We start from the raw sequence: 56,501 nt of genomic DNA on the forward strand, positions 1-56,501 counted from the left end.
GCGCTGGACAGGGTCGCCGCGTTCGGTATCGACCCGGCCAACGCCTTCGGGTTCTGGGACTGGGTGGGCGGGCGCTACTCCGTCGACTCGGCCATTGGGCTGTCGCTGGCGATCGAGCTCGGCCCCGACATCTTCCGCGAGCTGCTCGCCGGGTTCCACGCCGTCGACGAGCACGTGCGCACGACGCCGCTGGAGCGCAACGTGCCGGTGCTGATGGGCCTGCTCAACGTCTGGTACTCCAACTTCCTCGGGTCTCAGTCGCACGCGGTGCTGCCGTACGCGCAGCAGCTGCACCGCTTCGCGGCGTATCTGCAGCAGCTGACGATGGAATCCAACGGCAAGTCGGTGCGGTGGGACGGAACTCCGGTCACCACCGAGACCGGTGAGGTGTTCTGGGGCGAGCCCGGCACCAACGGGCAGCACGCCTTCTACCAGCTGATCCACCAGGGAACGCGGCTGATCCCGGCTGATTTCATCGCGTTCGCCAACCCCGCCTACCCGCTCACCGACGACGGCCGTGACGTGCACGGGCTGTTCCTGGCGAACTTCCTCGCCCAGACCAAGGCGCTCGCGTTCGGCAAGACCGCCGCCGAGGTCGAGGCCGAGGGGACCACCGGTCCGCTCGTGGCCGCGCGCACCTTCCCCGGAAACCGGCCGACCACGTCGATCTTCGCCGCATCCCTCACGCCCCGCGTGCTGGGCGAGCTGATCGCGCTTTACGAGCACATCACCTTCACCCAGGGCGTGATCTGGGGCATCAACTCGTTCGACCAGTGGGGCGTGGAGCTGGGCAAGCAGCTCGCGATGCAGATCGCCCCGGCCATCGAGGGCGACGAGGCGGCACTCCAGGCGCAGGATGCCTCGACCCGCGCGCTCCTGGAGTACTACCGCACCCACCGCGAGTACTGAGGCCTCGCGGGGCCGCGTCAGCCGAGGCCGGCGGGCCGGTCCGCGGCCTCGCCGCGCACGTGCTCGGCGAGGAACCCGAACACCGTCTCGTACCAGAGCACGGCGTGCTGGGGCTTGAGCACCCAGTGGTTCTCGTCGGGGAAGTACAGGAACCGGTGCACGGTGGTGCCGTCGTCGTTGCCGTGATGCTCCATCAGCTCCGCCCACAGGCGCAGGCTCTCGCCGATCGGCACCCGGTAGTCGCGGTCGCCGTGGATGACCAGCAGCGGCGTGCGGATCTCCGCCACCGACCGGTGCGGTGAGTTCTCGACCATGGCCTCGGTCGTGAAGATGCTCTTCCAGTACCCGGCGTGGTCGGTGGTGCCGGCGAACTGGTCCAGTGCCCACAGGCTCGCGTGCGTGACGATCGCCCGGAAACGGTCGGTGTGTCCGGCCACCCAGTTGGCCATGTAGCCACCGAACGAGCCGCCCATCGCCGCGGTGCGGGTCTGGTCGATGTCGGCCCGCGCTTCCACGGCATCCGTGATCGCCATGAGATCGGTGAAGGGCGCCGCGCCCCAGCTGTTCCAGCCGCGCGCGATGAAGTCGAGGCCGTACCCGGTGGACAGGGCAGGGTCCGGCAGCAGCACGGCGTATCCCCGCGCGACAGCGAGGTTGGGGTTCCAGCGCCAGCTCCACGCGTTCCAGCTGTTGAGCGGGCCGCCATGAATCCACAGCAGCAGCGGCGCCGGCGACTGTGCCGAGGCGCCCTCCGGAAGCAGCAGCCAGCCACGCACGCGCGCGCCGTCGGCGGCCATGGTGTCGACCTCGGTCATCGTCGCAGGCACCGACGGCACCGGCGCCGGGGAGGCAAGCGGCGTGACCGCACCGTCGCGCGCGATGCGCACCGGGTGCGACGGCGTCACCCACGACGACCGCAGGGCAACGAGGTCACCGGTGTGCCGATCGACTCGGACGTGCGTATAGGTGAAGTCGTCGTGGGTCACCTGCTGCACCTGGCCGCCCTCCAGCGGCACCCGGAACACCGGACCCCGCCCGTCGGAATCGGCGGTCACCACGAGCGCCCGGTCGTCGTGATCGAACTGGATGCCGCTGGGCCACCGGTCCCAGTCCGCAGCGATGCGGCGGGGCGACGAGCCGTCGACCCCACTCACCCACAACTCCTGTTCCGTGGGTCCGGCCGGGGTGGTCTTCACCGTCCGCACGTACGCCAGCGTCACGCCGTCGTGGCTGATCGCGGGTGCTTCGAAGTCGACGCCCTCTTCGTCGCGCAACACCGTGTGCGCGCCGGTGACGACGTCGATCGACACCAGCCGGTAGCGACCGGTCAGACCCGAGGGGACGTACATGGCCGCGATAGCGGTCGCGCCGTCGGGAGTGACGGCGGTACCTGCGGTGCCGGCGGTGCGCCCGGGGCGCGGCGTGAGGTCGACCGGGCGAGGCAGGGTGACCGGGTAGGGCCTCGCCTTCTCGGCATCCGTTGCGCCGGCCGGGTCGGATTCTTCACCTGCGGGTTCGTCGGCCAGGACGGCCAGGGTGTCGGAGAGGTCGGCCAGGGTGTCGGAGAGGTCGGCGAGATCGAGCGCGAGCAGGTGCGGCTCGGCGGGACCGAGGTCGTGGTCCCAGTGCCGCACGGGGTAGGTGTCGTGCAGGATCGCCGACACCTTGCGCTTGGTGCGCTCGGCGCGCAGGCGGGCGTCGTCTTCGAGGGTCTGCGCCGACGGCAGCAGATCGGCCGCGATCACAAGGCGGTCGGCCGCCTCGGCGACGGCGGCGATGTCGGACACTCCGCCCGCGAGCCGGGTGACGGCGCGCGCTTCCCCGCCGGCTGCGGGGAGGAGCCACAGCTGCCCGGCGTCCTCGCTGTCTTCGGACTCGGTGTCGGGTCGCGCCGAGACGAAGAGCAGATCGCCGCTGGAGAGGAACGCGGCACCGGACTCGCCCTTGGCCGACCGGGTGAGGCGTCGCGGGGTGCCGTCGCCGCTCGCGGGGACCTGCCAGAGCGAGCGCTCGTAGCCCGTGGCATCCTTCGTCAGCGTGGCGACGGTCAGCACCGCCCGGGTGCCGTCCGGGGAAAGCGCGAGCCCTTCGATGCGAGGGAGGGCGATGTAGTCGGCAAGGGATTCGAAGGGCGTCGTCGGCACGCGCTCCACGCTAGCAACACCCGCACCGGCGCCCGGACCGTCAGCCGACCCGCCCCCGGAGGCCGGATTTCTACTCAGGGGCTACTTGTGCTCGTTCATCCACTCATCAAGCTGATTCCGGTGCTCGGTGCAGAGGGTGTCAACCGCGGCGTCGAGGATGCGAGTCCATTCCGTGGCGCCACTCGAGCCGTCTGCGACCCGTCCATCGAAGAGTGTCGGGAGCGCATCGGTCGCCAGTGCGTTGCACGCCTCGCGGCCCCTCGCTGCCAAGTCCCGGCTGGAATGCGCTGCGTACATGGCAGGTGCGCTCTGATCGAGAGCCCTGAGGTAATCCTCTTCGGGATTCGTGCCGCACCCCGTGATCTGAAGCAGGACCGCCGCCGCGATTGCGGCCGCGATCACGATGCGGCGGGTCATTATCGCGTCCCTTCGGGTACCGGCACGGTCTCGGGCACCCAACGCAGGATGTCGCCGGGCTGGCAGTCGAGCACTCGGCAGATCGCGTCGAGGGTCGAGAACCGTACCGCTTTCGCGCGGCCGTTCTTGAGCACGGAGACATTGACCGGGGTGATCTCGATCGCGGCGGCGAGTTCGGACACGCTCATCTTCTTCTTGGCGAGCTCGACATCGAGGTCGACGATGATCGGCATCAGACCACCTCGGCCATCTCCTGCCGCAGCGCCGTCGCCTGCCGCAGCAGCCTGCGCATCACCAGGACGACGAGGGCGAGCCCGACGATGGTGACCAGCGCGATAGTGCCGGTCAACGCGAGGAACGGACTCCCCGCCTGCGCGTCGCCGATGACCGTCATCCCGACGACGACGATCACTCCGGCTGCGGCTACCGCGGCGATGATCGCGTCGACCCATCGGAACGAGTGCGCGTCGAACACACTGTCGCGGGAGACGAAGGTGAGCAGCCGCCACACCGACACGAGCACCACTTCGCCGCATGCCAGCAGCGCGCCGACAAGCACGATGCCTGGCGTCTCGAGATGGGCGAACTCGGGCGCCGTCGTCGCGAACCCGGCCGCGATCATCGGCACCATCCAGACCTGGCAGGCGACCACGGTCGCGCACAGCACGACGATCAACGCCTTCGTCACTGCGACAAGAGGAGATCTCATGAGTTGACCTATCGTCTATCGGTCGTCGGCTATCGAAAAACGATAGTAGCGCGATGGTGCCGCTTCGCGAAAGCCTCTCCACCGCTCATTTCGCGGCGACGGCGGTGGCAGCATCCGCGCTCGCCTGTCACGTGATGCGGGTGCCTCACCCGCAAAGGGACAGTGCGCGACGGGTGAACCCCGGCCCCCGAGGGGCATCCGTAGAGGTTCTCCATGTGGTCAGACCACAAGGGGGATGCCGTTCGTAGATCCCCCACGACAGACGTGGCGGATCGCCCGCGGCGCGGTAAGAACGAAAGGTGAGACCACACCGCCCCCTCGCCCTCGTCGCGCTGGTCGCGGCCACCGTCTTCGCCTTCACCGCCTGCACCGCCAAGGCCCCCGAGTCGGCCGCGCCGCCCCCTGCGGAGAGCTCGCTGGTCGCCGCCGACGGGATCGTGCTCGGCGACGGGCCGATCGCGATGGAGCTGTGGACGGACCTGTCGTGCCCGCACTGCGCGGTGTTGGATGAGGCCACCGGTGAGAACATCGCCGGATGGGTCGATGAGGGCACCGTCACGCTCACCATCCACCCGATGAACTACGTCAGCGAGAAGCGCGGCGACACCACCGACTACTCCACCCGCGCCGCGAACCTGCTGGCGCTGACGGCGGATGCCGGTGAACTCGACGCCGTACTCCCCCTGTACTCGCTGCTACAGGCCAACCAGGTCGACGCCGACGGCGCTCCCACCGATGACGCCCTGCTCGACTTCGCCGCCGAGGCCGGCGTCGAAGCCGACCTCGCCGACGGCGTCAAGGGCCAGACGATGGGCATGTGGGTGCAGGCGAGCAACGATCACTGGCTGGGCGAGGTGGTCGCCAGCGACACCGCCGTCGACCATGTCCCGCTCCTGGTCGTCGACGGCACCACGTTCGAGATCCGCGAGGACGGCACCGACGGCGAGCGCCTGCGCGAGGTCGTGGCGGCAGCGGGCAACTGAGCCCCCGCAACCCGGGGCAACCCACCCGACCGCTACGATCCGGCCTTCGTCTCCACCGACAGCAGCGGCGCACCGGCCGTGGTGGGACCCAGCGCGATCGGGTCGACGGCGTCGAACTGGTCGGCGTTGAGCACGATCACCGGGGTGATGAGCGGATAGCCGGCCTTCTCGATCACCGCACGGTCGAAGGTCACCAGCGGGGTTCCCACCTCGATGCGATCCCCGTTTTTCACCTTGACGTCGAACCCCTCCCCCTTGAGGTTCACGGTGTCGATGCCGACGTGGATGAGCAGCTCGATACCGCCGTCGAGCACGAGCCCGAAGGCGTGACCGGTGGGCTGGGCCGCGGCGACCGTACCGGCACCAGGGGCGTAGACGGTGTCGCCGGTGGGCTCGATCGCCACCCCCGGCCCCATCGTGCCGCCCGCGAACACCGGATCGGGTACCTCCGACAGGGCGACGGCCGTGCCGTCCAGCGGCGACATGACCTGCAGCGCCGCTGCCACCTCTGACGTCGTCCCGGGCCCCGCGAGCGTTGCGGTGGCGGTGGCCGCTCCGGCCGTGCCGGCCCCGCCCGCCGTCGTCGACGCCGTGGTCGTGGGCGCGCTCGCACCGGCGGGAGCGCTCGCGGTGGTGGCCTCGGCCGGAGCTTCGACCGGCTCCTTCGGCTTGTAGCCGAAGATCATGACGAGCACCATCGAGGTGATGAAGGCCGCGGCCACCGCGATTCCGTACAGGATGATCGGCTGGAAGGCCGGGATCGTCAGCAGCGACGTGAAGACGAACGCCTCGGTTCGCACCCCACCGCCGATGCCGATGATGAGTCCGCCGACGAAGCAGCCGACGAGCATGCGTGGATAGATCCGCTTGAAGCGCAGATGGATGCCGTACAGCGACGGTTCCGAGATCCCGCCGAGCAGGCCCGCCGCGAGCGCGCCGGTGGCGGTCTGTTTCATCTGGGCGTCCTTCTCCCGCCAGGCCTGCACCAGCACGGCGGCCGTCGCTCCGAAGCACGCGAAGTTCCATGCGCCCATCGGGCCCTGGATGAAGTCGTACCCGAGGGTCTGGATATTCAGCAGCATGATCGCGTTGATCGGCCAGTGCAGCCCCAACGGCACCATGAACGGGTAGGCCAGCGGAATGATGATGGCGAAGATGAACGGCGAGAAGTCGTTGATCGAGCGCAGGAAGTTGGCAAGCCCGGCACCGGCGTACACGCCGATCGGGCCGATGAGGAATGCCGTCAGCGGGATCATCACCAGCATGGCCAGGAACGGCACGAAGATCAGGTGCAGGTTGTCGGGGATGATCTTCTTCAGCCCCTTCCACAGCGGCCCGAGCACGGCTGCCATGAGCAGCGGCGGGAACACCTGCGAGCTGTAATCGAAGACCGTGAGCGGGATGCCGAACACCGGCACCGTCGTGATGTCCGAGCCGAGGAAGGTGATCTGCTGCGCCGTGGCATCCTGCCCGAGTGCGGCGAAGCCGGGGAGCATCACGACCGCCATGATCGCGAAACCCACCCACGGGTCGGCGCCGATCTTCTGCGACGCGTTGTAGGCGACCATGAGCGGCAGGAAGATGAACACGCACTGCCACATCAGGTTGATGAACGCCCACGACGGCTCCAGCACGACACCCGGCGCGTTCCACGACGGGATGACCCCGAGCGTGGCCATGAGCGCCATGAAGGTGATGAACAGCGACGCACCCAGCAGGGCTCCCAGGATCGGGCGGAACGAGTCGGAGAGGAACTCGAACAGCGTGTCGAGCCACGCGAACTTGCCGCGAGGGCCCTTGGCGCGCTCCCGCGCCTTGATGGCTGCGGCGTCGTCGACGTCGCCTTCGGCATCACCGGTCATCGTCGGCAGCGCCATGATGTCGTTGTAGACGGTCTGCACCCCGCCGCCGATCACGACCTGGAAGCGGTCACCGGCTTGAGGGACGGCGCCCATGACGCCGGGGATCGCCTCGACGGCGGATTGGTCCGCCAGGTCGCCGTCGCGCAATTGGAATCGCAGGCGGGTCGCACAGTGGGTGAGACTCTCGATGTTTCCGGGTCCGCCGACCTTCTCGACGATCTCGGCTGCGGGGCTGTCGGACATGGGAACCACTCCCTTCGCGACGGGTGCGCGGGTCGATCGGGACCGGTCGGCGCGGCATCCAGGGCCATCGCCCGCGACTCTAACCCGGGATCGCAGACGGGTCGAGGGGGGTCGTGAATCATCCGCGCGGTGGATGCCGCATACCTCCCGGGGCCGACGACGCGGCGCGCGCGAGTGCGAAGACTGGCAGGGTGAACAACACTTCTGACACCTTCGCCCTGGTCGCCACCGGGCTCATCAAGCGGTACGGCCCCCTGACAGCGCTCGCCGGCGTGGACGTGACCATCGCCCGCGGCGAGTCCGTCGCGGTGATGGGCGCCTCGGGATCCGGCAAGACCACCCTGCTGCACTGCCTCGCCGCCGTGATCGCTCCGGATGCCGGGTCGGTGCGACTCGGCGTGCCCGGTGCGGCGCCGCTGGAGCTGGCCGGCATGAGCGAGGACGAGCGATCGGCGGTGCGCCGCTCGCGGGTAGGGTTCGTGTTCCAGGAGCATCTGCTGCTGCCCGAACTGACCGCGGTCGAAAACGCCGCGCTGCCACTGCTGGTCACCGGCGTCGCGCGCCGGCAGGCCGAGCAGCACGCGGCCGGATGGCTGGCGGCGCTGGGACTGGCCGGCATGGAAGATCGCCGCATCGGGCAACTCTCGGGCGGGCAGTCTCAGCGGGTCGCCATCGCGCGCGCCCAGGTGACCGGTGCCGCCATCGTGTTCGCCGACGAGCCCACCGGCGCGCTGGACTCCGCGACCTCCACCGACGTGATGACGGCACTGCTGCACGCCACGACCGGTCAGGGCCGGAGCCTCGTGGTCGTCACCCACGATGCCGAGGTCGCGGCGCGCTGCGACCGCGTGCTGCACATGCGTGACGGCAGCATCGTCGGCCAGGCGACGCCGGCCGCCGGGGCGGATGCCACGACGGTCGCCGGAGCCGGTCGATGAGCGTCATCGCGGCATCCGTCCTGACCCCGCCGACGGCGCGGTCCTCCGGGTCACTTCGCCGCGTGGCGACCCTCACCGCGCTGCTCGCGCGGCCCTCCCGCCAGGGCCGGGCCGCCCTGGTGCTTCCGGTCGTCGCGTTCGCCGTGACCACCGCGCTGCTGCTGGTGGTCGTCGGCGGCACGATCATGTTCCACACCGACCCGCGCACGAACGGGGACGTGCTGTACGGCATGCTCGCGACGCTGGCCCTCGTGCTGCTGGCGGTGCCGGTCTTCACGCTCGGGGCCGCCGCGGCGCGACTGTCCAGCCGCCGCCGCAATGACCGGCTCGCGACGTTGCGCCTCCTGGGCGCGACGACGTCCGAGGTGTCGATGATGACCGTGCTGGAAGCGGCGACCACCGCGTTCGTCGGAGCCATCGGGGGTGTCGTGCTCTACCTGCTGTTGCTCCCCCTGGTGGGGCTGCTGCCGTTCTTCGGCGGACCGATCGGCATCGGCGCGGTGTGGGCGGGCGTGCCCGCGGTGGCCGCTGCAGTGTTCGGGGTCACCGCACTTGCCACCACGAGCGCGGCACTGAGCCTGCGCAAAGTGCGGCTGACGCCGCTCGGTGTGCGCCGCCGGACGAACGCCGCGCCCAAGCGGCTCGCGTTGATCGTCATCTGCCTGCTGCTGCTGGTCGTCGTGATCGCCGTGGTGGCGAACATCGGTCTCGTCTTCGACGTCATTGGCGTTGCGGTGCTGATGGGGCTGTTCGCCGGCGCCATGGGACTGGTGAACGTCATCGGCACGCCGATCGTCGCCGCCCGCGGCCGTTCCCTGGCGCGACGAGCGTCGTCGGCGGCGCAGCTGATCGCCGGCCGCGAGCTGGCAGCCCACGCCGGGCAGGCGTGGCGCCGGGTGTCGGGGATCGCGATGATCGCGTTCATCGCCGTCGTCGCGGGGGCGGGCATGGGCCTGCTGGAGACGATCGGCGAGAACGAGCAGGGCACCGTGCTCGCCGACATCCGCACCGGGGTGATCGTGACGCTGGCCGCGGCGTTCGTGCTGCTGGCGTGTTCGGTGGGCGTCACCCAGGCGGCATCCGTGCTGGAAGACCGCGAGCTGATCGTGGGGCTTGACCGCCTCGGCGTTCCCGAGGACGAGCTGCGGCGTGCTCGCCGCACCGGGGTGATGCTGCCGCTGCGCTGGGCGGCCGTGGGCGGTGCCGCGGTCGGAGGCGCGCTGAGCCTACCGATGGTCGGATCGGCACTCGTGACATCCCCGGTTCCCACCCTGGTGGTCGCGGCGACCTTCGCCGGCGGATTCGCGGTCGTGGGGCTCGCCCTGTCGGCGACCGACCCGCTCACCCGAGCCGTACGCCGCAGCGGCGTGTGAGCGACGCCGCCACGGCATGGTTCGATGGGAGCATGGACGATTCCACCGTGTCGATGTCGCTCACGCTCGACGGCGTCACCGTGCTGTCGCCGGCCGCGCTGCAGGCGCTGTACCGCATCAACGGCCGCTCGACGGTCGAGATGCGGTTGGCTGCGGCATCCGGTGAACCGCTCTACACCTGCGAGCTGTTCGGCGCCGACCACATCCACGTCGCGCCGCGACTGGAGAAGACCGCGGCGTTCCTGCTCGACCAGGGCGTGCCGTTCCGCATCCACGAGAGCGCCGACGGCGAGCGCACTGAGATCTCGCTGGAAGTGATGCAGAGCATCCTCGGCGAGATCTGACCCCCACACGCGCGCCGGCGCCGTCGGGTCAGATGTCCTCGGGGGCGAGATCGCCTTCGCCGTCTTCACCGAGTTCGGCGATGACGGGATCCTGCCCCTGCGTCTCCGGCTGCAGCACGCCGGGCGCACCGACCTCCGCGCCGGCGGATGCCGCGTCCTGCGGGCCCGGGTCGCCGAAGCGGGCATCGGCCTCAGCGGCGGTGCCTTCGCCGTCGCCCACGCCGCCGTCGAAACGGTCGTCGGGTTCGGAGGGTCCTGAGTCGCTCATGTCGGTTCCTCTCGTCGTGGCGTGATTCGGGGTGCTGGGCGCCTCCCCGCACCACGATCCTGACGCATTCACGGTGCGGATTTCATCCGGTTTTCCTGCGCCCCGGCACGCTACCCTCGCGCGGGAGAACGATGGCCACCGCGCGCAACCCCCTCTTATCCCGGCGTGGGCTCCCTTAGCGTGTGCGTCCATGGACGGCTTCGCGGCGGTCGACTTCGAGTTCGCGCGGCAGGTGCTCCAACGAGGCATCGCGGCGCTGTACTTCGTCGCGTTCCTGTCCACGCTCAACCAGTTCCGCGCGCTGCTGGGCGAGCGGGGGCTGCTGCCGGCCCCGGAGCTGCTCTCGTGGGTGGCGGCATCCGCGCGCCGTGCGCGCATGGTGGGGCCCACCCTGTTCCGCCGGGTGAGGTACACCGACCGGCGGCTGGTCGCGCTGTGCGTGGCCGGACTCGTGGTGAGCGCGGCGCTGGTGGCGGGCCTGCCGCAGCTCGCGCCGCCGTGGTTGCCGATGGCGTGCTTCCTGCTGCTGTGGCTGGGGTACATGTCGGTGGTCAGCATCGGGCAGACGTTCTACGGGTTCGGGTGGGAGATGCTGCTGCTGGAAGCCGGGTTCCTCGCGGCGTTCCTGGGGTCGAACGATCAGCCGCCGCCGACGGTGGTGATCGTGCTGCTGTGGTGGCTGCTGTTCCGGCTGGAGTTCGGTGCCGGCATGATCAAGATCCGCGGCGGCCGCGAGTGGCGGGACCTGTCCGCCCTCACCTACCACCACGAGACGCAGCCGATGCCCGGGCCGCTCAGTCGCCAGGCGCACCTGCTGCCGCGGGCGTTCCACGAGCTGGAGGTGATCGGCAACCACTTCTCGCAGCTGGTGGTGCCGTGGTTCCTCTTCGCACCGCTGCTGGGGCTGTGGATCCCCGGGCCCGTCCCGGCGATCGTCGGCAACATCGCCGCCGGCATCGTGGTGGCCACGCAGCTGTGGCTCGTCCTCACCGGCAACTTCGCGTGGCTCAACTGGGCGAGCATCGTGCTGGCGTTCGCGGCGGTGTCGATCCCCGGGTCCGGCGCCCCCGCGGCATCCGACCCGCCCTGGATCATCGACGGACTGCCGCTGCCGTGGCTCATCGTCACGTGCGGGGTCGGCGTGCTGTACCTCGTGATCAGCTGGCCGGCGCTGCGCAACCTCGTGGCGCACCGACAGCTGATGAACGCGAGCTTCAACCGCTGGCAGCTGGCCAACGCGTACGGCGCATTCGGCACCGTCACCAAGGAACGCATCGAGTATGTGATCGAGGCGACGATGGATGCCGATCCGACCGGAGCGAGCTGGCAGGAGTACGCCTTCAAGGGCAAACCCGGCGACGTGCGGCGGGTGCCGCGGCAGTACGCGCCATATCACCTGCGGCTGGACTGGCTGATGTGGTTCCTGCCGCTGGGGCGGTCGCTGGATGACTGGTTCACGGTGCTGCTGGTGCGGCTGCTGGAGGCAGATGCCGCGACGCTCGCGCTGCTGCGGTCCGCGCCGTTCGAAAAGCAGCGGCCGCGGTGGGTGCGGGTGGTGTCGTACCGCTACCGGTTCGCCACGCACGCGGAGTACCGCCGCGACCGGGTGCGTTGGGTGCGCGACCGCCGCCGGGTGCTGGTGCGGCCGATGGGACTGTCGGCCCTGCCGCGGTGACGGTCGGGCGGCCGCGCGGTCCCGGCATCCGTCTCCCGGAGACAGGCGAACTCACCGGTACAGGAGGATTCCGGCCGAAACGTCCTGTACCCGGGAGTCTTCCTGTTCTGGGGAGACGGATGCCGCGGCGTCAGGCCGTCGGCACGTCGCCGACCCGCTGCGCGAGGGCCAGCGCGTCGTGCGGGGCGTGACCGTGGGCGTCGTTGTCGAAGTAGACGTAGACATCCCGCGGCGTCCCGTCGCCGCTGCCGTCCCGCCACGCCACGATGCGGGCGGCCCAGTCGTCCAGCTGCGCGTCGGTGTAGCCGCTGGTGTAGAGGTCCTCCGCGCCGTGCAGGCGGATGTAGACGAAGGATGCCGTCGCCTCACCGAACGCCGGGAACCGGCCCGCCGTGTCGGCCACGACCAGCGCGACGTCGTGGCCCTGCAGGATCGGCGCCAACGCAGCATCCTCGTACGTCGTCGACCGCGGCTCGAAGGCGTACCGGATCGGGACGTCGCGCTCGATCTCGAGCCAGTCGCGGCCGTCGAGCCGCTCGTCGTGGCGCCGCGCGAGCTCGAGCGCCGCCCCCGTCGTGCGCGGCAGGGCGGCGAGGAATTCCTCCAGGCCCGCGGGGTCGAACTCCTCCCGCTCGGGCAGCTGCCAGAGGACAGGCCCCAGCTGCTCCCCCAGCGCGAGCACCCCGGAGGCGAAGAAGTTCGCCAGCGCCACCTCGATGCCGCGCAGCCGCAGCATATGCGTGATGTAGCGGGAGCCCTTCACCGCGAAGACGAAGTCGTCCGGCACGGCCTGACGCCACCGCTGGTAGCTGGTCGGACGCTGCAGCGAGTAGAACGATCCGTTGAGCTCGAGCGTCGACATCTTCTCACCGACGTAGGCCAGTTCGCGGGCCTGCGCGAGCCCCTTCGGGTAGAAGTCGCCTCGCCAGCTGGGATAGCGCCACCCGGAGATCCCAACGCGGACCCGTGCGCTCATCTCGATCACTCCCTCACCGACTCGTGCTCTCCATCCTAGAAAAGCGCGGTGCGGCATCCGCCGTCTCCCCGACACAGGAAAACTCACCGCCACAGGAGAATTCCGGCGGAAACGTCCTGTACCCGGGAGTCTTCCTGTTCTGGGGAGACGGATGCCGCGGCGTCCGTGGGCGGTCCGTCGCATCGACGGCCGGCGAGATCAACGCGCTGGCCAACCTCGCCGCACGGGATGAGCAGACCGTGTCCGAACTCAGTCGATGCATCGGGACGCCTCCGTCGACGATGACCAGCCTGCTCGACCGCCTCGCCAAACGCGGGCTGATCACGCGGCGTACACCCGAGACGAATCGGCGAACGGTCGTCGTCGGCCTCACCGAGGCGGGCCGGGAGTTGGCCGGCGAATCTCGCAAGGCCATCAGCGAGATCGATGCCGACCTGGGCGCTCGCCTTACGGCGGAGGACGTCGCGCAGTTGCGTCGGATGCTGCGGGTCCTATCGGCGGAGTCGCCGTGAGCGCCGGGTCCGTCGATCTGGATGTCCAGTTCGACGAGCTGTACGAACAGGTCGACACGTCTTCAGGGTTCGGGCATCGTGAACACCTGCACCTCACGTGGCTCGCGGTTCGCCAGCACGGCGAATCGCACGCGGTGACGATCATCTGTCACGGCATCCGCCGCGCGGCCGTCTATGCGAAAGCGCCGCAGAAGTACAACGCCACAATCTCCCAGGCATGGGTGCGACTTGTCGCCCATCACATCAGGGCGGGCCACGAGAGCGACTTCTCGGATTTCATCCAACGCAATCCCGCCCTGCTCGACAAACGGCTCTTGTCGAGGTACTACCGATCGTCGGCGCTCGCGAGCGTGGCTGCGAGGACGGGCTGGGTTGCGCCAGACCTCGCTCCGCTACCCGCCTCGTGGTAAACCAGCACCCCACAGCGCCCATATCCTGAGCGAAGAGCGGACACCGCAGCGGTTCATGACCGACGCGACGCCCCTCCAATCGGCATCAGTGCCAGGAATGTGTGGAGAGCTTGTCGAAGACGCAAACCGATCCCCGGTCGAAGCAGCCCGAACCGGCCACCGTGCCCGTCTGGATGAGGGCTCTGGTCCCCATCGGCATCGGCCTCGCCGTAATCGGAGCGCTCGTGGTCGGCGCGCTTCTCCTCATCTTCTCCCTGGTGCACCGGATCTCGTCCCTCCACCCCGATGAGCCCGTTCCCGCCGGTTTCATCGGACTCACGGGAATTCAACTCGAGGCGCTGGAAAGCTTCGCGGTCGCCCCCGCCATCCTCTTTCTCGTTTCGATGTGCTTCATCTTCACCGGGCGAGCACTGTGCGGCCCCCTGTATGTGCGCGATATGAAGTGGTTCCAGGGCGGCACATTCGTCTCGATCAACCCGATTCTCGCCCCGCGACTGCATCTCATGTGGGTCGCAGTCGCCACCGCATTCTTCGTTGCCCTGGCCGTCGTTCCATCCATCAGCTCCATCCTCGGTGGGTGGCCGAACGGGCTACAGCACGACGCGTGGGAGTCCGTCACGCTCCTGCTCGCCATGTACGGCGGGTTGGCAGCCGCAATCACTGCCGTGCTGCTTGCCTCGTTCCTCAAGAAGAGCAGCTACCTGGCGATGGTCCAGGCGGAAGACCCGCGCATGCTCCAGGCGAGCAGCGGGTTCTGGCGCTGGATGACGTTCCGTTGGCGGTTCGACCTGTGGCTGGCCGGAATCGGTGGCATGGCGGTGGGAATCTCGTTCTTCATCCTGACCAGCGGTGATGTCACGGCGTTCGCCATCGGAATGGCCATCGGCGCCGTGCTGCTCGGCCTGGGTCTGTGGTGCTCGACGCAGTACTGGCGGGGCGGGGTGCCCCTCGGCGCCGGCGAGTCGTACGTGTAGTCAGCGGTAAACCGGCACGCGTTGCCAGGAAGGTGGAGAGCTTGTCGAATACTCAGACGGATACCCGACCGAAACCCCACAACCGATCGAAACGACGCACGCCCAGGGCGCCGCTGTGGACACGCGTGGTGCTGGTCATCGGCCTGGTGATCGCTGTGCTCGCCGCTCTCGCGGTGGGCGTGAACCTGTTCTTCTTCTCCCGCGTCAAAGAGATCTCGGAGTGGCAGACGGACGTGATCGTTCCGGGCGGCTTCTTCGGCCTCTCCCCCTCCGCGATCGAAGAGGCGACCTTCTTCGTCGCCGTCCCAGGCGGACTGGCGCTGCTGGCCTTCTGCTTCATCGGCACCGGATGGATCATGCGCGGCAAGGTGGGCACCCGCGAACGGGAGGGATTACAGGGCGGCACGGTCGTGTCCATCACGCCGATTCTCGCGCCGCGACTGCACCTGCTCTGGCTCGGTGTCACCGTGGCGTTCTGGGTCGCGCTGGTGATCGTTCCGATCGTCAGTGCGATGGGCGGCGGATGGCCGATCACCGTGGACGACATGCCGCAGGGGTACGTGTGGGCCACCCTCGGCATGTACGGCGGACTGTCGGCCGCGATCGCCGGTGTGCTGCTCGCGTCCTTCCTCAAGAAGCGTCGGTACCTCGCGATGGTGGCGGCAGAGGACCCGCGCCTGCTTGAGCAGCCCAGCGGGTTCTGGCGCTGGTTCACGTTCCGCTGGCGCTTCGACCTGTGGCTGGCCGGAGTCGGTGGTCTGCTGGTGGGGATATCGCCCCTCCCGCTGACCATGGGCGAAGCACTGCCCTTCGTGCTGATGCTGGTCGGCGGCATCCTGCTGATCGGTGTCGGCGCGTGGTGCGCGTCGCACTACTGGCGGGCCGGGGTGCCGCTGGGCGTCGCGGAATCGTACGCGTAACCGAGCAGGCCGGCGATCCGGGCTATCGTGACGACTCATGTGGGAGTCAGCCGAGCGTTTTCAGGCGATCAAGGATGCGGAGCTCGCGCTGCTGGCAGGTGACACGCGGCGCGACGACGCGAAGGTCGAGCGGTTGCTGCACCCGGATTTCGCAGAGATCGGGCGGTCGGGGCGCCGCTGGACGCGCGAGCAGATCGTCGCCGCGCTCGCGGCGGAGCGCGATCACGTCACGCCCCACCCGGACGAGTGGCTCTTCAACGAGATCGCTCCGAACGTCGTGGTGATCACCTACCTGCTTCGCACGGAGTCCGGGCAGAGCAGCCGTCACTCGTCCATCTGGGACACCGCCACCGGCACGCCGACGTTGCGCTTTCACCAGGGAACGGTGGTGCCCGCGGGGCTCGACTGAGCGCGCGCTGGGCGAAGCGACCGCGGTGCTAGCCTGCGAATGAGCCCGCCCAAGGCGCATCTACCCGGTAAGGGTGCGCCCTACCCGCAGTTCGGTGAGGGTGGCCGCCCGTTCGAGCCGGGCCGGGTCCGGGGAACTCACGGCGCTGCGGGCGCTGTCGGGGTTCCCACACGCCCGCCACCCCGATCGTCAGGAGCCGTCTTGTCCGCACCCTATTCGCACGCCTTCGAGTGGGCACGGCGCCAGGTCGACTCGGGGGCGCTGCCGACCGCGGTGCTCGGGGTGGCCACGGCGTCCGGTATCCAGGCGCTCGACGCGTTCGGTGCGACCGGCGCCCGCCCGGCACAGGTGGACGATCACTACCGACTGTTCTCGATCACCAAGCCGCTGGTCGGCCTGGCCGCTGCGCGCATGATCGAGGCCGGGCTCGCGACGCCCGAGACGCCGCTGCAGGAGGACGTCCCGGCGTTCGCGAGGAACCGGGACGATGTCGTGCGGCTGCGCCACCTCGCCAGCCACACGTCCGGCATCGCCGAGCCGCCGATGGACGATGCCGCGGGGCTTGAGGCGGGCCTGCTCGGCCCGCGGGATTTCGCCGCGGGCAGCGCGTCACGGTACTCCACGATCGCGTTCGAGGGCATCGCGCGGATGATCCAGGCACGCACGTCGCGCACGTGGGATGCCGCGGTCGCCGATGCCCTCGATCCGGTGGGCGCCACCGGGCTCACGCTCGACGAGGCCTCCAATCCGCACGAGGTCGTCGACGGGGTCGAGAACGGACTGGATCTGCCGCGGTTCGCCGCGCTGCGGCATCCGGGGGCCGGTCTTCTCGGGCGCGCAGAGGACCTGCTGCAGATCGGTTCCGCGCTGCTTCGCGACGCCGGCGAGATCGTGCGGCCCGCAACGCTCGCGATGATGCGCCGCCCCCTCACCGGCGACATTCCGCGGCTCGACCCGTACCCTGCCTCACGCGGGCAGGACTGGGGCTTCACCTGGAACCTGCGCACCCGCGCCCCGGGACTCATCGACCAGGACGTGTACGGCCACGGCGGCTGGGCTGGCACGGAGTTCTGGGTGCATCCGACGGCGGGCGTGGCCTACGTGCTGCTGACGAACCGCGTGGACCGGCCGGGAGTGGATGCCGACCAGCTCGACAACGCGGTCGTGTCGGGAGTCTGAGGGCGCCGCCGGATGGGACTGAGTGCCGCGTAGGATGAACCGCGGTACCACTGGTCGAAACCCGAGGAGTCCGTCATGGCCGACGCATCCCCCTACACCCCGCCCGTCGAGGACTACGCGTTCCTGTTCACCGACGCGTTCGGGCTCGATCTGGTCGCGCGGGCCACCGCCGGCGAGCTCACGGCGGAGGACGCGACGGACATCATCGCGGGAGCAGGCGACTTCGCGGCATCCGTCATCGCCCCTCTCGAAGTGATCGGCGACACCGTCGGAGCACGACTCGTGGACGGCCAGGTGCACCTGCCCGACGGCTTCGCCGCGGCGTATCGCGCGTTCGTGGACGCCGGCTGGGTCACCGCCGAGGCGCCGGTCTCCGCGGGCGGCGACGGTCTGCCGGGTGCGGTGCGTGCGGGGCTCGGGGAGATCTGGAACGCCTCGAACGCGGCGTTCGCGCTGTGCTGGCTGCTGACGTCGGGGCAGATTCACGCGCTGGATGCCGCGGCATCGGACCGGATCCGCGAGACGTACCTCGCCAAGCTCGTCTCGGGCGAGTGGACCGGCACGATGAACCTCACCGAGCCCGACGCCGGCACCGATCTCGGTGCGATCCGCTCGATGGCCACGCCCCGCGACGACGGCAGCTGGGCGCTGCGCGGTCAGAAGATCTTCATCACGTGGGGCGACCACGACATCGCCGAGAACATCGTGCACCTGGTGCTCGCCCGCACACCCGGGGCGCCCGACGGCGCGAAGGGGCTCTCGCTGTTCGTCGTGCCGAAGATCCTCGTGAACGACGACGGGTCGCTCGGTGAGCGCAATGCCGTCACCACCGTGGCCATCGAGCACAAACTGGGAATCCACGGCAGCCCCACCTGCGTGCTCGCCTACGAGGATGCCACCGGGTACCTCGTGGGCGAGGTCGGCGGGGGCCTGGCCGGGATGTTCGTGATGATGAACTCCGCCCGGGCGGGCATGGGTTTCCAGGCCACCGGCATCGCCGATCGGGCGTACCAGCAGGCATCCACCTATGCCGCCGGCCGCCTGCAGGGCGGTGTGCTCGAACGCCCCACCGGCACCCCGATCGCCGAGCACCCGGATGTGCGCCGCCTGCTGCTGTCGATGTCGAGCAAGATCTTCGCGATGCGGGCGCTCGGTGTCTACGTCGGCGACCTGCTCGACCGGGCCGAGTCCGACAGTTCCGTGACGAAGCTCGCCGAGTTCTTCGTGCCCATCCTGAAGGGCTGGACGACGGAGGATGCCATCGCGGTCACGAGCGACGCCATCCAGGTGTACGGCGGCATGGGCTTCATCGAGGAGACCGGCGCCGCGCAGCACTATCGCGATGTGCGCATCACCACGATCTACGAGGGCACGACGGCCATCCAGTCGAACGACCTCGTCGGGCGCAAGGTGCTGCGCAACAGCGGCGCCACCGTGGCGGAACTGTTCGGCCAGGTGGACGCGACCGTTGCGCAGTTGCGCGGGTTCGATCACCCCGTCGCCGTGCGCACGGCCGAGAGGCTGGGGCGCGCCGTCGAGGCATCGAGGCGCGCGACCGCCGACCTGCTCGGCTTCGCGGCCTCGCCGCGCGATGCGTATGCCGTCAGCGTGCCCTACCTGATGCTCTTGGGGACCCTGGCAGGCGGGTGGATGCACGCCCTCGCCGTGCTCGCCGTGCTCGGCCGTGGGACTGCACCGGACGTGGATGCCGCACGACTGACGTCGGCGGACTTCTACGGTGCCCACCACCTCCCCCGCGTGCACGCGCTGGCCGAGACCGTCGCCGGCGGTGAGATCGGCTGAGGCGTCATCGCGCCTTTGCTAGCGGAAAAACGGGCGTTGCCGGGAGCCCTCATCGCGAACTCAGCCTGTGAAAAACGACGACGGGGGCTGCGCTCTCGCGCAGCCCCCGTCGGGTGGTCTCGGCGGAGTGAGTTCGACTCTCCGCGGCACCTCAGTTGATCAGCGGGTGCGAGCTCCGCGGCGGGTGGCGAACACGTAGATCGCGAGCACGACGATCGCACCGATGATGGAGCCGATGATGCCGGCAGCCTGCAGGAAGCCGCCTGCGGGGTCGGCTCCGAAGATCAGGAAGCCGAGGAACCCACCCACGAAGGAGCCGACGACTCCCAGGACGATGGTCATCAGGATGCTCATGCTCTGCTTGCCGGGGATGACGGCGCGAGCGATGAAGCCGGCAATGAGGCCGACGAGCAGGAGTCCAAGAATGGTCCAGAGCATGATTTTCTCTCTTTCGTCGGAGGACGCCGGCCGGTGTGCGCGGCGCCTGCAGTGACCACTACATCTAACCCGAACCTGGGCTTTCGTTCCCAATCCACGAGATCTCTTGTTGTTCGGGATGACGACACCTATAATACCGCGCGCCTGCCGCAGCCTCAGCAGCCGCCTTTCCCCCATCCGGTCCAGGCCGTGTGCTCGTGAGTGATCCAGACGCGTTCAGGGTGCAGCGAGCGGATCAGTAGCTGGCCTTCGGTCTCGGGGTTGTCCAGTTCGCCGAACCACACCGCGGTATCGCCGGCGATGATCGTCGGCCGCTCCCCAGTCTCGACGACGACGATCTGCGAGCCGCGGGTGTGGCCCGGCGCCGGGAGGAGGCGAATCCCAGGAAGCAGTTCGATCTCCCCCTCGACCGGCACGTAGTGCACGCCGGGCGGGTCCACCCATTCTCGGATGGTGTAGTTGTCTTCGGCGCGGGCATCGTCCAGTTCCTGGCGCTGAACGTAGATCGGCGTGCCCGGGAAGAGGTGGTTCCCGCCGCAGTGGTCGAAGTGCAGGTGGGTGTTGACGACGATGTCGACGCTGCCGAGGTCGAACGCCTGCTCGTGCAGAGGATAGGGCCGGGGGTCGAGATCAGCTGCTGCGGGGTGGAGGTCGGTGAAGCCGGTGTCCACGAGCACTCTCGCGTCGGGATGTTCGATGAGGTGCACGTAGACGGGCATCACATCGCCTTCGGCCGTCAGGTCACCGACGTGGATGGGCGTGATCTTGATGGACGCTTTCATGATGCTTCTCCTCTGCGAGATGCGGGTGTTCAGCCCAGCGCCATCGCGGCAACCGCGAGTGTGCAGATCGCGATACCCACGCGTTGTGCCACGCCGACCCGCTCCCTGATGAAGGTGGCGGCCAGAATCACCGTGACGGCGGGATAGAGGGAAGCGAGGACTCCGGCAATGCCGAGGCTGGTCGCACCGGTCGCGACCATGAATGCGAGCGTGGCCGAGGCACCGAGCACACCGGACGCTGTGGCCCATCCAAGCGCTCCGCGCGAGGGACGCCACGGCTGACCGAGGCTGGCGGCGGCGACCATTGCGAGGATGGCGCCGGTGGCTTGGTTGGCGGCGAGCGGCAGCAGGCCGGCACCACCGGAGATCTGGCTGAGTGCGATGAAGAGGATTCCGAAACCCACACCAGCGACGGCGCCGTCGATGAGCGATCCGCGCGCATGCACCGCTCCATCTGCGGCGGTCCCGCGAGAGACCAGCCAGATCCCGGGAAGAGCGGCGAGCATGCCTACCCAGGCCAGCCAGCCGGGGCGATCACCGAAGGCCACACCAGCCACGACGGGCAGGACCGCTGCCCCTACCGCCGAGATCGGTGCGACCAGGCCCATCCGGCCTCGGGCGAGCCCGCGGAACAGAAAGATGCTGCCGGTCGCCGAACCGACGCCCGCGAGAAGCGCCCAGACGAAGTCCGCCGGGGTGGGGCTGCCCGGCAGCATCAGGCCGGCAGCGAGCATGACGACCCCGCCGGCTACCTGCCCGCCGAAAACGATCTGCCACGGGGAGAACCGGCGCGCACCTATGCCACCGAGGAAGTCCGACGCTCCGTACGCGACGGCCGACGAGAGTGCCAGCAGGATTCCTCCGTTCACGGGATACAAGTTAGAAGCCACCCGGTCCAGTGTTAAGGGCCACTCGTCGACCGGTTGAGTGGACCATTCGATACAATCCGCGCGTGACCGTGGATTGGGCGCGCGGAGGCCCCGACCTTCTGGTGGTGCTGGAGAGCGGCGCCGCTCCGCTCGGCGTGCAGATTCAGGACCAGCTGCGTGCGGCGATCCGGGATCGACGGCTCGCCGCCGGTGAACGCCTACCATCGACGCGTCGTCTGGCGGAACTGCTCGGCATCTCCCGTGGCACGATCGTCGACGCCTACGAGCAGTTGGTGGCCGAGGGGTACCTCGAGGCGGCGGTCGGCTCGGGGACGCGGGTAGCCGCGATACCCGACGGCGGACCCACCCGCCACTCGCGGCACAGCCGCCCGGCGTCAGCCTCGCACGCACCCCGGTCCGCCGAGGTCGACTTCGAGTACGGCATCCCTGATCTCAGGTCGGTACCGTTGACCGACTGGAGCTGGGCGGTGTCGGAGGCGACGCGGACGCTTCCGACAGCGGGGCTGGGTGACGAGGTTCCGGCCGGTTCGAGGCACTTGAGAGAGGTCGTCACCGCCTACCATCGTCGCGTCCGGTCGGGCTGCGCGGTCACCGAGGACGCGGTTATCGTCTCCGGGTTCCGTCAGGGGCTGGTGTTCGCCCTTGCGACGCTGGCGCGGCACGGGATCCAGCGCATCGCGCTCGAAGATCCAGGCCCACGCGAGCATGACGTCATCGCGCGCCGCGCGGGCCTGGACGCTGTCCCGGTTCCGGTCGACGACCACGGCATCGACGTGGACCGCCTGCGGCGAACGGGAGCGCGGGCTGTCTTGGTTACCCCGGCCCACCAGTGCCCGACCGGTGTCGCACTCGGACCGTCACGGCGGCGTGAGCTGAGTGCCTGGGCAGACGAGGTCGACGGGGTGATCCTCGAGGACGACTATGACGCCGAGTTCCGCTACGACCGTCAACCGGTCGGCTCCCTCCAGGGCCTCAACCCGCACCGTGTGATCGCTCTCGGATCGGTCAGCAAGACCTTCGCGCCCGCCATCCGCCTGGGGTGGGTGCTCACACCGCGGCGGTTCGTGTCGGGGATCGTCGAGGAGAAGCGGCTCAGCAGCCGCGGAGCGCCCGGACTGGACCAGGAGGCGCTGGCGCTGCTCATGGAGACAGGCCGATTCGACCGGCACCTGCGTCGCATGCGGGAGACCTACCGCGCCCGCCGGGACGTGCTGGCAACCGAGGCAGAACTCGCGTTCGGGCCAGGTCAGTTGCATGGGCTGGCGGCGGGCTGCCACGCCCTGCTGCGCCTCCCCGACGGCACATCTGAACGCGCCGTCGTGTCGACCGCGGCGACCATGGGCGTTCGTGTCAGCGGCCTCGCAAGCTACCGATTCGTGCCTGTGAACTCGGAAGCTGAATCGGACCTGCTCCCTACCGACTTCCCGCCATCCCTCGTGCTCGGATTCGGCAACGTCGACGAGCACCAGATCAGCCGTGGCATCCGCACGCTCGCCGAGGCCGTCCACCATCACAGGACCGTTCTGTCAGGGCTCGCGCGACCTCCACGTACGCCTGCTCCTCGCGCTCGGTGAGCGGCGGACAGGGTCCTGACGCCCGTCATCGCCCATCGCTGCATCGATCACAAATTGGTAACGACGAACCCTTGTGGCCCGTTATCTCTCCGTTATAGAGTGCTCGCACGGTAGTTGTTTTGCTGTGGCAGCTACCGACATGTGATTGCAGGACACTCTTGGTGCAAGGGACAAGGGCCGGTCGGAAGCCTCTCCGACCGGCCCTTACTCTTGCCGTCTCTTCGCGCCGCTTCCTCCCCAGGATCATTTTGTGTGACTTTTCCACAATGCCCGTGGGACCTGGGTTTTAGGCCTGTCAATGTCGGAGGGGGTCGGCAGGATTGGGGGTATGAACACCTCCCCGACCACCACCCCGACCGACGTGATGTCGGCGTCGGACGTGGTCGCGGCGATGGTGGAGACCGACCGGCAGCTCGCGGCGATCCAGGCCAGGCAACTGGTGCTGCTGGGCCGCGCCGGCGACATCGCGGCGGCGCAGACCGCGGCGATCCCGCTGTCTTCGCAGCGGGAGCGGGAACTGCCGCTGCGGTCGATCGCGGCGGAGCTCGCGGCAGCCACGCGCCGGTCGGATCGGGGGATGCAGAACCGCATCCACCAGGCCGGGGTGATGCGCGACCGGTTCCCCGCCACCGTCACCGCACTGGCGGAGGGCCGCATCGACATCGGGCATCTGCGGGTGATTGAAGAAGCCGGCGCCCGGCTCACCGACCCCGACGCGCGGGCGATGTTCGAACAGGCCGCCCTCGCGGTCGCGGAGAAAGAAACCGCGGGCCGAGCGCGACCGGCGATCCTCGCGCTCGCGCAACGCATCGACCCTGTTCCGTTCACGGAACGGTATGCGACCGCGGCGGAAGCCCGCCGGGTGTGGGTGCACGACCTGCAAGACGGCATGGCCGAACTCGGCGCGATCCTCCCCGCGCACCTCGTCCACGGGATCATGGACCGGATCACCCAGTGCGCCCGCATGCTGCTCGAACAAGACGGCGGCACGGCGAGCAACGACAGCGCCCCGGATGCCGCGGGTGAGGCCCAGCCGGTCGACACCCGCACGATGGACCAACGCCGCGCCGACGTGCTCGCCGATCTGCTGCTCACCGGGCACGCCACCGCGGAAGCCTCCGACGCCACGGTGTGTGAGACGGGCGCGATCATCGCGCACATCCAAGTGACCGTGCCCGCTGCGACCCTCACCGGGGCGGATGTGCCCGCCACGTTCATGGGGCACGGGCCGATGGACCCGGACACCGCCCGCCACTTCGCCTCCCACGCCACCGCCTGGGAACGGATGTTCACCGACCCCCGCACCGGCGCGATCGACAACACCGACACCTACCGGCCCTCCAGGGCGCAACGCCGGTTCCTGCGGGGCCGGGACGAGCACTGCCGATTCCCCGGCTGCCGGGCCGCGGTGTGGCACTGCGACATCGACCACACCGTCGACTACGCCCACGGCGGCCCCACCCGGGTGTGCAACCTCGCCCACCTGTGCAAACGGCACCACATGCTCAAACACAACACCGCCTGGACCGTGGAACAACACCCCGGCGGGATCCTGGTGTGGACCAGCCCCACCGGGAGGGTCTACCCCGACATCCCGCAGCGCACGCTCGAGTTCATCGCCGCCGCCAGCAGTGGCGCACCCCCACCCTTCTAGGTGCGGGGCACCCGCCTGCCTATCCGGCGCTGCCGGACGGCGGGCCGCTGGTGCGGAGGCGCGGGGTCAGACGCCACCACCGCCGCCACCACCACCACCGCCCCCGGCGGAGCCGCCACCGGACGAACCGCCCGAGGTCGACGACGACGCCATCGCCGCGGACGACAGCGAGGCGATGCTCGACGAGAACGTCGCGGCGTTGAACGCCCCGGTGCCGTAGTACCAGGCGGGGGTCACTCCGGCGGCACCGTAGAACACCATGAGCTCATCGGCCCACTTCTTCTCCTGGCCGAACACGACGGCATAGGGCAGCAACGACTCGTAGAGGTAGATCATCTCGCGCGGATCATCGACATTCACCGGCCGCCGCTCGGCACCCATCGGCGACTGCAGCATGCGGATGCGATCCGCCTCCGCCCAGTCGATGAAGACCTTCAGCCCGGCAAGGTGATCCCGCACCTCAGCGCCAGCCGCAGTCAGCGGCCGGTGCGATACCAGAAACAGCACCAGCACGAAGGCCGCAGCGGCGAAGAGGATCAGCAGGAGCGGCCCGACGGCCATGACCCCGGCATCCAGTGCCAGCACGCCGAAGACGACCACGAGCGCCGCAGCGGTCACGACCGCCACCGCGGGCCACACGCGCGCTGCGACGGGCACCGGCCGCCGCAGGCCCTGGCGATCCAGTTGCTCGCTCGCCGCCTTCAGGATCTTGGATGCCACCTTCGACAGGCGGGTGTCCTGCGTGCCGAACTCGAAGGTGGCGCCCGCGGGCGTGGTCGCGCCGAACAGGCCGTCCAGCAGCATCTGCCCGTCCCCGTCCGCCAAGGACCGATCGACCAGCTCCACCTGCATCTTCGAGCCGCCGAACATCTTGTGCGACCCCTCAAGAATGCGGATCGACCCGACGATCGCCTGCTCGAGCACCTCGGCGGGGATCGCCTTCGTCGTCTTGCCCAGCAGCACCGCGCTCTCCAGCGCATCGATCCCCGGAGGTGGGGTGTACTCGGCGATGATCGTGGGCCGACCCTGCTCATCGCGCATCCAGCGCCGTCGCGTCCAGAAGGCCCCGCCCAGCGCGGCGAGCAGAGCGACCGTGGCACTGCCCTGCGCCCAGCCCCACTCCGACGCGAAGAACGACGAATCGAATTCCGCGAAGGTGTCGGGCTCGAACCCCACCGCGACGGTCATCGTCTCGTGGGGGCCGACGCCGGTGGCATCCGCCGTCACCGCCGTGTCGCCGCCCTCCCCCCGCACCACAGAGACAGTGCACTGCTGGGTCGACCCCTGCGCACCCACATAACAGGCCTGCTGGCCGGTCAGGGCATCGGCCAGCGCGGCATCCACCTTGACTGTCGCCGTCACACGTCCGAACGACTGCGGCCAGTCGACGCCGTTGACGTCCCAGTAGAACTCCTGCCCGCCGTCGTCGAAGGTCCACGTGACATTCTCGAGGTCGTACGTGAACACGTAGGTCTGCACGCCGTGCACGAAATCGTCGGCGCGCGAGGTCATCTCGTACACGCCGTCATCAGAATCGGTCTCGGACGGCCGCTCGGCCCCGTTCTCGTCGGTGATCGACACGAGCGACGGGTGCAGCGGCTGCCCGTTGTACGACGACGGGATCGCGCGGCGCATGCCCCGGTTCTGATCGATCTCGGGGAAGATGGCGGTGAACGTCTCGACCACTCGCAGCCGGCTGGTGCCGTCCTCGGCGCGGGTGAGCGTGTAGTCCACGTCGAGCGTGTCGAACGTGAAGTCGTCGACGTCAGCGGAAACCGCCCCCGGCATCGGCCCGGCGGCCACCGCGTCGGCTTGAGCGGGAAGAAGTGCCCCGGCGGATGCCACCGCCATCACCGCGATCGCTCCGAGCGCGACACTGATTCGTCTGACGATCCGCATCATGGTGCACAGCCTATTGGGGCTTACAGTGGTCCCCATGACCGACCGTCACCTCGCCGTGGACGCGTGGGAGGCGCTCTTTCGGGCGCAGCATGAGGTGTTCGAGGAGATCAACGTCGATTTCCAGGATGCCGAGCTGTCGCAGGCCGAGTACGACGTGCTGCTCACCGTCACCCGCTGCGCCGACCTCAGCGCCAGATTGCGTGAAGTCACCGCCAACATGCTGATCAGTCAGCCGAGCGTGTCGCGCCTGGTGGACCGGATGGTCGTGCGGGGCCTCATCACGAAGTGCGCCGACCCGAACGACGGCCGCGGCGCGGTGGTGCGCGCGACGCCGGAAGGAACGGCGATCTTCCGCCGACTCGCGTCCGCCCACGGGCAGCGCATCGCCGCCCGCATGTCGGTGCTCGACGACGACGAACTGCGCCAACTGCGCGACCTGGCCACCAAGCTCCGCCACCGCTGAGAAACCGCGCACTACGGAGTTCGCCGTCGCAGCGTGAGCGGTGCGAGCACGAGGAATCCGACGGCGAACGCCACGACGATCAGCAGCGGCCCCCACAGGTCGCTGCCGTCCTCCCCGGCGGTCACGGCGTTGATCGCGTCGACGGCGTGACTGAGGGGCAGGAACTGGCTGATCGTGTAGAGCGCGTCCGGCATCTCATCGCGCGGCATGAGCAGCCCGCCCAGGATGATCTGCGGGAACACCAGCAGCGGCATGAACTGCACCGCCTGGAACTCGGTGCGCGCGAAGGCGCTTGCCAGCAACCCCAGCGCGGTGCCGAGGATCGCGTCGATCACCGCGACCAGCCCCAGTTGCCAGAGCGCTCCGTCGACCTGCAGGCCGCACACCCCGACAGCGAACCACACCGTCACCACCGCCTGCAGCGTCGCCATCAGCCCGAACGCCAGCGCGTAGCCCAGGATGAAGTCGGCCTTGCCCAGCGGCGTCGTCATGAGCCGTTCGAGCGTCCCCGACCGCCGCTCCCGCAGCGTCGTGACCGAGGTGATGAGGAACATCACCACGAACGGGAACAGCGCCAGGATCGGCCCGCCAAAGGTGTCGAACACCCCCTCCCGGTCGTTGAACAGCCAGGCGAACAGCCCCACCAGCAGACTCGGTGCGACCAGCATCAGCGCGATCGAGCGAGGGTCGTGGCTCAGCTGGCGCAGCACCCGCCCCGCCGTCGCGAACGTCCGAGCGGGATTCATGCCGCGCTCCCGCGACGGCGCTCACGCCGCGGATGCTCGTCCGCACCGCCGGCGTCCAGCTCGATCAGCGCCAGGAAGGCCGCGTCGGGATCGGCGGCGCCTGTCATCTCGAGCAGCCCGCGCGGCGTGGTGTGCGTCAGCACCCGCCCATCGTGGATGAGCACGACATCGTCGCACCGCATCGCCTCGTCCATGACGTGGCTCGACACGATCAGCGTCGCACCGGCATCGGCCAATCGGCGGAAGATCGCCCACAGGCTCTGGCGCAGCACCGGGTCCAGGCCCACCGTGGGCTCGTCCAGCACCAGCACCTCGGGCGAGCCGAGCATCGCGACGGCGAGCGAGACCCGGCTGCGCTGCCCGCCCGACAGCGCCCCTGCCAGCTGGGTGCGCCGCCGGGTGAGGCCGACGTCGGCGATGACGCGAGGAACCTCGGATGCCGCGACGCCCAAGACCCGCGCGGCGTAGCGCAGGTTCTGCTCCACCGTGAGGTCGTCGTACACCGACGCGCCCTGTGTCGAGTACGCGACGCGATGGCGCAGCGCAGGGACCCCGGCGGGTTCGCCGAGCACGGTCACCGTGCCGCCTGCGACGATCTGCACCCCCACGATCGCGCGCATCAGCGTCGTCTTGCCACCGCCGCTGGGACCCAGCAGCCCCGTGATGCGCCCGCGTGGGATCTGCACGTCGAGACCATCGAACACCGTGGTGCGGCCGCGCCGCACCACCAGGTCCCGCACGTCGACTGCGGCATCCGCATGCGTCGTCATACGCCCATCGTGGCCCTGCCGTCGCTCACGTGCGAGAGGTGCGCTTCACCAGCGGTTGTGCACCTCTTCGGCCCAGCCGAGGATGTCCGCGAACGCGACGGTCTCGCCGTCGTCGGTCGTGAACGTGCCCGACCAGTGGCCGAAGCACTGCTCGGTGCGGGAGGACAGCACGACCAGGTCGGTGCTGCCGACCTTGCGGTAGAACGGCGCGAACGTGGCATCCAATCCCCCGCCGGTGATGCGCCACGGCCGGCGCCACTGGGCGAGGTCGTACTCCCACACCAGATCGTCATGGATCTTGTGCAGCCGACCGTCGACGAGCATCGCGTTCTCGGTGCTGCCGGAGCCGTCGGTCCACTTGCCACCCACCTGCACGCCGATGACGCGACCGCCCGAGACTCCCGACCCGGCGCCCCAGTTCCATTCCACGTCGTACGGCCAGCGGCCACGACCGTGGTCGAGTACCGCCCAGGACTGTCCCGCCGGCACGTCGGAGGTGACCCCCTCGACGGTCACGGTGCCGACTGCGGGGCGCGCGAGGTCCTTCACGGTGTACTGGAAGCGCCGGGAACTCCACGGGACGACGACGGCGAGGCGCTCGTGCCCGTCGGGGAGCTCCGCGACGACGTCGAACGAGGCGCCCGCGATGCGCGCGCGCAGCCGGGTGCCGCCCGGCACCTCGTCGATGTCGATCTCGAGGCCCTTGGCCCGTGCGCGCGACGATCCCTGCTCCAGCCGTGGCGCCAGCGTCACACCGCGCGCGGGGATGACGGTGGCCTCGGCGTGCCAGGTGCGCTCGGTGGCACGATCGAGCACCCACACCTCGTGCACGGCGGCGTAGTCGATCGACGACACCGTCAGCGCCAGGATGTGCGTCGGGGTCGTGACGTTCCAGTACTCCCAGCGCTTGTTGCGCCCCCACGAGCGGGTGTGCACGCGGGACGCGTCGACCAGCGGCTGTCGCGCCCACCCCACCGCCGCACGATTGAGCACGCGGCCGTCGCCGGCGGTGAGGGAGACGGGCTCGGTCAGTTCACGCAGGGTCACGCGTGCTCCTCTCGCACCGCGGCGCGGGTGGATGCCGCCTGGCGCAGTCTGTCGTTCATCGCCCGGACGGCGAGTTCGTCGACCTTCACGAATCGGCGGTCGTAGGTGACCATGCCGTTGACCTCATCCTCGACGTCGGTCAGCTGCGTGTAAACGGTCGCCCCGAGCCCGCGTGCGATCGCCGGCGCGATCTCCCGGTCGTGCAACCGCTCGATCGCGCGCAGCAGCGCGGTGCGGGAGCGGTAGCGGCGGTACCCGAAGACCTTGCGCGTCCAGGTGTGCTGCGGCACCGCCAGGCTGTAGCCGCCGTATTCGGTGACCGCCAGCACGCGCCGGTCGCTCCCGCGGGGCACGCGCACCGGGCGGAAGTAGACGTGCAGGCTCCGGAGGTCCCCGGCATCCTGGTCGTGCCAGCCACTGGCGTGGTCGGTCGGCCGCGTGGGGTCGAGGTGGCGCAGGAGCACCGCGATGCGAGCAGCGTCGAACTGCCCCCACCCCTCGTTGAACGGCACCCACAGCGACAGCGACGGCACGCTGCGCAGATGCTCGACCATCTCGACCAGCTCGACTTCGAACCGCTCGCGGCCGACGGCATCCGCCCTCCCGAACCGGGCGTGCCGGGTGTCGTCGAGCGAGGGTGCGCCGAACACCGGCGCGGTGATGATGCTCGGCCGGTAGCGGGTGCCGCCGTTGACCGCGTCCTGCCAGACGAGCATGCCGAGGCGATCGCAGTGGTGATACCAGCGGAGCGGTTCGACCTTGATGTGCTTGCGCAGCATCGTGTAGCCCAGGCGCTGGGCGAGGCGGATGTCGTACTCCAGCGCGGCGTCGCTCGGGGCGGTGTACCCGCCGTCGGGCCAGTAGCCCTGATCGAGCAGCCCGACCGGCAGATAAGGTGCACCGTTCAGCAGCAGCCGCGGGTATCCGCGATCGTCGACTCCGACGCTGAACGAACGCAGGCCGACGTAGCTGCGCACCGCATCGTCGCCGAGCGTCACCGCCACGTCGTAGAGGAACGGATCCGCCGGCGACCACGGCCGCACCGGCACCGGCAGGGCGACGCGGGCGGCGCGACCCACCGGCACGGTCGCGGTGGCCACGACGGCGCCCTCCGCAGAGATCTCCACGTGCGCTGCGGCGTCCGCACCGTGAACACTCCCGACCGTGATCTCCACCGCGCCGTCGGCAAGATCCGGGGTCAGCACGAGGGCGTCCACCGCGACGCGCGGCACCACCTCGAGCCACACCGTCTGCCAGATGCCCGACTGCGGCGTGTACCAAATGCCGCCGCGGCGACTGGACTGTTTGCCGCGGGCGAGCCATGCGGCATCCGTCACATCGCGCACCGCGAGGGTGAGTTCGTGCTGGTCGCCGCCGGCGAGCGCCGCGGTGACATCGATCGTGAAGGGCAGGTAGCCGCCGGTGTGCCCGCCGACCTCGACGCCGTCGACGGCGACCCGGCACGACTGGTCCACCGCGCCGAAGTGCAGCAGGACGCGTTCGTCGGCGGCGCGTTGCGGCAGCGTGAAGGCGCGCCGGTACCAGAGCGTCTCGGCGGCGCCGAGCGCACGGCCCACGCCCGACAGCGGCATCTCCGGCGAGAACGGCACCACGATCTCGCCGTCCCACACTGTCGGTGCGGCGACCGGGTCGGCGACGTCGAGCGGGTCGGATGCCTGGAACCGCGTGATCGCGTACGACCAGACACCGTTGAGGTTCGTCCAGCCTTCGCGCACCAGCTGCGGCCTGGGATACTCCGGCAGCGGCGCGTCCCGGTCGAGCCGCTCACCCCAGGGGGTCAACATCGGTGCGCTCATGCGGCATCCACCTCCTGCTGCAACCGCCGCAGCGCGAGCATCGGCACCACAACGAACAGGGCCACCAGGGCGGCGGCCGGGAAGATCCAGGGCGTGGGTACCTGCTTGACCACACCCAGGTCGACGTACGTCTCATTCGCACCGATGATGACCGCCGAGCCGATGAAGGGACCGATCACCATCGGGATCAGCACGACGAAGATCATGCGCAGGCCCTGCACCATGCCGATGCGGTCCGACGGGGTGGCATCACGCACGCTCGCCGACAGCGACGCCGTCGACAGCATGAACCCGCCCATCATGATCGTGCCGAACAGGATCACGCTCAGCATGTCCCGTACGACGAACATGCCGGCCAGCCCCACGATCATGAAGAACACCGCCGGCAGGATCGCGCGCGTCTTACCGACCCGGTCGACCACCCGCCCGCCGACGATGCTGATCACGGCGGCGAGGGTCAGTACGCTGCCGAGGATGATCGCGTAGCCGTCGATGCGCAGGTACCGCTGGATGTAGATGATCAGGTACGGGAAGAACACTTGGGAGCTCGTGCCGACGACGGCCCACGCCACGAGCAGGATGTACAGCCGCGGATGCGCCCGCAGCGTCGACGGCCGGAGGCCATGCACGAGCGCGCGCAGGTAACCGTCGGAGGGCGTCCGGATGTCGGGGGCGTCGCGCACCAGGAACCAGGCGAGCACGCCGACGGCCGCGGTGGCGAGGCCGATGATCCCGAAGAACAGCGTCCATTCGCCGGCCTGGGTGAGCCCGTCGAGCAGGCCGAACACCAGCAGCATCGCCATGAGCGGCAGCACCGACAGCACCGAGTCGACCCGGCCGCGGTCGGCGGGGGTCGTAGCATCCGTTACCCACGCATTGAACGCGGCGTCGTTCGCGCCCGAGCCGAACATCGACATCACGCAGTCGAGCAGGATGATGGCCACCACCGCGGTGCCGACCACCTGCGCGGCCTGCGCGCCGGCCGAGGGCTGCACGAGCCCGAAGGTCGCCGTCGTCAGGCCCCACAGGATGTAGCCGATCGCGATGAACGGGCGCCGCCGGCGCACCCGATCCGACCAGGCGCCCACGACCATCGTCGACAGCGTGGCGGCGACGGCGGATGCCGCGACCAGCACCGCGATCACGGTGGGATCGGTCGTGATCGTGTCGTACACGAACACGTTGAGGTACATGTTCTCGACGGTCCAGGCGAGCTGCCCGACGAAGCCGACGAGCACGACGACCCACCAGGTGCGGCCTGCCACGCGCGGCAGCCGTACGCGTGCGGGCGTGGGGGTGGGGACGGACATCGGCTTCCTCGCTGACGGACCGGAATTCGGGTGCATCGATCCTATGCGGCGCGGCCGCGGCATCCGTCAGCACTCGATGACGTTGACGGCGAGCCCGCCTTCGCTGGTCTCCTTGTACTTCGTCGACATGTCGATGCCGGTCTGGCGCATCGTCTCGACGACCGCGTCCAGCGAGACATAGTGGGTGCCGTCGCCGCGCAACGCCAGGCGTGACGCCGTGACGGCGGTGGACGCCGCGATGGCGTTGCGTTCGATGCACGGGATCTGCACCAGCCCGCCCACCGGGTCGCAAGTGAGCCCCAGGTGGTGCTCCATCGCGATCTCGGCGGCGTTCTCGATCTGCCGGTTCGTGCCGCCCATGACGGCGGTGAGACCGGCGGCGGCCATCGCGCACGCGGAGCCGACCTCGGCCTGGCATCCGCCTTCGGCGCCCGAGATCGACGCGTTCGCCTTGAACAGCGAACCCAGGGCGGTGGCCGTCAGCAGGAACCGGCGGATGCCGCGGCGGCGATTCGCGTCGGCGAGCGCCGGGGCATCGGCCGCCGCTGCGGCACCCTCCGTCGACGGGTGGAAGCCCAGCAACGCGCTGCCGACCAGCTCGCCGTAAGGGGTGACGGCGTTGCCGGAGCCCAGGCCCGAGTCGGCGAGGAACCGCCACCAGTACATCGCGACGGCCGGCACGATGCCTGCCGCCCCGTTGGTGGGCGCGGTGACGACGCGGCCGCCGGCGGCGTTCTCCTCGTTGACGGCGAGCGCGAACGCACCCAGCCACTCCCCCGGAAGTTCGCGTCGGCCCCCGGCTTCGGCTTCATCGAGCTGGGCGCGGATCGCGCCGGCGCGGCGCTTGACCTTGAGCATGCCCGGCAGCACGCCGTCGGCCAGCAGGCCCGTCTCGACGCACGCGGTCATGGCATCCCAGACGGCGTCGAGGCCCGCGGCGACCTGCTCCTCGGGGCGCAGGGCCTGCTCGTTCAGGCGCGCTGCTTCGGCGATGGTGATGCCGCGTTCGTCGCACAGCGCGAGCAGTTCTTCGGCGCTGTCGTAGAGCAACGGGAAGGGACGGCTCGCGACCGGTGGCGGCGCCCCATCGCGGCGGATGAAGCCGCCACCCACGGAGTAGTACGTCTCCTCGGCCACGGCTTCGCCGGTGGCATCCGTCGCCGTCAACGTCATCGCGTTCGGGTGCCCCGGCAGCCGGGTGCGGGGGGCGAAGGTGATGTGATCCTTCGTGAACGGCACCGGATGTGTGCCGTCGAGGTGGAGGTGCTGCCCCTCGGGCCAGTTCGTCCAGGCGTGGCGCACGGCGTCGGGGTCGACGGTCTCGGGGGCGTGGCCCTGCAACCCGGCCACGACGGCATCGGGCGTGCCGTGGCCGATGCCGGTGGCGCCGAGGGAGCCGTAGAGGGAACAGGCAACGCGCGCGACGCGGGGCAGCCCGTCGGAGTCGCGCAGGCGGGCGGCGAAGTCACGGCCGGCCCGCATGGGACCGACAGTGTGGGAGCTCGAGGGTCCTACTCCGATGGAGAACAGCTCGAACGCCGATACATAGGCGCTCACGCCTCGAGCCTACGACCTCGAGGCCTCTCGGGCGGGTGTTCAGGGACGCTGGAACGCGATGAGCCCGACGAGGTTGCCCTCGGAGTCCCGCAGGAAGGTCTGCCATTCCTCATGGCCACTGGGTCCCAGGGTGTCATCGTCGTGACGGAAGATCACGTGCGGCGCGGTGACGACCTCCACCCCTGCGAGGCGCTCCAGGGTCTCGTGCACGTTGTCGACGTGCAGGTAGATCAGCGCGGACGGCGCACTGCGGTCCAGCAGCAGACGCACGCCGTCCAGGTCGAAGAAGAGCAACCCGGGGTCGTCGAAGCGCGCCCTGGGCTCAGTCTCGAGCAGCGTCGAATAAAACGCCTCGGCACGGTCGAGGTCGTCGGCGTGCTGTGCGACCTGCTGCAGTTTCATGTCGGGCAGTCTCCCATGCGCTGTCGGAAGAGAAGGAGCCCCGGACGGGCGGTCCGGGGCTCCGTGGCGTCGTTGCGACGCGTTACGCCTGGTGCGACTCGCTGACTTCGAGCGTGGGGCTCGAGTCGTCGGTGGTCACTTCCACCTTGCGGGGCTTGGCCTTCTCGCTGACCGGGATCCTCACGCTCAGCACGCCGTTGCGATACGTCGCGGCGATGTGCTCGGTGTCGAGTCCCTGCCCGAGGCTCAGCTGGCGCAGGAAGCTGCCGGCCTCGCGCTCCCGGGTGATCCACTTCACGCCTTCTCCGACGTTGAGGGTGCGCTCGGCGCGGATCGTCAGCAGCTGGCCGTCGACGTCGATGTCGACCGAACCCGGGTCGACGCCCGGCAGATCGGCGGCAAGCACGTAGTGGTCGCCTTCACGGTAGAGGTCCATCGGCATCTGCCGCGGGCCGCGACGCGTGGGGTCCATCAGGTTGGTCGCAAAACGCTCCAGGTCGCGGAGCGGGTCGTAGGTCGCCATTTCGTCTCCTCTCGAGCGGTGCCGGACATCCGGCATCCATAGGTCTCTAAACTTGAGTCTCCTCGACTCAAGTAAGTCCAGATTAGCACTCGGCGGCGAGAGTGCCAAGGGGTTAGCGGGGCCGGGCAGCCGCCTCGGGATCGGGTCCATTGACCGACCGGCCACCGTCGACGGGCAGGATCGCGCCGTTGATGAAAGCCGCCGCGCCCGACAGCAGGAACGCCACGACTGTGGCCACCTCGTCGGCGGTGCCGGCCCGGCCGAGGGGTTGCAGTTCCGCGAGCTGTGCGTCGACCTCGGGGTGCGTGCCGCGGTACTCATCGAGCCGGGCCGTGGCGATCGCGCCCAGCGCGACGGCGTTAGTCCGGATGCCGTTCGGCCCGTGATCGACCGCGACCGCCCGCGTGAGTCCCTCGATCGCGGCCTTCGCCGTCGCGTAGGGCAGTGCCCCGCGCACCGGGCGCTGCGCCTGATGGGAGGAGACGTTCACGATCGCGCCGGGGCGATCGCGGTGGGTGAAGTGGCCCACCGCGGTGTGGCAGCCGGTGACGGCAAGGCGCAGGTTCGCGTCGATGAGGGCGAGGATGTCGGCGGCGGTCGCCGTGGTCAGGGACGCGTCCCGGAAGATCGCGGCGTTGTTGACCCACCCCGCCAGCGGCGCGACGGACTCGGCCTGCTCGGCCGCACGCTGGGCGATGGCCGGATCGCCGGCGTCCCCGGTGACGAGTTCGGTCGAGGGGCGTGCCGAGTCGCCAAGTGTGTCCGCGGTGTCGATCACGACGACGTGCCCGTCCTCCGTGAGCCGCGCGGCGATGGCGGCGCCGATCCCCCGCGCTCCCCCGGTGACGACGAACGACCGCTCCGAACCCTGTTGGCGCGACATGGCATCCATTCAACCCAGTCGCGGTGCGCGTGTCAGCCCGGGAACAACGAAGGCCCCGCGGTGACCGCGGGGCCTTCGTCAATACTGTCTCAACACAGTGTGCGCCCGAAGAGACTCGAACTCCCAACCTTCTGATCCGTAGTCAGATGCTCTATCCATTGAGCTACGGGCGCATGGCCTTTGCTCTCGCTCGGGCCGTCGATAAGCCTACCCGACGTGAGCACGGTGCGCGAATCGGCCCCGTGTCGGCGCGTCAGCCGTCGGCCGCGCCGCGGTCGGCGACGGCGCGCTCCACAGCGCGGCGATGTGCGCGCAGCTTCGGCAGGTCGACCATGCGCAGCGCCTGCATGCGCGCGAGGCGCATCTGCCCGTAGTCGGGCTCGAGGTCCGGCCGTGCCGCCTCGATGCTCAGCGTGCGGTCGATGTTCTTGGCGACCTCGGACCACGCCGCATCCCTGGCATCCTCCACCAGCTTCTCGAGCTCTTCGGCGTTCTCGGAGCGCTCGCGCAGCTCTTTGGCGATGTGCCGGGACTGGCGCACCCGCTTGCGGAGGTTGCGCACGTCCTTGCTGCGGTAGTCGTGCGTGCCGCCGGAGTCGGAGTGACGGCCCTTCGCCGCCTTGCGCTCGCGCTCGGCCCGCTCCGCGTCGGCCTCGGCCTCCTCGGCCAGATCCAGCAAGGTCTCCTTCGCGTGCGGCACGAACTGCTCGACCTTGAAGTCCTGACCACCGGTGAGGATATCCACCAGGATGCGGTTCTTCAGCGCCAGCCGCGTCGCCGCCGACGCGATGTAAAGACCCTCGGCGACGATGTCGTCGTGCTTCGCCTTCCTGCGCTGCGCCACGGCACCCCCTTGCAACGATCCTAGGGCGGCGGATGCGCCAGAATCGACGCAGGAAACCAGCAAAGGGGCCGGGATGCCAGTACTCGACGTCCGCGACGCGACGAGCGTCATCACCGGGGCCGCCGCCGGCATGGGAGCAGAGGTGGCCCGACGCCTCGCCGCCCGGGGCGCGCGCGTCGCGCTGATCGACCACGACGCCGGCGGATTGGATGCCGTGACGGCCACTCTGGCCGGCTCCGGGCACACCACGCACGTCGTGGACCTGACCGACGACGACGCCGTCGCGGACGTGGCCCGGCAGATCGCGGCATCCCACCGGCACGTGCAGACCCTCATCACCTGCGCCGGCTCGTCCATGCTCGGGTCGATCGACCAGCTCACCATGGCCGAGATGCGGTGGCTGATGGACGTGAACCTGTGGGGCACCGTCAACATCACCCAGGCGCTGCTGCCGACCCTGCGCCTCTCCCCGGCAGCCCACATCACCCACCTCGTCTCGATCTACGCGCTGGCCGCCCCCGCCGGGCGCATCCCGTACGCGATGAGCAAGTACGCCGTGCGGGGGTTCACCGAGGCGCTGCGGCACGAGCTCGAGGGTTCGACCGTCTCGGTAGGCGCGATCTACCCCGCCGGGGTGAAGACGGGGATCATCCTGCGGGGCCGATACGCCGCGGCGCTCGACCCGGCCATCGCCGCCCGGGCAGCCGCCGCACAGTCCGCGATGTACCGCACCGAGCCGGGAGAGGCCGCCGACCGCATCATCGCCGCGACGATCCACCGGCGCCCGCGCACCATGGTCGGTCGCCAGGCGCGGCTCGTGGACGTGCTCACCCGTGTGACACCGACGCGCTACTGGGCGGTGATGCGCCGACCACTGCGGGACGCGGTGGATACCACGACGCCCATCGCGCGGTGAACTCGAAGCGGCGACTAGGGGTTGTCTTAGCGATCACATAGCTGCCTTTTGCGTAATGGAAGCATCCCGAATGCGCTGCTTCCCCCGTGTGAAAGGACCAGATGACACCGCTTCACCCGTCGCGCCGCCGGCTATGGCTGGTGGCTGCTCCCGCCGCATTGGCGCTCACGCTCTCCGGCTGCGCGAGCGGCGCCGCGACCCCCGCGGCGAACCCCGACAGCGCGGCCGAGCCCGAAACGACCGTCGACACGACGCTGACCGGGTTCGCCACCGCCGAGGAGGTGCTCGCCGGCAACCAGCAGACGCACGACGCCGCCGCCGACGCCGAATGGTCCGAAGCGGATGCGGTGACGATCGAGCTCGACGGCTCCGGTGCCAGCGCGCCGGAGTCGGCCGGCGTCACCATCGACGGCGCCACCGTCACGATCTCCGCCGCCGGCACGTATCTGGTCAGCGGCGATCTGGAGGGCCAGCTCGTCGTGGACAGCGATGACGAGGGTGCGGTCACCCTCGTGCTGGACGGCGTGGACATCAGCAACTCCGACGGCGCTGCCATCGACATCGCCGCCGCCGCCGAAGCGGTAATCGTGCTGGCCGAAGGCTCGGCCAACACCCTGAGCGACGCGAACGGCTACGCCAAGGATGTCGAGGCGAACGCGGCCCTCGCCAGCGCCGCCGACCTCACGATCACCGGGTCCGGTTCACTCTCGGTCGCCGGCAACGGCAACGACGGCATCGCGTCGCGCGACGGCCTCGTGATCCAGTCAGGCGCCATCGACGTCGACGCGGTGGGCGACGGCATCCGCGGCAAGGACCACCTCGTCGTCCGCGGCGGTGACATCGCCGTCGACGCGGGGGGCGACGGCCTGAAGGCCGACAACGAAGAGGACGCCGACCGCGGCTACGTCGCGATCGAGGACGGCACCGTCACCCTCGTGTCCGGCGGTGACGGCATCGACGCGTACACCGACATCGTGCAGACCGGCGGCACCGTGGACATCGAAGCCGGGCGCGGGTCGACCTCCGACCCCGAGTCGGGGGCGAAGGGGATCGTGGCCGGCACGATCGCCGTACTGGAGTCGGGAGTCGTGAACATCGACGCCGCGGACGACGCCATCAACACCAACGCCTACCTGCACCTGGCTGGCGCGGACGTGACGCTTGCCAGCGGCGATGACGCGGCGCACGCCGAACTGCAGCTGGTCGTCTCGGACGGCGACGTCACCGTGACCTCGTCGGTCGAGGCCCTCGAGGGCGGGCAGATCACCGTCGAGGACGGCACCATCGCGCTCACCGCCAGCGACGATGCCATCAACGTCTCCGAACCCGACGCCGGCACCGCGGAGCTGACCCTCGTCATCGCCGGCGGCGAACTCGTGGTCGACGCCGGCGGCGACGGCCTCGACGCCAACGGCCCGATCGAGATCACCGGCGGCACGGTGATCGTTCACGGCCCCACCGCCGACGGGAACGGCGCCATCGACGCCGACGGCGGCGTGACGGTCTCGAGCGGCACGCTGCTGGCCCTCGGCCCCGCCGGCATGGCGCAGGCCCCGAGCGCCGATTCGGCGCAGGCCACCGTGCAGTTCACCGCGAACGGCGGCATCGCCCCCGGCACCGTGCTCACGATCGTGTCCGCGTCCGGCGAGCAGCTGGGCACCGTGACGGCGACCAAGCAGGCGCAGAACCTGGTGTTCTCCGCGCCGGGGCTGACCAACGGCGAGACGTACACGCTCGTCGCCGACGGTGCGACGATCGCCACCGCCGTCGCCGGGCAGCAGAGCGCCGGAGGCATGGGCGGACCGGGCGGTGCCCCGCGCTGATATCACCTGCGCGCGGCGGATTCAACCCCGTGACCGCGGGCCGCACGCCGAATAGCGTCGGAGTCACGCTAGACGGACGGGTAGCACCCGGGCCGCCTTCACGAAAGGAGCGAATCATGGGTTTCATCGATGACGCGAAGAGTACCGCCGAGACCGCAGGTCGCAAGGCCAAGGATGCACTCGACGACACCGCCGACCGCATCAAGGACAAGGCCGACGAGCACAAGGCCGAATCCGACGTGAAGAAGGCCGAGGCGGAGCGCGAGTCCGTCCAGACGCGCAACGAGGTCAAGGAAAAGCTGCGCGACTAAGTCCCACGAAGCGAAGGGCCCCGGAGGAGACTCCGGGGCCCTTCGTCGTGAGTGCATACCTCAGCCGCAGCCGCCGGCCGGCGCGCCGTGACGACCGGGCCCGTGTACAGCGCCACCGCGGGCGTCCTCGCGCGACAGCGCGGCGATCGACGTGGTGCGCACCGCCCTGGCCGATGCGCTGACAGCGCACCGGGCTGAGCCGGCTCAGATCGCGAAGATGCGCCAGCCCGCCTCGGCGACGGCGCCCGGCTCGATCACGAGCAGGCCCGGGTCGAAGTCGTAGCGCGGCGCGTTGAACGCGTCGGGCGCGCAGGTCATCGGCTCCACGGCGAGGCCGCCGCGGTGCCCGGGTTGCGCGGGGCCGCCTGGGAGGTCGGCGGTGTGCACCTGCACCCACGGGCACGCAGCGTCCCATGCGATGCCGACTCCGCGACCGGCGGCATCGGTCACGCGCACGGTCGCGACGCCCGCGTCACCCGCCTGCAGCGCCGTGAATGCGTGGTCGATCTCGGTCGAGCCGATCTGCCGCGGCGTGCGGAAGTCGAACGCGGCATCCACCGGGCCCAGCGTGGTCGGGATGAGCCGGTCGGGCGTGACAGACAGCACGTCGGATGCCGGGAGTTCCAGCGTCCAGTCATCCACCGTCCCCTCCCCGGCGACGAGGTAGGGGTGAGGGCCGGTGCCGAACGGCACCGGGTGGGCGGAGAGGTTCTCGGCGCGCACCGACTGGGTGAGCCCGTCGTCGCCGAGCGTGAAGGTCGTGGTCACCCGCACCCGCCACGGGTACCCGGTCTGCGGCTCGATCGTCGCGGTCAGGGTGACGTGGTCGGAACCCTTGTCGACGGCGTCGTAGTCGAGCCACGCACCCAGACCGTGCAGCGCGTGTCCGCGGTCGGGCTCGGTGAGAGCGAGCTTGTGCTCGACGCCGGCGAAGACGTAGCGGCCGTCGACGATGCGGTTGGGCCACGGCACCAGCGTCGCGCCGCGATACGCCGGGCGCACCTCGTCGGCGACGAACGGCACGACCAGGTTGCGACCGGCGTGGGTGAGCGAGCGCAGCGAGGCGCCGACGCTCGCGACAACCGCTTCGCAGTCGCCGTGGCGGAGGGTGTGCTGGATGCCGCTGGCAGGAAGGTGCGCCATGTCAGATCCCCTGCGCCAACCGGTAGTACGCGGCGTTCCAACGCAGTTCCTTCTGGAACCCGCGCACCGTGGTGTCCTGGTCGATCACGAGCAGTTCGGTCTTCGCGATCTCGGCGAAGTCCTGGAACACCTCGATGCCCACCGCGGTGGTCATGACGGTGTGGTGTGCGGCCCCGGCGGCCAGCCAGCATCCGGCGCTCGTGGCGAAATCGGGGGCGGGCTTCCACACGGCCCGTCCCACCGGAAGGTTCGGCAGGTCGGGGGCTTCGACGTTCTCGACGACGTTCGCGACCAGGCGGAATCGGTCGCGCATGTCCGACAGCGCGACCACGACGGCGGGACCGGGGTCGGCGGTGAAGACCAGGCGCACCGGGTCCTGTTTGCCGCCGATGCCCAGCGCATGCACTTCGAGGCGCGGCTTGGCGGTCGTCAGCGACGGCGAGACCTCGAGCATGTGGGCACCGAGGATCTTCTCGTCGCCCGCCACGAGGTCGTAGGTGTAGTCCTCCATGAGGCTGGCACCACCGGGCAGGCCCGAGCCCATGACGTTCGCGGCGCGCACCAGGATCGCCGTCTTCCAGTCGCCCTCGGCGCCGAAGCCGTACCCCTCGGCCATGAGGCGCTGCACCGCGAGCCCCGGCAGCTGCGTGAGCGCACCGAGGTCCTCGAAGCTCGTCGTGAAGGCGCCGAAGCCACCCTCCTCGAGGAACGACCGCAGGCCGATCTCGATGGCGGCGCCGTCGCGCAACGACTGGTGGCGATCGGCGCCGGGGTGGAGTTCCTCGGCGACGTCGTACAGGTCGAGGTACTCCGCCACGAGGGCGTCGATCTGGTCGTCGGTCGCGTTCGCGACGGCATCCGCCAGTTCATTCACGCCCCACGTGTTCACCTGCACGCCGAAGCGCAGTTCGGCCTCGGTCTTGTCGCCCTCGGTGACGGCGACGAAGCGCATGTTGTCGCCGAAGCGGGCGAGCTTGAGGGTGCGGACGGCCTGCCAGCCGGCGGCGGCGCGCTGCCACTGCTCGATCTGCTCGAGCACGATCGGGTTTGACACGTGGCCGACGACGGTCTTGCGGGCGACGTTCAGCCGCGTCTGGATGTACCCGAACTCGCGGTCGCCGTGGGCGGCCTGGTTGAGGTTCATGAAGTCGAAGTCGATGTCATCCCACGGCAGCTCGACGTTCGCCTGCGTGTGCAGATGCAGCAGCGGTTTCTGCAGCGCGTCCAGGCCCCCGATCCACATCTTGGCGGGGCTGAAGGTGTGCATCCACGCGATAACGCCGATGACGTCGTCGCGGCCGTTGACCTCGAGGGCAAGGCGGCGGATGCTGTCGGCATCCTTCAGCACGGGCTTCCACACCACGCGCACCGGAAGAGCGGACATGCCGTCGACGACGGCCTGCGACTGCTCGGCCACCTGGCGCAGGGTCTCTTCGCCGTACAGGTTCTGGCTGCCGGTGACGAACCAGACCTCGTAGCCGTCGAGGGAAGTGGAAAGGGGCATGGCAGTTCCTTCGCTAGCGGTTCAGAGTGCGGCCACGGCGGCGGCTTCGACAGCCAGGCCGGCGCGGTAACGATCGAGGTACGTCGCGAATCCGGCGACGTCTTCGGGGCGGGGCTCGGCGACGTCGATATCGGCGTCGGCGAACACATGAGAGTCGAGGTAGGTGGCCAGGTCGGTGTCTTCTGCGCGGCTCAGGTAGGCCGCCAGTACCGCGATTCCCCAGGCGCCGCCTTCGGCGGCGGTCTCGCCGACGGCGACCGGGGCGCCGAGCGCGCCGGCGAGGAAGCGCTGCGCCACGCCTGCGGTGCGGAACATGCCGCCGTGGGCGAACATGCGATCCAGCGCCACGCCTTCGTCCTCGAGCACGCGCATGCCCAGGGCGAGGGTGCCGAACACGCCGTACAGCTGCGCGCGCATGGCGTTGGCGAGGGTGAAGGAGCTGTCGGGGGTGCGCACGAAGAGCGGGCGGCCCTCGGCAAGACCGGCGATCGGCTCGCCGGCGAGGTGGTTGTAGGCGAGCAGTCCCCCGGCGTCGGGGTCGCCGGTGAGCGCCTCGCGGAACAGCGTCTCGTACACGGCGTCCATGTCGACGGGCTGACCCGACGCCTCGGCGAAGCGGGCGAACATGCCCACCCAGGCGGCCAGTTCGCTGGCTCCGTTGTTGCAGTGCACCATCGCGACGGGGTCGCCGGCGGGCGTCGTGACGAGGTCGAGTTCGTGGTGGGCGTGGCGCAGCGGGTGCTCGAGCACGACCATCGCGAAGATGCTCGTCCCGGCGCTGACGTTGCCGGTGCGGGGGGCGACGGCGTTCGTGGCGACCATGCCGGTGCCGGCGTCGCCCTCCGGCGGGCACAGCGCGATGCCGGGGCGGAGGGTGCCGGTCGGGTCGAGCAGCGCGGCGCCGTCGGCGGTCAGCTCGCCCGCGGGAGTACCCGCGACGAGCACCTCCGGGAGGAGGGCGGCCAGATCCAGGCCGGTGCCGAGGCCGGCGAAGCGGTCGAGCAGGTCGCGGTCGTAATCGTGCGTGGCGGAGTCGATCGGGAACATGCCCGACGCGTCGCCGACGCCCAGTACGCGGCGGCCGGTGAGGCGCCAGTGGACGTAGCCGGCGAGGGTCGTGACGGAGTCGATGCGCGGCACGTGCGGCTCTTCATCGAGCACGGCCTGGTAGACGTGCGCGATCGACCAGCGGTGCGGGATGTTGACCTCGAACAGGTCGCTGAGCACGGCGACGGCGGGCCCGGTGTTGGTATTGCGCCAGGTGCGGAACGGCACCAGCAGGTCGCCCGCGGCGTCGAACGCGAGGTAGCCGTGCATCATCGCCGAAACGCCGATCGCGCCGAACGTGTCGGGGGTTACTCCGTACCGGGTCTGCACGTCGGCGACGAGGTCGGCGTACGCGGCCTGCAGCCCCGACCACACGTCGTCGAGGGAATAGGTCCACAGACGATCCTCGAACGTGTTCTCCCACGCGTGGCTGCCGACGGCGAGCACGTCGGTGGGGGTCTCCCCGATGAGGCACGCCTTGATGCGCGTCGAGCCGAGTTCGATGCCGAGCGAGGTGCGTCCGGCGCGGATCGCCTCGCCGATCGCGGCGTCGCGGGTGGCGGTGGGCGTGATGCTCACGGATCCTCCATTGGTGTCTGCGTCGATGTTACCGGTAACAGGGATCGGTGTCACGAGCGGGGCGGGGCGGTGGAGTCGCGGACGACGAGGGTCGGCGGCACTGGGGCATCCGGAGCCTCCAGACCCAGCACGTCCCCGATGCAGCGACGCGCTTCGCCGACGATATCCAGGCGCACGGTGGTCAGGGCGGGCCGGTAGTACGCGGCATCCGGGTTGTCGTCGAAGCCCGTGACGCTGACGTCGGTCGGAACGTCGACACCGAGCGCGGCGAGGCCCGCGATCAGACCCAGTGCCATCTGGTCGTTCGCGACGACGACCGCCGTCGGCCCGCCCGGTGCGCGCACGGCTGCGGCGACCTCGGCGGCGCGGGCCGCACCGGCCGCGGCCGACCAGTCGCCCTCCCACCGCGGTCCGGGCTCGACCCCGGCCGCCGCGAGAGCGGCCCGCACGCCGGCATCGCGGGCGGCGGCCTCGCGCCAGTCGGCGGGGCCGGCGAGGTGGGCGATGCGCATGTGCCCGAGGTCGACGAGGTGACGCACCGCCGCTGCCGCTCCCTCGCGCTGACGGTCGGCACCCGGCCCGCCGTGCAGTTCCGCGACGGGCAGCCCCAGCTCCGCAAGGGTCTCCAGGGTGCGCTTGTGCGGAGCGACCACGACGATGCCGTCGACCCCCTGCGCGAGCAGGTGCTCCGCGGCGGCGGCGACGGATGCCGCGTCGGCGGCGTCCGCGTAGGCGGTGGCGATCCAGCGGCCGGCCGTGCGCGCCGAGGTCTCCAGCGCTGCGATGCCGACGGCGGGACCGTAGAGCGTGGCATCCGAGGCGATGACCCCGAGTGTGCGGGTCGTGGCGGTGCCGAGCGAGCGGGCCGCGTTGTTCACGCGGTAGCCCAGCGCCGCCATCGCGTCGAGCACGCGGCGGCGCGTCTCGACGCGGATGTGCGGGTGGTCGTTGAGCACGCGCGACACCGTCTGGGGCGACACCCCCGCCAGTGCGGCGACGTCGCGCACGCCCACCTTGGTGCGGGGAACGGCGGGGTCGGGCATGCCGCTCAGGCTAGCGCGCGATGCTGTCTCCTCATCCCTTGACCCCTCCCGTTCCGAGTCCGGACTGCCAGTAGCGCTGCAGGAAAAGGAACGCGATCACCAGGGGCAGGATCGACACGAACGAACCGGTGATGACGGTCGAGAACACCGCCTGCGATCCACCGCCCGCCGACGCCGCCGCCTGCAGTTGCGCAAGTCCCACCGTGATCGGGTACAGCTCCGACGTGTTGAGCATGATCAGCGGCAGGAAGTAGTTGTTCCAGGTCCCCACGAGCGAGAACAGGAACACCGTCACCAGGCCTGGCCCCAGCAGTCGCAACCCGACCTGCCAGAAGATGCGGAACTCCCCCGCGCCGTCCACCCGAGCCGCCTCGATGAGACTGTCGGGGATCGAATCGGCGGCGTAGACACGCATCAGGTACACCCCGAACGGGCTCACCAGCGACGGGATGATGATCGCCCACGGGGTATCCGTCAGGCCCGCCCGGGCGAACAGGAGGTAGGTCGGCAGGGCGAGTGCGGTCACCGGGATCATGACCGCGCCGAGCGTCACGGAGAACAGCGCCCGGCGGCCCGGGAACTCGTACTTCGCGAACGCGTAGCCGGCCATCGCCGACAACAGCGTGGCCCCGACGGCCGAGACGACCGCGTAGACCACCGTGTTGAGCATCCACCGGGCGAACAGCCCGCCGCGCACCGTGAACAGCTCGACCAGATTGTCCCAGAGCGAGAACTCCGGGGCGAACCACAGGCCGAACGTCGCGAACAGCGCGGAGGTGTCCTTGGTGGATGCCACCATCAGCCACCACAGCGGCAGGATGAAGTACAACGCGCACAGCCACAGCAGTACGGTCAGCAGCCAGCTGCGCCGCTTCTCCGGCACATACCGGCGCAGCGCGCGTCGCCCGCCGCGAGCGGGTCGGCCGGTGACGACGGCCCTGGTGTCGAGCGTGGTCATCGCAGCCCCTTTCGATCGCGGCGCTCACGGCGCTGCTCGCCCAACTGCACGACGTAGGACACCACGGCGATCAGCAGCCCCAGCAGGAATGCGATCGCGGCGGCGTAGTTGAGCTCGCGGTTGATGAACGCGAGGTTGTAGGCGTAGTAGTTCGGCGTGAACGAGTTGGTGATGGCATCCGGAGCGATCGCATTGAGCAGGCTCGGCTCGTTGAACAGCTGGAACGAGCCGATGATCGAGAAGATCACCGTCAGCAGGATCGCCGGGCGGATCGAGGGGATCTTGATGCTCCACGCGATGCGGAACTGACCGGCACCCTCGATCTCGGCTGCTTCGTACAGCTCCATCGGAATCGCCCGGAGAGCGGCGTACATGATGATCATGTTGTAGCCGATGAACTCCCAGGTGACGATGTTCATCATCGAGCCGAGGATGCTGCCCGGCGAGAGGAAATCCGGAGTCCCCCAGCCGATGCCCCGCGCGATCTGCGCGAGCGGACCGAAGTCGGGGCCGTAAAGGTAGCCCCACATGAGCGTCGCGATCACCGCCGGCACCGCGTACGGCATGAAGATCAGCAGCCGGATGGTGCGCGATCCCCGAGCCCGGCCGGTGTCCAGCGCGAGCGCGAGGAACAGTGCGAGCCCCAGCATGATCGGCACTTGGATGACCAAGAACAGCGCCACGCGACCGAGGCCGCCCCAGAAGTTGGGGTCGGCGAACGCGCGGGTGTAGTTGGCCAGGCCGGCGAACTGCTCGCCGCCGATGAGCCTGCTCTCGAAGAAGCTGAGGTACCCGGCGTAGACCAGCGGAGCCACGAGCATCGTGAGGAAGACGGCGAAGAACGGAAGGATGAACAGATACGCCGCGCGATGCTGGCGGCGGGTGGCGGCGTTGCGGCGCCGCGGCGGCATGGGTGCGGCGCGACGCGGCGGCGCGTCGGCGACGGTGGCGCTGTGGGAGTGCGACATTGCTGCTCCTTGAAGTTGTGTGAGGGGGCCGGGGCCGGTCGCGATGGTGCGACCGGGCCCCGCCCGTGGCTCACTCGACGGTGAAGCCCTGGTCCTCGGCGTAGGAGACGAGCTGGTCCTGCCAGGCATCCAGCGCAGCGGCGATGTCACCCTTGGCGGCGATCTGGGTGCCCATGGTCTCCTCGTAACTGGAGTAGACGTAGTCCATGAACGGCAGCCACTGGAAGTCGGTGTCGACCGTCTCCGAGATCTCGGCGAACAGCTTGTTGACCTCCTGTCCGCCGTAGAACTCCGACTTCAGGTCGACGAACGCCGGATCCTCCAGCACGGACACCTGCGGCGGGAACAGGAACTGCTCCGTGGCCAGGCTCATCGCCGATTCCTGGTCGTGGTTGATGAACTCGGCCAGCACGTAGGCGGCGATGGGGTTCTCGCTCGTGGCGAGCACCGCGTCGGAGGACCCGCCCCAGTTGCCCGAGACGTTCTCTCCTTCTTCCCATTGCGGCAACGGCGCGGCGCGCCACAAACCCGACGTGCCCTCTGCGGTGCCCTGCAGGAACACCGGACCCCACGCGGCGGTGAGCCAGCCGGCGTACTTGCCGTTGGCCAGGCCCTGGTACCACTCGTCGTTGAAGTCGACGTCGGTGGAGATCAGGTCGGCTTGGATCAGTTGGGTCCAGTAGTCGGCCACCGCCTTCGCCTCGTCGCTGTTGACATCGATCGTGACGGTCTCGGCACCGTCGTAGCCGAAGGGTTTGACGCCCGCCTGCCAGAAGAAGCCGATCATCTGGCCGGCCTGTGTGGCACCGAGGTTGGAGATGTACGAGCCGGTGGCTTCCTTCACCGCCTGCGCCGCCTGCGCGTACTCCTCCCACGTCGCGGGCGGCTCGGTGATCCCCGCCGTCGCGAGGATGTCCTCACGGTAGAGATTGCCCATCGGCCCGACGTCCTGCGGGATCGCCCACACCGCCTCGTCGGGTGAGACCTGGTTCCACGCCCACTCCACATAGTCGTCGGAGATGTCGTCCGCGCCGTATGGGGCAAGATCCAGCAGCGACTCGCTCAGCACGAAAGAGGGGATGTACTGGTACTCGACCTGCGCGACGTCGGGCGCACCTTCGCCTGCTTCGATGGCGCTGCGCAGCTTCTGGTAGTGCGGCAGCCCCTGCCCGACGTTTTCCACCGTGACGTCGATCTCTGGGTAGGTCTCCTCGAACATCGCCACCTGCTGGTCGATGTCGGGCACCCAGGTCCAGAAGGTCAGTTCGGTCGGCGTCTCCATCGCCGCATCGATGTCCTCCTGCGTGATCTCACCCTGCGCTTCCCCGCCGCCACCGGTTCCGCCCGTGCAGCCGGTTAGCACCAGCCCCAGCACGGCGGTTCCGCCGAGCAGCACCACTGCTGTACTCCGCGACTTCCTCATGGTGTTCCTCCTGTGATTGTCGGATCGTGTGATCCCTTGGTGCTCACCGCTCGAGGAAGGCCCTCGTCGACCAGGCCGGCAGTGAGACGTCGGTGCCGGCGGCGAGGGTGTCTCCGCTGACGGCGTCGGACACGGATGCCGCGAGCGTGACCGCCTGCGGCTCCCATCCCCAGTTGAAGATGAACCAGGCGCGGCCGCCGTCAGGCAGCGTGCCCGACGAGACCGTGACCGGCAGTGCGCGCTCGGGCGCCAAGGCCTCGGCCACCGGCCGAGCGACCGCCCAGCGGACGAGGTCGGCGGCGAGCCGAGGCGACGGCACGGTGCCGACAACAGTGATGCGCCCACCGCCGTGCCCGTTGGTCGTGATCGCGGCGAAATCACCGAAACGGGGGTGGTCGTACCGGGCGAGCACCTCTGCGTCGCCTGCGATCAGCCCGTCCGCCCAGCGCTGGGCCGCCCCGTCGGTCGTCTCGAACCCGCCGGCGCCGCGTACCGGGAGGTCGGATGCCAGGTTCGAGAACTCCTCGTAGCTGACCCCCGCGGCATCCGCCAGCCGGGCCGGCGCGACCTCCGTGCGTGCCCGCGCCTCCTGATCGCCGTAGCCGGTGCGGATCCCGACGATGAGGTGCCCGCCGGCGGCGGCGTATTCGCGCAGCAGGTCGAGGTCTTCATCCGATGCCGCATACAGCGCGGGCGCCGCCAACACCGGCCAGCGCGCGGCAAGCTCCGCCGCACCCAGCGCGTGCGCCTGCGCGACGTGCAGCACGCGCGCCTGGGAACCGGCGTCGATGACCCCGCGGTGGAAGGCATCGAAGATGTGCTGGTACGACTGACGATCGGGCCCGCCATCGGCAGCGGCCAGCGGTGGGGCGAACTCGAAGGCGTACCGGCTGTCGTTCGACCACAGCAACGCGACGTCGGCATCCGGTACGAAGCCGTCCAGCGCGTCGCCGATCGCCCGCAGCGCGGCGCCGATCTCCGACACTTCGCGGTACACCCGACCGGGCCGCAGGCTGTGCGGCAGCACGCCGCCCCAGTAGGTCTCGGTGCCGTAGGGCAGGGTGTGCCAGTGCCAGTACTCGATCATCGCCGCGCCCCGGGAGATCAGCGAGAACGCCACTTGCACCAGCTGGCCCGGGTAGGGCGGGAGGTTGAAATCCGCACCGCCGATGGACTGCGCGTCGGTCTCGGTGACCAGGAACCGGTCCTGCTTCGAGGAGTACAGGCGGTCGGCCTGCCGGAACAGGGCAGCCACCCCCGTCGACGACCACGGAGTGGCCGGCGGCAGGTCGAGCGTCGCGTCGAGGTGATCCTGCATCGCGTAATAGGGGTTGCCCGCCGTGACATCCAGCGCCGAGACCACCTTCTCGTCGTCGACGGCGGGGCGCGCATACGCGATGCAGGTCGTCACGAACTGCCCCGGGCGCGCATATTCGCGCACGATCCCCGCCTGCCATGCGATGAAGTCGGTCGTGAGCTCCGACTGGTAGCGCCGCCATGCCAGGTCGTACTGCGGCAGCGAGTTGCCGTCGGGCGTCCACAGCTCCGACCAATCAGCCAGCCGGTGCGACCAGTAGGTCAGTCCCCACTCGCGATTGAGGGTGTCGACATCGCCGTATACGGCCTGGAGCCAGCGCACGAAGCCCAGGAAGACGCCGCGGTTGTGGAACAGCAGCATGCCCGGCTCGTTGTCGACCTGGTACCCGATGACGGCCGGATGGTCGGCGTATCGCGCGACCACGGCGCGGATCACCCGCTCCGCGTGGAACCGGAAGGCGGGGTGCGAATAGTCGACCTCCTGACGAGACCCCCACGGCATCGGCTCACCGGTGCGGACCTCCGCGGCGATCTCGGGGTAGGCCGATTGCAGCCAGGGCGGCACCGCATACGTCGGCGTGCCGAGGATCACCGAAATTCCCCGCTCGTGGGCTCCGTCCAGAACCGGCTGCAGCCACTCGAGGTCGAACTCGCCATCCCGCGGTTCCCACGTCGACCACACCGACTCACCCACGCGGATCACCGAGAACCCGGCATCCTTCATCAGATCGAGATCGGTCGCCGTGCGCTCGCTCTGGTGGTACTCGGCGTAGTAAGCGGCTCCGAAGAGGATGCCACTGGACTCGGGCCGCGGGTGGGAGGTCATCTTCTCGGCTCCATCGTCGTATCCGGGGACGATGGACGTCGCATGTTTTCGACAACATCGTCGGCTCGCGTCCTACTATGTTGCCGACAACATCACCGCGTCAAGAGTAGGATCGCGGGGCTACCCGAGAGGACATCGGCCAATGACACCCGACATGGCGCCGCTGGGCGGGGCGCCGACCGAGTCGCGCCGTCCCTCCACGATCTACGACGTGGCCACGGCGGCCGGTGTCTCGCATCAGACCGTGAGCCGCTTGCTGAAGGGGTATGAGGGAATCCGCCCCGAGACCCGCGCGAAGGTCGTGCAGGCACTCGAGGAGCTGGACTACCGCCCGAATCTCACCGCGCGGAGCCTGAAGTCCGGCCGGTCGCACCGCATCGCCGCGTTCACCCACGAGGCGTCGGAGGTGGGCCCCAGCCGCATCGCAGAGGGGGCAAGCGCCGCGGCACGGGACGCCGGGTACGTGCTGGATCTGGTGTTCGTGGACATGCACAGCCCCGCCGCGATCGAGCAGTCGCTCGAACTGCTGACACGGCACGCCTTTGCGGGCGTGCTGGCCCTCGCCTCCAGTGACGCAATGCTCCGCGCGCTGGCCGAGGTGGAGTTCGGGGTTCCCGTGCAGTTGGAGACCGAAGCGGCAACCCACTCGAGTTTCTCCGAGACGGCGACCACCGCGCTCGTCGAGCACCTCGCCTCGCTCGGGCATCGGCGACTGCTGCACATGGCGGGACCGATGACCTGGTCAGCCGCGCGCGGGCGCCAGCACGCGTATGAGACGGCGACGGCTCACCTGGGGCTGGAGTCTGCCGGGGCGCTTCACGGCGACTGGTCCGCGGGCTCGGGGTATCGGGCGGTGGCGGAGCTGACCGAGCTCCCGGATGCCACGGCTTACGTGGTCGCAAACGACCAGATGGCCCTCGGCGTCATGCTCGCCCTCAAAGAGCGCGGTCTGCGCGTACCCGACGATGTGAGCGTCGTGGGCGTGGACGACATTCCGGAAGCCGCATATTTCGATCCGCCGCTGACGACAGTGCGCAACGACTTCGACGCCACCGGGCGCGCGGCGGTGCAGCGCCTCATCGCGCGCATCGAGGGCGCCGCGCCACCGCCGGCTCCACGGCGCGCGACGGAGGTCATCGTCCGTCGTTCGTCGGCGCCCGCACCGGCGCCGGACCCCGCGGGGCGAGTCCGCTAAACGCGTTCCACGGATCTGGCTGTAGCCGGCGGGGCGCCGATTTCTTGAATGCTGTGGTCACCGCAGGGGATCTTGGTTGCGCTGGCGTGCTGGATACGGCTCACGAGGAACCACCGGATATCGCTGCGCAGTCGGCACCAGCCGACCACGTACCAACGGCCGTTCGTCGATGCGAACATCAGGGGTTCGACGTCGCGGCTCGTTTCGGTGCCGTCGCCCGACGTGTAACGGATGCGCACGACGCGTTGGTCGGCCATCGCCTCTTCAAGCGCGGACCTGATCGCCCGGGTTGCAGGAGCTGGAGAGTCGATCCAGACGCGCCGGGCGAGCTCGTCGGCCTTCATTCGGGTTCGAGGGTCGAGGACGTCCAAGATCTTGCGAACGCCGACCACAGCGAGATCCGCATAGGGGGCATCGCGGGCAGATGAGACCGCCGCGAGAAGCGCCACGGCCTGGGCGGGTGTCAGGCTGACCGGCGGCAGGTTCGTTGCAGCCGCCAGTCCGTAGCCGCCGCCGGGGCCGGGGCGGGACCAGATCGGCGCACCGCTGTTCTCGAGTGCGTCGAGGTCCCTCTTGATCGTGCGCACGGACACCTCGAACTCGGATGCCAGCCGTTGCGCAGTGCATCCGCGAGAGCCGCTGCGCCGCAGCATCTCCGACATCGCGTGGAGCCGCTCCGCTCGCTTCATGTGGCCACCCCGGGACAAATCCTGCCAGAAATAGTGACAACCCGTTGTCCAGAGCGCTTGCGAAGATCGGGGCATGGCGACGAACACGAACGAGGGGACCACCGTCCTGATCGCGGGCCACTGGCTCGGCGCTTGGGCCTGGGATGAAGTCCTCGAGCACCTCACGACGATGGGCTGTCGAGCGCTCCCCATGACCCTGCCGGGCCTCGACGAGGCGGACTCCGAACGAGCCTCCCGCACCCTCGATGACCAGGTGGCGGCGATCGAGCGGGTCATCACCCGGGCCGCAGCTGCCGACGGCGAACCTGTGGTCGTCGTGGCGCACAGCGGCGCCAACGGCCCGGTGAGCCTGGTGCTCGACCGGCATCCCGAACTGGTGCGGCGCGTGGTCTGGGTCGACAGCGGCCCGGCGACGCCCGGCATGGCTTTCGCCCCGGATACCCCCGAAGACCTCGACGAGCTTCCGCTGCCGCCCTTCGAGACGCTCGGTGCGCAGGCGAGCCTTGAGGGCCTGAGCGCCGAGGCTCTCGCGCGTTTCCGGTCCCGCGCCGTCCCGCAGCCCGGCCCCGTGCTGCGCCAGCCGGTGGAGCTGACCGACGAGGCACGGCTGCAGGTCCCCACCACCCTGGTGTGCTGCTCGTTCCCCAGCGCGCAGGTGAGGGAGCTGGCCGATGCCGGCCACCCCATGTTCGCCGAGGTGGCCAAGCTCGAGAATGTCGAGTTCGTCGACCTGCCGACCGGCCACTGGCCCATGTGGAGCCGTCCGCGCGACCTCGCCGAGATCATCGCGGCGGTGGGAGCCCCCCCGGTGAGCGCAGGCTAGAGGCGCCGGGTGCTCGCCCGCAGCACCAGCTGCGGCACCCGCGGCTCGGGGTACTGCGGCGACTGCTCGTCCTGCAGGATCGCCAGCACGGCAGCCATCGCGTCCTGACCGAGCCCGACGAAGTCCTGGCTCATGGTCGTCAGCGGAGGCGAGAAGTGCGCCGCTTCCGGGATGTCGTCGAACCCCACGACGCTGACGTCGTCGGGCACCCGCAGCCCCGCCGCCTCGAGCGCGTGCAGCAGCCCGACAGCCATCTGGTCGCTGGCGACGAACACCGCCCCCGGCACGCCATCGGCCAGCAGCCGCTGCCCGGCGCGGAATCCCGAATCCGGCGACCAGTCGCCCCGCATCGCCGGGCGAACCGTCGCACCCGCCTCGTCGAGGCGCTCGCGCCACCCGCGCAGCCGCTCCTCGGCATCCATCGACCCCTCGGGGCCGGCGATGTGGCGGATGTCGCGGTGCCCGAGCTCGAGCAGGTGCGACACGGCGGCACGGGCGCCCTCGCACTGGTCGATCGTCACGCGCTGCGCGCGCCGCCGGGCGTCGGATGCCACCGCGACGAGGGGCACACCGAGCTCCCAGCCGTCGAACGCGGCCAGCGCGGCGCGCTCGTCGACCACCAGCACCATCGCCTCCACCGACTGGCGGATGAGCATCTCGGCCGCCGAGCGCAGCGACGGCACCTCGGCATCGGCCAGGCTCATGGTGATGACGGCGTAGCCGGCGTCGCGCGCCGACTCGTTGACGGTGCGCACGGTGCTGGCCGGGCCGAAGTCCGGCAGCCCCGTCGCGACGAGGCCGATCGTGCGGGAGCGGCGGGTGACCAGGGCCCTCGCCGCCTGCGAGGGCACGTACCGCAGCTCCGTGATCGCCTGCTCCACCCGCTCGCGGGTGGCGGTGCGCACGTTGGGCAGGTCGTTGAGCACACGCGACACGGTCTGGTGCGAGACGCCGGCCAGACGCGCGACATCGAAGATCGTCGCGACGCGCCCGCGATCACCGCCGTTGCCACTCACCTGCTCCGCCGGCTCCCCTCGGGCGCCGTCGTCGTCCGCGCCTCGCCCATCATTATCCCGGGGGCGCGGGGCCTTTCCGCGCCGGCGGTCATCGGCGTCGCGCTGTCAACACGCGCTGCAGCACGATGAACACCAGCAGCAGCGCCCCGATGAAGATCCTGGTCCACCACGACGACAGGGTGCCCTCGAACGAGATGATCGTCTGGATGATGCCGAGCACGAGCACGCCCAACACCGACCCGAGCACGAAGCCGTAGCCTCCCGCCAGCAGCGTGCCGCCGATCACGACGGCCGCGATCGCGTCGAGTTCGGTGCCGATCGCCGTCAGCGGGTACCCGGAGAGCGTGTACAGGGTGAACAGCACGCCTGCGATCCCCGAGCACAGCCCGCTGATCACGTAGACCAGCACCTTGGTACGCGCCACCGGCAGGCCCATGAGCAGACCACTCTGCTCGCTGCCACCGAGGGCATACACGGTGCGCCCGAACCGGGTGCGGTGCAGCACCCACACCGCGACGACCACGACGACGACCGCGATGATGACGCTCGGGGTGATCGACAGCCCGCCACCCAGCGGGATGCGGCCCACCCCCAGGGCGATGAACGTCGGGTCGCTGATCGAGATGGAGTTCTGGCTGATGATGTAACACAGGCCCCGCGCGAGGAACATCGCCGCGAGCGTCGCGATGAACGGCTGCACCTTGAAGTAGTGCACCATGATCCCGACCAGCAGGCCGAGCAGACTCGTGGCCAGCAGGATCAGCGGGATGACGGCATACGCCGGCCATCCCGACTGCAGCAGGCTCGCCGCGATCATCGTCGACATCGCCACGACGGCGCCCACCGACAGGTCGATGCCGCCGGTGAGGATGACGAACGTCATCCCGACGGCCAGCACGATGAGGTAGGCGTTGTCCACGAGCAGGTTCAGCAGCACCTGCCCGGAGAAGAAGCCCGGGTACCGGATGCCGCCGCCGATGAAGACCGCCACGAACAGGATGAGGGTGACCAGCACGGGTCCGTACTTCGGACTGGTGAAGGTGCCGCGGATGCCGCCGGTCGCCCGTTGCAGCGGGCTGCGCACGGGGGCGGGCGTCGGGGCCAGGGAGATGGTCATGCCGCTGCCACCCCCTTGCCCGATCGCAGGGCCAGTCGTCGCCGGAATCCCCGGAACGCCTCGTTGGTCGTCGGCGACTGCAGCAGGCACACGATCGTGACGACCGCGGCCTTGAACACCATCGTGGCGATCGGCGGGATGCCGACGGTGTACACCGTGGTCACGAGCGTCTGGATCACCAGCGCCCCGATGAGCGTGCCGGTCAGCGAGTAGCGGCCGCCGGCCAGCGACGTGCCCCCGATGACGACCGCGAGGATCGCGTCCAGTTCGATGAACAGGCCGGCGTTGTTGGCATCCGCCGCCATCGTGTTGGCGGTGAGGATGAGACCGGCCACGGCGGCGCACAGGGCGCAGAACGTGTAGACGGCGAACAGCAGCACCCGCGCCCGGACACCGGCCTGACGGCTGGCTTCGGGGTTGATGCCGACGGACTCGATGAGCATCCCCAGCGCGCTGCGCCGGGTGAGTGCGGCGGCGATGAGGAAGACGGCCGCGCCGATGTAGACGGCCACCGGGATGCCGAACCAGAACCCGGCGCCGAGCACCTTGAACGGCGGGCTGTTCACGGTGAGGATCTGCCCCTCCGTGATGAGCATCGCGATGCCGCGGCCGGCGGTCATGAGGATGAGTGTCGCGATGATCGGCTGGATGCCAAGCACCGAGACGAGGAACCCGTTCCAGAGGCCACACACCAGGCCCACCGCGATGGCGGTCAGCACCGCGACGGCGACGACGCCCGGATCGGCGGGGTTCGACGCCCCGAGCAGGATGCTGCAGGCCACGGCGCCGGAGATGGCGCACACCGCACCGACGGACAGGTCGATCCCCCGGGTGGCGATCACGAGCGTCATGCCGACGGCGATGATGAGCGTCGGTGCGCCGTTGCGGAGGATGTCGATGAGCGACCCGTAGAGGTTGCCGTCGCGCATCGTGATCGTGAAGAACCCGGGGAAGGCGACCACGTTGATGAGGAAGAGGACCACGAGCATCACGAGTGGCCAGAACAGCCGGTTCGAGACGAAGCGGGCAAGGGCGGCGGTCATGCGCGTTCTCCCTGGTCGGTGAGCGGCAACTCGGATTCGGAGGGCTCACCCTCGGCGATGAGGGCGAGCAGGCTGTCGACGGTGAGGTCGTCGTTGGGGAGATCTGCGAC

At 69.7% G+C, this 56,501-nt stretch carries 55 protein-coding genes and 1 tRNA gene (2 of these 56 running past the window's edge); 21 read left to right on the plus strand and 35 right to left on the minus strand.

The window, feature by feature from the left end:
* Positions 1 to 909 carry the 3' portion of a glucose-6-phosphate isomerase gene (pgi, locus tag QNO11_RS13205; protein ID WP_257507832.1) on the plus strand. 774 nt of this gene lie to the left of the window's left edge, so 909 of the gene's 1,683 nt are visible here — the last part of the coding sequence; the start codon falls outside the window, past its left edge; it ends in the stop codon at positions 907 to 909.
* Positions 910 to 926: 17 nt separating this feature from the next.
* Here the strand turns inward: pgi and QNO11_RS13210 are convergent, their stop codons facing one another.
* The 4 genes from QNO11_RS13210 to QNO11_RS13225 form a co-directional block, all read right to left on the minus strand.
* The gene (locus QNO11_RS13210; RefSeq protein ID WP_257507831.1) at positions 927 to 3,053 is read right to left on the minus strand and encodes a S9 family peptidase; all 2,127 of its coding nucleotides are present in this window, start codon (positions 3,051 to 3,053) and stop codon (positions 927 to 929) included.
* Positions 3,054 to 3,134: 81 nt separating this feature from the next.
* Positions 3,135 to 3,470: a hypothetical protein gene (locus QNO11_RS13215; RefSeq protein ID WP_257507830.1), complete on the minus strand. Its 336-nt coding sequence runs from the start codon at positions 3,468 to 3,470 to the stop codon at positions 3,135 to 3,137.
* The gene (locus QNO11_RS13220) at positions 3,470 to 3,703 is read right to left on the minus strand and encodes a helix-turn-helix domain-containing protein (RefSeq protein WP_257507829.1); all 234 of its coding nucleotides are present in this window, start codon (positions 3,701 to 3,703) and stop codon (positions 3,470 to 3,472) included. The genes QNO11_RS13215 and QNO11_RS13220 overlap by 1 nt, the downstream gene beginning before the upstream one ends.
* Entirely contained in the window at positions 3,703 to 4,179 is a 477-nt protein-coding gene (locus tag QNO11_RS13225) for a DUF2975 domain-containing protein (protein ID WP_257507828.1), read from the minus strand. The genes QNO11_RS13220 and QNO11_RS13225 overlap by 1 nt, the downstream gene beginning before the upstream one ends.
* Before the next feature lie 299 nt (positions 4,180 to 4,478).
* Here QNO11_RS13225 and QNO11_RS13230 point away from each other — a divergent pair, with 299 nt between their 5' ends.
* Positions 4,479 to 5,162, plus strand: a complete 684-nt coding sequence (locus QNO11_RS13230) for a DsbA family protein (protein ID WP_257507827.1) — start codon at positions 4,479 to 4,481, stop codon at positions 5,160 to 5,162.
* 32 nt (positions 5,163 to 5,194) lie between these two features.
* Here the strand turns inward: QNO11_RS13230 and QNO11_RS13235 are convergent, their stop codons facing one another.
* Positions 5,195 to 7,267, minus strand: coding sequence for a glucose PTS transporter subunit IIA (locus tag QNO11_RS13235; protein ID WP_257507826.1), 2,073 nt, complete (start codon positions 7,265 to 7,267; stop codon positions 5,195 to 5,197).
* Positions 7,268 to 7,458: 191 nt separating this feature from the next.
* On the opposite strand from QNO11_RS13235, the gene QNO11_RS13240 reads away from it, so the two are divergent.
* From QNO11_RS13240 to QNO11_RS13250, 3 genes are read left to right on the plus strand one after another with little or no spacing between them, the layout of a single operon-like run.
* Complete coding sequence (locus QNO11_RS13240) at positions 7,459 to 8,205, plus strand: ABC transporter ATP-binding protein (RefSeq protein ID WP_257507825.1); 747 nt, start codon at positions 7,459 to 7,461, stop codon at positions 8,203 to 8,205.
* On the plus strand, positions 8,202 to 9,578 hold the full coding sequence (locus QNO11_RS13245) for an FtsX-like permease family protein (protein ID WP_257507824.1): 1,377 nt from the start codon (positions 8,202 to 8,204) through the stop codon (positions 9,576 to 9,578). Before QNO11_RS13240 ends, QNO11_RS13245 begins: the two co-directional genes overlap by 4 nt.
* 32 nt (positions 9,579 to 9,610) lie before the next feature.
* Complete coding sequence (locus QNO11_RS13250) at positions 9,611 to 9,922, plus strand: hypothetical protein (RefSeq protein WP_257507823.1); 312 nt, start codon at positions 9,611 to 9,613, stop codon at positions 9,920 to 9,922.
* Between the two features lie 28 nt (positions 9,923 to 9,950).
* Here the strand turns inward: QNO11_RS13250 and QNO11_RS13255 are convergent, their stop codons facing one another.
* Positions 9,951 to 10,190, minus strand: coding sequence for a hypothetical protein (locus QNO11_RS13255; protein ID WP_257507822.1), 240 nt, complete (start codon positions 10,188 to 10,190; stop codon positions 9,951 to 9,953).
* Between the two features lie 190 nt (positions 10,191 to 10,380).
* Here QNO11_RS13255 and QNO11_RS13260 point away from each other — a divergent pair, with 190 nt between their 5' ends.
* Positions 10,381 to 11,865 carry a lipase maturation factor family protein gene (locus tag QNO11_RS13260; protein WP_257507821.1) on the plus strand — a complete coding sequence of 495 codons (1,485 nt, stop codon included), beginning with the start codon at positions 10,381 to 10,383 and terminating at the stop codon, positions 11,863 to 11,865.
* 130 nt (positions 11,866 to 11,995) lie between these two features.
* Here QNO11_RS13260 and QNO11_RS13265 read toward each other — a convergent pair whose 3' ends face one another.
* Entirely contained in the window at positions 11,996 to 12,841 is an 846-nt protein-coding gene (locus QNO11_RS13265) for a DUF72 domain-containing protein (protein WP_257507820.1), read from the minus strand.
* Between the two features lie 23 nt (positions 12,842 to 12,864).
* On the opposite strand from QNO11_RS13265, the gene QNO11_RS13270 reads away from it, so the two are divergent.
* The 7 genes from QNO11_RS13270 (at position 12,865) to QNO11_RS13300 (ending at position 19,048) form a co-directional block, all read left to right on the plus strand.
* Positions 12,865 to 13,353 (plus strand): MarR family winged helix-turn-helix transcriptional regulator, encoded by a 489-nt coding sequence (locus tag QNO11_RS13270; protein WP_257507819.1) that lies wholly within the window; start codon positions 12,865 to 12,867, stop codon positions 13,351 to 13,353.
* Positions 13,350 to 13,763 (plus strand): hypothetical protein, encoded by a 414-nt coding sequence (locus tag QNO11_RS13275; protein WP_257507818.1) that lies wholly within the window; start codon positions 13,350 to 13,352, stop codon positions 13,761 to 13,763. The genes QNO11_RS13270 and QNO11_RS13275 overlap by 4 nt, the downstream gene beginning before the upstream one ends.
* Before the next feature lie 110 nt (positions 13,764 to 13,873).
* The gene (locus QNO11_RS13280; RefSeq protein ID WP_257507817.1) at positions 13,874 to 14,737 is read left to right on the plus strand and encodes a hypothetical protein; all 864 of its coding nucleotides are present in this window, start codon (positions 13,874 to 13,876) and stop codon (positions 14,735 to 14,737) included.
* 125 nt (positions 14,738 to 14,862) lie between these two features.
* On the plus strand, positions 14,863 to 15,657 hold the full coding sequence (locus tag QNO11_RS13285; protein WP_257507816.1) for a hypothetical protein: 795 nt from the start codon (positions 14,863 to 14,865) through the stop codon (positions 15,655 to 15,657).
* A 37-nt stretch (positions 15,658 to 15,694) separates the two neighbouring features.
* Positions 15,695 to 16,066: a nuclear transport factor 2 family protein gene (locus QNO11_RS13290; protein ID WP_257507815.1), complete on the plus strand. Its 372-nt coding sequence runs from the start codon at positions 15,695 to 15,697 to the stop codon at positions 16,064 to 16,066.
* Between the two features lie 201 nt (positions 16,067 to 16,267).
* Positions 16,268 to 17,245: a serine hydrolase domain-containing protein gene (locus QNO11_RS13295; protein ID WP_257507814.1), complete on the plus strand. Its 978-nt coding sequence runs from the start codon at positions 16,268 to 16,270 to the stop codon at positions 17,243 to 17,245.
* Positions 17,246 to 17,320: 75 nt separating this feature from the next.
* Positions 17,321 to 19,048, plus strand: coding sequence for an acyl-CoA dehydrogenase family protein (locus QNO11_RS13300; protein ID WP_257507813.1), 1,728 nt, complete (start codon positions 17,321 to 17,323; stop codon positions 19,046 to 19,048).
* A gap of 159 nt (positions 19,049 to 19,207) precedes the next feature.
* On the opposite strand, the gene QNO11_RS13305 is transcribed toward QNO11_RS13300, so the two are convergent.
* The 3 genes from QNO11_RS13305 to QNO11_RS13315 form a co-directional block, all read right to left on the minus strand.
* A complete protein-coding gene (locus QNO11_RS13305) occupies positions 19,208 to 19,486 on the minus strand; it encodes a GlsB/YeaQ/YmgE family stress response membrane protein (RefSeq protein ID WP_257507812.1) in 279 nt (92 codons plus the stop codon).
* Between the two features lie 155 nt (positions 19,487 to 19,641).
* Entirely contained in the window at positions 19,642 to 20,268 is a 627-nt protein-coding gene (locus tag QNO11_RS13310; protein WP_257507811.1) for an MBL fold metallo-hydrolase, read from the minus strand.
* A gap of 29 nt (positions 20,269 to 20,297) precedes the next feature.
* Entirely contained in the window at positions 20,298 to 21,137 is an 840-nt protein-coding gene (locus tag QNO11_RS13315) for a DMT family transporter (RefSeq protein ID WP_257507810.1), read from the minus strand.
* 83 nt (positions 21,138 to 21,220) lie between these two features.
* Between QNO11_RS13315 and pdxR the strand changes: the two genes are divergently transcribed.
* Both pdxR and QNO11_RS13325 read left to right on the plus strand, forming a co-directional pair.
* Positions 21,221 to 22,732: a MocR-like pyridoxine biosynthesis transcription factor PdxR gene (gene pdxR, locus QNO11_RS13320; RefSeq protein WP_257507809.1), complete on the plus strand. Its 1,512-nt coding sequence runs from the start codon at positions 21,221 to 21,223 to the stop codon at positions 22,730 to 22,732.
* Positions 22,733 to 23,060: 328 nt separating this feature from the next.
* Positions 23,061 to 24,386 (plus strand): HNH endonuclease signature motif containing protein, encoded by a 1,326-nt coding sequence (locus QNO11_RS13325; RefSeq protein ID WP_257507808.1) that lies wholly within the window; start codon positions 23,061 to 23,063, stop codon positions 24,384 to 24,386.
* A gap of 66 nt (positions 24,387 to 24,452) precedes the next feature.
* Here QNO11_RS13325 and QNO11_RS13330 read toward each other — a convergent pair whose 3' ends face one another.
* Positions 24,453 to 26,288: a DUF2207 domain-containing protein gene (locus QNO11_RS13330; RefSeq protein ID WP_257507807.1), complete on the minus strand. Its 1,836-nt coding sequence runs from the start codon at positions 26,286 to 26,288 to the stop codon at positions 24,453 to 24,455.
* Positions 26,289 to 26,322: 34 nt separating this feature from the next.
* On the opposite strand from QNO11_RS13330, the gene QNO11_RS13335 reads away from it, so the two are divergent.
* Positions 26,323 to 26,751 (plus strand): MarR family winged helix-turn-helix transcriptional regulator, encoded by a 429-nt coding sequence (locus tag QNO11_RS13335; RefSeq protein WP_257507806.1) that lies wholly within the window; start codon positions 26,323 to 26,325, stop codon positions 26,749 to 26,751.
* 11 nt (positions 26,752 to 26,762) lie between these two features.
* Here the strand turns inward: QNO11_RS13335 and QNO11_RS13340 are convergent, their stop codons facing one another.
* The 11 genes from QNO11_RS13340 to QNO11_RS13390 all read right to left on the minus strand — a co-directional run bounded on the left by QNO11_RS13340 (position 26,763) and on the right by QNO11_RS13390 (position 36,650).
* Entirely contained in the window at positions 26,763 to 27,497 is a 735-nt protein-coding gene (locus QNO11_RS13340) for an ABC transporter permease (protein WP_257507805.1), read from the minus strand.
* Entirely contained in the window at positions 27,494 to 28,267 is a 774-nt protein-coding gene (locus QNO11_RS13345) for an ABC transporter ATP-binding protein (RefSeq protein ID WP_257507804.1), read from the minus strand. Before QNO11_RS13345 ends, QNO11_RS13340 begins: the two co-directional genes overlap by 4 nt.
* Positions 28,268 to 28,312: 45 nt before the next feature.
* Entirely contained in the window at positions 28,313 to 29,314 is a 1,002-nt protein-coding gene (locus QNO11_RS13350; RefSeq protein WP_257507803.1) for a DUF2804 domain-containing protein, read from the minus strand.
* Entirely contained in the window at positions 29,311 to 31,131 is a 1,821-nt protein-coding gene (locus QNO11_RS13355) for a glycoside hydrolase family 2 protein (RefSeq protein WP_257507802.1), read from the minus strand. The genes QNO11_RS13350 and QNO11_RS13355 overlap by 4 nt, the downstream gene beginning before the upstream one ends.
* The gene (locus QNO11_RS13360) at positions 31,128 to 32,441 is read right to left on the minus strand and encodes an MFS transporter (protein WP_257507801.1); all 1,314 of its coding nucleotides are present in this window, start codon (positions 32,439 to 32,441) and stop codon (positions 31,128 to 31,130) included. The genes QNO11_RS13355 and QNO11_RS13360 overlap by 4 nt, the downstream gene beginning before the upstream one ends.
* A 66-nt stretch (positions 32,442 to 32,507) precedes the next feature.
* Complete coding sequence (locus tag QNO11_RS13365) at positions 32,508 to 33,998, minus strand: L-serine ammonia-lyase, iron-sulfur-dependent, subunit alpha (RefSeq protein ID WP_257507800.1); 1,491 nt, start codon at positions 33,996 to 33,998, stop codon at positions 32,508 to 32,510.
* 39 nt (positions 33,999 to 34,037) lie between these two features.
* The gene (locus QNO11_RS13370) at positions 34,038 to 34,400 is read right to left on the minus strand and encodes a VOC family protein (protein ID WP_257507799.1); all 363 of its coding nucleotides are present in this window, start codon (positions 34,398 to 34,400) and stop codon (positions 34,038 to 34,040) included.
* A gap of 82 nt (positions 34,401 to 34,482) precedes the next feature.
* Positions 34,483 to 34,923, minus strand: coding sequence for an Hsp20/alpha crystallin family protein (locus tag QNO11_RS13375; RefSeq protein ID WP_257507798.1), 441 nt, complete (start codon positions 34,921 to 34,923; stop codon positions 34,483 to 34,485).
* 112 nt (positions 34,924 to 35,035) lie between these two features.
* Complete coding sequence (locus QNO11_RS13380; RefSeq protein ID WP_257507797.1) at positions 35,036 to 35,806, minus strand: SDR family NAD(P)-dependent oxidoreductase; 771 nt, start codon at positions 35,804 to 35,806, stop codon at positions 35,036 to 35,038.
* 100 nt (positions 35,807 to 35,906) lie between these two features.
* Positions 35,907 to 35,979, minus strand: a tRNA-Arg gene (locus tag QNO11_RS13385).
* An 80-nt stretch (positions 35,980 to 36,059) separates the two neighbouring features.
* A complete protein-coding gene (locus QNO11_RS13390) occupies positions 36,060 to 36,650 on the minus strand; it encodes an asparagine synthase (protein WP_257507796.1) in 591 nt (196 codons plus the stop codon).
* A gap of 73 nt (positions 36,651 to 36,723) precedes the next feature.
* Between QNO11_RS13390 and QNO11_RS13395 the strand changes: the two genes are divergently transcribed.
* The 3 genes from QNO11_RS13395 (at position 36,724) to QNO11_RS13405 (ending at position 39,700) form a co-directional block, all read left to right on the plus strand.
* Entirely contained in the window at positions 36,724 to 37,566 is an 843-nt protein-coding gene (locus QNO11_RS13395) for an SDR family NAD(P)-dependent oxidoreductase (protein WP_257507795.1), read from the plus strand.
* A 101-nt stretch (positions 37,567 to 37,667) separates the two neighbouring features.
* Positions 37,668 to 39,389: a carbohydrate-binding domain-containing protein gene (locus QNO11_RS13400; protein WP_257507794.1), complete on the plus strand. Its 1,722-nt coding sequence runs from the start codon at positions 37,668 to 37,670 to the stop codon at positions 39,387 to 39,389.
* Between the two features lie 116 nt (positions 39,390 to 39,505).
* On the plus strand, positions 39,506 to 39,700 hold the full coding sequence (locus QNO11_RS13405) for a hypothetical protein (RefSeq protein ID WP_257507793.1): 195 nt from the start codon (positions 39,506 to 39,508) through the stop codon (positions 39,698 to 39,700).
* A gap of 204 nt (positions 39,701 to 39,904) precedes the next feature.
* Here QNO11_RS13405 and QNO11_RS13410 read toward each other — a convergent pair whose 3' ends face one another.
* From QNO11_RS13410 to QNO11_RS13445, 8 genes are all read right to left on the minus strand, one after another.
* Complete coding sequence (locus tag QNO11_RS13410; RefSeq protein WP_257507792.1) at positions 39,905 to 40,843, minus strand: aldose 1-epimerase family protein; 939 nt, start codon at positions 40,841 to 40,843, stop codon at positions 39,905 to 39,907.
* A 1-nt stretch (position 40,844) separates the two neighbouring features.
* Complete coding sequence (gene araA, locus QNO11_RS13415; RefSeq protein WP_257507791.1) at positions 40,845 to 42,347, minus strand: L-arabinose isomerase; 1,503 nt, start codon at positions 42,345 to 42,347, stop codon at positions 40,845 to 40,847.
* Positions 42,348 to 42,368: 21 nt separating this feature from the next.
* Positions 42,369 to 43,973, minus strand: coding sequence for a xylulokinase (locus tag QNO11_RS13420; RefSeq protein ID WP_257507790.1), 1,605 nt, complete (start codon positions 43,971 to 43,973; stop codon positions 42,369 to 42,371).
* 50 nt (positions 43,974 to 44,023) lie between these two features.
* On the minus strand, positions 44,024 to 45,016 hold the full coding sequence (locus QNO11_RS13425) for a LacI family DNA-binding transcriptional regulator (RefSeq protein ID WP_257507789.1): 993 nt from the start codon (positions 45,014 to 45,016) through the stop codon (positions 44,024 to 44,026).
* 31 nt (positions 45,017 to 45,047) lie between these two features.
* On the minus strand, positions 45,048 to 45,974 hold the full coding sequence (locus tag QNO11_RS13430; protein WP_257507788.1) for a carbohydrate ABC transporter permease: 927 nt from the start codon (positions 45,972 to 45,974) through the stop codon (positions 45,048 to 45,050).
* On the minus strand, positions 45,971 to 46,942 hold the full coding sequence (locus tag QNO11_RS13435) for a carbohydrate ABC transporter permease (protein WP_306817145.1): 972 nt from the start codon (positions 46,940 to 46,942) through the stop codon (positions 45,971 to 45,973). Before QNO11_RS13435 ends, QNO11_RS13430 begins: the two co-directional genes overlap by 4 nt.
* Positions 46,943 to 47,012: 70 nt before the next feature.
* Positions 47,013 to 48,365 (minus strand): ABC transporter substrate-binding protein, encoded by a 1,353-nt coding sequence (locus QNO11_RS13440; protein ID WP_257507787.1) that lies wholly within the window; start codon positions 48,363 to 48,365, stop codon positions 47,013 to 47,015.
* A gap of 43 nt (positions 48,366 to 48,408) precedes the next feature.
* A complete protein-coding gene (locus tag QNO11_RS13445; RefSeq protein ID WP_257507786.1) occupies positions 48,409 to 50,508 on the minus strand; it encodes a beta-galactosidase in 2,100 nt (699 codons plus the stop codon).
* A gap of 142 nt (positions 50,509 to 50,650) precedes the next feature.
* Between QNO11_RS13445 and QNO11_RS13450 the strand changes: the two genes are divergently transcribed.
* On the plus strand, positions 50,651 to 51,703 hold the full coding sequence (locus QNO11_RS13450; protein WP_257507785.1) for a LacI family DNA-binding transcriptional regulator: 1,053 nt from the start codon (positions 50,651 to 50,653) through the stop codon (positions 51,701 to 51,703).
* On the opposite strand, the gene QNO11_RS13455 is transcribed toward QNO11_RS13450, so the two are convergent.
* Positions 51,700 to 52,392: a helix-turn-helix transcriptional regulator gene (locus tag QNO11_RS13455; RefSeq protein WP_257507784.1), complete on the minus strand. Its 693-nt coding sequence runs from the start codon at positions 52,390 to 52,392 to the stop codon at positions 51,700 to 51,702. The genes QNO11_RS13450 and QNO11_RS13455 overlap by 4 nt on opposite strands.
* A gap of 73 nt (positions 52,393 to 52,465) precedes the next feature.
* On the opposite strand from QNO11_RS13455, the gene QNO11_RS13460 reads away from it, so the two are divergent.
* Entirely contained in the window at positions 52,466 to 53,215 is a 750-nt protein-coding gene (locus QNO11_RS13460) for an alpha/beta fold hydrolase (RefSeq protein ID WP_257507783.1), read from the plus strand.
* Here the strand turns inward: QNO11_RS13460 and QNO11_RS13465 are convergent.
* The 4 genes from QNO11_RS13465 to QNO11_RS13480 form a co-directional block, all read right to left on the minus strand.
* The gene (locus QNO11_RS13465; protein WP_257507782.1) at positions 53,212 to 54,231 is read right to left on the minus strand and encodes a LacI family DNA-binding transcriptional regulator; all 1,020 of its coding nucleotides are present in this window, start codon (positions 54,229 to 54,231) and stop codon (positions 53,212 to 53,214) included. The two genes, QNO11_RS13460 and QNO11_RS13465, sit on opposite strands and share 4 nt — an antisense overlap.
* Positions 54,232 to 54,319: 88 nt before the next feature.
* On the minus strand, positions 54,320 to 55,348 hold the full coding sequence (gene yjfF, locus QNO11_RS13470) for a galactofuranose ABC transporter, permease protein YjfF (RefSeq protein ID WP_257507781.1): 1,029 nt from the start codon (positions 55,346 to 55,348) through the stop codon (positions 54,320 to 54,322).
* Complete coding sequence (locus QNO11_RS13475; RefSeq protein ID WP_257507780.1) at positions 55,345 to 56,391, minus strand: ABC transporter permease; 1,047 nt, start codon at positions 56,389 to 56,391, stop codon at positions 55,345 to 55,347. The genes yjfF and QNO11_RS13475 overlap by 4 nt, the downstream gene beginning before the upstream one ends.
* Positions 56,388 to 56,501 carry the 3' portion of a sugar ABC transporter ATP-binding protein gene (locus QNO11_RS13480; protein ID WP_257507779.1) on the minus strand. The gene runs 1,476 nt beyond the window's last position, so 114 of the gene's 1,590 nt are visible here — the last part of the coding sequence; its start codon lies beyond the right edge, outside the window — the gene reads right to left on this strand; its stop codon occupies positions 56,388 to 56,390. The genes QNO11_RS13475 and QNO11_RS13480 overlap by 4 nt, the downstream gene beginning before the upstream one ends.

Source organism: Microbacterium sp. zg-B96, assembly GCF_030246865.1.
Classification (GTDB): Bacteria; Actinomycetota; Actinomycetes; order Actinomycetales; family Microbacteriaceae; genus Microbacterium.

Excerpts from the sequence above, each read along its gene's own strand:
- QNO11_RS13215 (WP_257507830.1), bottom strand. The coding sequence starts at position 3,470 with ATGACCCGCCGCATCGTGATCGCGGCCGCAATCGCGGCGGCGGTCCTG.
- QNO11_RS13220 (WP_257507829.1), bottom strand. The coding sequence starts at position 3,703 with ATGCCGATCATCGTCGACCTCGATGTCGAGCTCGCCAAGAAGAAGATG.
- QNO11_RS13225 (WP_257507828.1), bottom strand. The coding sequence starts at position 4,179 with ATGAGATCTCCTCTTGTCGCAGTGACGAAGGCGTTGATCGTCGTGCTG.
- QNO11_RS13235 (WP_257507826.1), bottom strand. The coding sequence starts at position 7,267 with ATGTCCGACAGCCCCGCAGCCGAGATCGTCGAGAAGGTCGGCGGACCC.
- QNO11_RS13245 (WP_257507824.1), top strand. The coding sequence starts at position 8,202 with ATGAGCGTCATCGCGGCATCCGTCCTGACCCCGCCGACGGCGCGGTCC.
- QNO11_RS13250 (WP_257507823.1), top strand. The coding sequence starts at position 9,611 with ATGGACGATTCCACCGTGTCGATGTCGCTCACGCTCGACGGCGTCACC.
- QNO11_RS13255 (WP_257507822.1), bottom strand. The coding sequence starts at position 10,190 with ATGAGCGACTCAGGACCCTCCGAACCCGACGACCGTTTCGACGGCGGC.
- QNO11_RS13260 (WP_257507821.1), top strand. The coding sequence starts at position 10,381 with ATGGACGGCTTCGCGGCGGTCGACTTCGAGTTCGCGCGGCAGGTGCTC.
- QNO11_RS13265 (WP_257507820.1), bottom strand. The coding sequence starts at position 12,841 with ATGAGCGCACGGGTCCGCGTTGGGATCTCCGGGTGGCGCTATCCCAGC.
- QNO11_RS13290 (WP_257507815.1), top strand. The coding sequence starts at position 15,695 with ATGTGGGAGTCAGCCGAGCGTTTTCAGGCGATCAAGGATGCGGAGCTC.
- QNO11_RS13300 (WP_257507813.1), top strand. The coding sequence starts at position 17,321 with ATGGCCGACGCATCCCCCTACACCCCGCCCGTCGAGGACTACGCGTTC.
- QNO11_RS13305 (WP_257507812.1), bottom strand. The coding sequence starts at position 19,486 with ATGCTCTGGACCATTCTTGGACTCCTGCTCGTCGGCCTCATTGCCGGC.
- QNO11_RS13310 (WP_257507811.1), bottom strand. The coding sequence starts at position 20,268 with ATGAAAGCGTCCATCAAGATCACGCCCATCCACGTCGGTGACCTGACG.
- QNO11_RS13325 (WP_257507808.1), top strand. The coding sequence starts at position 23,061 with ATGAACACCTCCCCGACCACCACCCCGACCGACGTGATGTCGGCGTCG.
- QNO11_RS13330 (WP_257507807.1), bottom strand. The coding sequence starts at position 26,288 with ATGATGCGGATCGTCAGACGAATCAGTGTCGCGCTCGGAGCGATCGCG.
- QNO11_RS13335 (WP_257507806.1), top strand. The coding sequence starts at position 26,323 with ATGACCGACCGTCACCTCGCCGTGGACGCGTGGGAGGCGCTCTTTCGG.
- QNO11_RS13340 (WP_257507805.1), bottom strand. The coding sequence starts at position 27,497 with ATGAATCCCGCTCGGACGTTCGCGACGGCGGGGCGGGTGCTGCGCCAG.
- QNO11_RS13345 (WP_257507804.1), bottom strand. The coding sequence starts at position 28,267 with ATGACGACGCATGCGGATGCCGCAGTCGACGTGCGGGACCTGGTGGTG.
- QNO11_RS13355 (WP_257507802.1), bottom strand. The coding sequence starts at position 31,131 with ATGAGCGCACCGATGTTGACCCCCTGGGGTGAGCGGCTCGACCGGGAC.
- QNO11_RS13360 (WP_257507801.1), bottom strand. The coding sequence starts at position 32,441 with ATGTCCGTCCCCACCCCCACGCCCGCACGCGTACGGCTGCCGCGCGTG.
- QNO11_RS13370 (WP_257507799.1), bottom strand. The coding sequence starts at position 34,400 with ATGAAACTGCAGCAGGTCGCACAGCACGCCGACGACCTCGACCGTGCC.
- QNO11_RS13375 (WP_257507798.1), bottom strand. The coding sequence starts at position 34,923 with ATGGCGACCTACGACCCGCTCCGCGACCTGGAGCGTTTTGCGACCAAC.
- QNO11_RS13380 (WP_257507797.1), bottom strand. The coding sequence starts at position 35,806 with ATGTCGCGCCAACAGGGTTCGGAGCGGTCGTTCGTCGTCACCGGGGGA.
- QNO11_RS13395 (WP_257507795.1), top strand. The coding sequence starts at position 36,724 with ATGCCAGTACTCGACGTCCGCGACGCGACGAGCGTCATCACCGGGGCC.
- QNO11_RS13400 (WP_257507794.1), top strand. The coding sequence starts at position 37,668 with ATGACACCGCTTCACCCGTCGCGCCGCCGGCTATGGCTGGTGGCTGCT.
- QNO11_RS13405 (WP_257507793.1), top strand. The coding sequence starts at position 39,506 with ATGGGTTTCATCGATGACGCGAAGAGTACCGCCGAGACCGCAGGTCGC.
- QNO11_RS13410 (WP_257507792.1), bottom strand. The coding sequence starts at position 40,843 with ATGGCGCACCTTCCTGCCAGCGGCATCCAGCACACCCTCCGCCACGGC.
- araA (WP_257507791.1), bottom strand. The coding sequence starts at position 42,347 with ATGCCCCTTTCCACTTCCCTCGACGGCTACGAGGTCTGGTTCGTCACC.
- QNO11_RS13425 (WP_257507789.1), bottom strand. The coding sequence starts at position 45,016 with ATGCCCGACCCCGCCGTTCCCCGCACCAAGGTGGGCGTGCGCGACGTC.
- QNO11_RS13430 (WP_257507788.1), bottom strand. The coding sequence starts at position 45,974 with ATGACCACGCTCGACACCAGGGCCGTCGTCACCGGCCGACCCGCTCGC.
- QNO11_RS13435 (WP_306817145.1), bottom strand. The coding sequence starts at position 46,942 with ATGTCGCACTCCCACAGCGCCACCGTCGCCGACGCGCCGCCGCGTCGC.
- QNO11_RS13440 (WP_257507787.1), bottom strand. The coding sequence starts at position 48,365 with ATGAGGAAGTCGCGGAGTACAGCAGTGGTGCTGCTCGGCGGAACCGCC.
- QNO11_RS13445 (WP_257507786.1), bottom strand. The coding sequence starts at position 50,508 with ATGACCTCCCACCCGCGGCCCGAGTCCAGTGGCATCCTCTTCGGAGCC.
- QNO11_RS13450 (WP_257507785.1), top strand. The coding sequence starts at position 50,651 with ATGACACCCGACATGGCGCCGCTGGGCGGGGCGCCGACCGAGTCGCGC.
- QNO11_RS13455 (WP_257507784.1), bottom strand. The coding sequence starts at position 52,392 with ATGAAGCGAGCGGAGCGGCTCCACGCGATGTCGGAGATGCTGCGGCGC.
- QNO11_RS13460 (WP_257507783.1), top strand. The coding sequence starts at position 52,466 with ATGGCGACGAACACGAACGAGGGGACCACCGTCCTGATCGCGGGCCAC.
- yjfF (WP_257507781.1), bottom strand. The coding sequence starts at position 55,348 with ATGACCATCTCCCTGGCCCCGACGCCCGCCCCCGTGCGCAGCCCGCTG.
- QNO11_RS13475 (WP_257507780.1), bottom strand. The coding sequence starts at position 56,391 with ATGACCGCCGCCCTTGCCCGCTTCGTCTCGAACCGGCTGTTCTGGCCA.